Origin of the sequence: Microcella sp. (genome assembly GCF_030645145.1) — a bacterium.
Classification (GTDB): Bacteria; Actinomycetota; Actinomycetes; order Actinomycetales; family Microbacteriaceae; genus Microcella.
In genome coordinates, this window is the sequence record NZ_JAUSMI010000135.1 from 1 (window position 1) to 54,899 (window position 54,899).

The following is a 54,899-nucleotide window of genomic DNA, read 5'->3' on the forward strand; positions in this document are numbered from 1 at the left end:
CACGCTTCGATAAGTGCGGAACGGGCGAGTACCGCTCACCCCCTCCGCACTTATCGAAGGAGGTCAGACCCGGGTCGCCGCCCCTTCCAAAACTACGGAGTGCGTGAGCGCGATTCGCCCGCTCCGTACTTCTGGAAGGCAGGGCCACGGAATGCGGAAACGCCGGGCGGGCGCGGGCCCCGCCCGGCGAGACCCCGCCCGCCCGACCACCCGACCGCCCGACGCGCCCCGCTCTACGGCCGCGGCAGCGTCGTGAACCCGCGCAGCCGCAGCGAGTTCGTCACCACGAACACGCTCGAGAACGCCATGGCGAGCCCCGCGAGCAGCGGGTTGAGCAGCCCGAGCATCGCGACCGGGATCGCCGCGACGTTGTACCCGAACGCCCAGAACAGGTTGCCGATGATCGTGCGCAGCGTGCGTCGGGCGAGGCGGATGCCGTCGGCCACGACGAGCAGGTCTCCCGACACGATCGTGAGGTCGGAGGCCGCGATCGCGGCGTCGGTCCCGCTGCCCATCGCGATGCCCAGGTCGGCCGCGGCGAGCGCCGCCGCATCGTTGACCCCGTCGCCGACCATCGCGACGACGTGCCCGTGCGCCTGCAGCTCGCGGATGACGTCGAGCTTCCCCGCTGGCATCACTCCCGAGTGCACCTCGTCGATTCCGAGGCGATCAGCGACGACCGACGCCGCACCCTCGTTGTCTCCCGTCAGCAGCACGACGTCGAGCCCCAGGTCGCGCAGTCGCGTGACCGCGAGCTCCGCCTCCGGCTTGAGCGTGTCGGCGAGAACGATGACGCCGGCGAAGGCTCCGTCGATCGCGACGGCGATGGGCGTCGCGCCCTCCGCCTCGAACGACGACAGTGCCGAAGCAGGTACCGTGATCGCCCACTCCGACTCCAGCCACGCAGCACGCCCGATCGCCACCGAGCGCCCGTCGACGACGGCCGTCACGCCCAGACCGGCGTGCGACGCGAAACCCTCAGCGGCGGGCAGAGAGACCCCGGTCGACCGCGCGTGGTCGACGACCGCGCGAGCGAGCGGGTGCTCGCTGCCCTCCTCCGCGGCCGCGGCGAGCGACAGAAGCGACGACGCAGAGAACCCGGCAGCCGGCACGACCGCCGTCACGGACATCCGCCCCGTCGTCACGGTGCCCGTCTTGTCGAGCACGATCGTGTCGATGCGGCGGGTGCGCTCGAGAACCTGGGGCCCCTTGATCAGGATGCCCAACTGCGAGCCGCGCCCCGTGCCGACCATGAGCGCGGTCGGGGTCGCGAGTCCGAGCGCGCACGGGCACGCGATGATGAGGGTCGCGACGGCGGCCGTGAAGCCGAGCTCGATCGACCCGGTGAAGATAACCCACCCGAGAAGGGTGAGCAGCGCGAGGCCGATGACAACGGGCACGAAGATGCCCGAGACGCGGTCGGCGAGGCGCTGCACCTCGGCCTTGCCCGTCTGCGCCTCTTCGACGAGGCGGCCGAGGCGCGCGAGCTCGGTGTCGGCGCCGACGCGCGAGGCCTCGACGACGATGCGGCCCGAGACGTTGACGGTGCCGCCGACGACGCGCGAATCCATCTCGACGTCGACCGGCACCGACTCGCCCGTGAGCAGCGACGCGTCGACCGACGAGACGCCCTCGACGACGACGCCGTCGGTCGCGATCTTCTCGCCCGGGCGCACGACGAAGCGGTCGTTGACCTGCAGCTGGTCGACGGGCACCTTCACCTCGACGCCGTCGCGCAGCACCGAGGCGTCGCGCGCGGCGAGGTCGAGCAGCGCGTTGAGCGCCGCCCCCGACTCGCGCTTCGCGCGCGCCTCGAGGTACCGCCCGAGCAGGATGAACACCGTCACCGCCGCGGCGACCTCGAGGTAGATCTCGTGCGCGCCGGTCTCGGGGGTTCCGAAGAGCTGGAGCGTCATCGTCATGCCGGGCATGCCGGCCTCGCCGAGGAACAGCGCGTACAGCGACCACAGGAAGGCCGCCGAGACGCCGAGCGAGATAAGGGTGTCCATCGTGGCGTTGCCGTGCCGCGCGTTGACGGCGGCCGCTCGGTGGAACGGCCACGCCCCCCACACCGCGACGGGCGCCGCGAGGGTGAGCGCGAGCCACTGCCAGTACGTGAACTGCAGCGGCGGAATCATCGACATGAGCAGCACGGGCACCGTGAGCACGGCCGAGATGATGAGCCGCTGACGCAGGGCGGCGAGCGCGTCGGGGCGGGCGTCGCCGGCGGCGCCGGCCTCGCCCGATGCGGGGGCGGATGCCCCGCTCGCGACACGCGGCGCCGTCACGCTCGCCTGGTACCCGGCCTTCTCCACCGCTGCGATGAGCACGGAGGCATCGAGCTGCCCGTCGGCATCCGGAGCGACCCGCACGGTCGCCTTCTCGGTCGCGTAGTTGACGGTCGCCTCGACGCCGGGCACCTTGTTGAGCCCGCGCTCGATGCGGTTGGCGCATGAGGCGCACGTCATGCCGACGAGGTCGAGCTGCAGCTCGGGGGCGGCGGTCGGCGCCGCGGAGGAATCGGTGAGAGTCATGCGGGGGCTCCTCAGCGCTCGGCGAGCAGGTCGTTCATCGCGTCGATCTCGACCTGCTGGGTCTCGATGATGGTCTCGGCGAGCTCGGCGACCTCGGTCGATTCGCCGTCGTCGAGGACGTCCTGCGCCATGTCGATCGCGCCCTCGTGGTGCTCGACCATGCCCTCGAGGTAGAGGCGCTCGGCCTCGTCGCCCTCGGCCTCCTCGATGGCCTCGAGGTCGTCGTCGCTCATCATGCCGCCGGGGCCGTCGCCGCCGTCGTGGCCGCCGTGACCGCCACCGGGCATGGTCGGCACGCCCCACTCGTCGAGCCACTCCTCCATGAGCTCGATCTCGGGATCCTGCGCGGCGATGATCTGCTCGGCGAGCTCGACGATCTCGGGGTCGATGTCGTCGCGCCCGAGCACGAGCTCGCTCATCTCGATGGCCTGCTCGTGGTGGGGGATCATCATCATCGTGAACATGGCGTCGGCCTGGTTGACGCCGTCGGGCAGGTCGCCCAAGGGCATCCCGCCCGGGCCGGTCGAGCCGCCCGTGTTGACGGTCGCGCACCCGGCGAGGGCGAGCGCGAGAGCGGCGGTGCCGGCGATCGCGGCGACGACGGATGCGCGGCGGCGAGCGGGTCGAGCGATGGTCGTGCGAGTCATGAGAGGCCTCCCTGTCGCGACAAGTATCGCATACCCCGGGGGGGTATTACAACCCCGCCCGGATGAATGACGACGGCCCCCGTTCCGCAGCCGCAGTGGGCGCGGCACGAGGGCCGGTCATGTGAGCGATCAGGCGAGCTGGTAGCCCGCCTCCTCGACCGCGGCGCGGATCTTCGCCTCGTCGATCGGGCCGGCCGACTGCACGGTCACGCGCGAGGCGCCGCCCTTGACGAGCGCGACCTCCACGGCCTGCACGCCATCGACGGCGCCGACCTCCTCCCTGACGCTCGCGACGCAGTGGCCGCAGGTCATGCCGGTCACGAGGTACTCGTTCGCGTCGACCGCGGCCGTCGCGTCGGCCGTCGCGGGGGCCTCGGCAGCGCCGTGGCCGCAGCCGCACGCGCCGCCTCCGCAGCATCCGCCGCCGCTCGCGGACGCGGAGTCGCCGAGCAGGTTGAGTCGAGTCATGTCGTTGGTCTCCATACGACCAGTGTCGCATACCCCATGGGGGTACGTGAAGCCGATCCCCCGCTCGACCCGCCGAACCAGGAGCGGACGGTCAGTCAATCGGCATCGAACCCGCGGCGAGCATCCAGCAATCGTGCTTAGCGTCGCGATGTCGGCGCTTGCCCTGGGCGCCGTTCTCTCTGAGCGACGGAGCCCGGATTGCCTCGCACGCGCGCGCACGACGCCGACCTCGTGATCCTTGGCGCGGGCTGCGCGGGGCTCGCGCTCGCGGCGCGGCTCGCGGCGGGCGACTCGGGGCTCCGGGTGATCGCGGTGGATGCCCGCACCGACTACGCCGACGACCGCTCGTGGTGCTTCTGGGCGGGGCCCGATCACGAGCTGCGGTCGATCGTCCACCGCGAGTGGAGCACGTGGGCGTACCAGGCCGAGAGCGGCCCCGCCCACGCGCACGGCGTCGACGGCATGACGTACCAGTACATCCGCGGCACCGATTTCTACGCTCGCTGCCGCGCGCTCATCGACGCGAGCCCGACGGTCGAGCTGCGCCTCGGCGTCGCGGCGGGCTCGCTGCGCGCCCTCGATCCGGCCGAGGGCGAGGGGGTCGTCGTGAGCACGACGGCCGGCGACCTCACCGCCCGCTGGGTCGTCGACACGCGCCCGCGCCGCACCGCCGCCTTGCTCTTCCAGTGCTTCTCGGGCGTCGAGATCGACCACGGCGGCGCGCTCGACCTCGCCGCGCTCGGCATCGAGCCCGGCGCCGTGGGCCTCATGACGGGGATGCGCGCCGACGCCGACGGCCTCGGCTTCGTCTACGTCCTCCCGCTGTCCGCGACCACGGCCCTCGTCGAGTGGACGCGCTTCTCCCCCGCCCCGCTGCGCGCCTCCGTGGTGCGCGCCGGGCGCGACGCCGCGCTCGCCTCCCTCGGAGCGCCCCTCGGCGCCCCCCACGTCCGCGTCCTCCGCGAGGAGGGCGGCGTGCTCCCGATGGGCCGCGTGCCGAGCGGGGCCGCCGACGCGACGCCGAGCATCCCCGGGGTCGTCGTCGCGGGTGCGGCGGGCGGCGCCCTCCGCGACGCCTCCGGCTACGGGTTCGCGCGCATCCAGGCCTGGGCCCGCGACTGCGCCGACGGTCTCGCGCGGGGTGAGGCTCCGGTCGGCCACCCGCCCGAGCCGTTCGTCCGCCGCCAGATGGACCGCATCTTCCTCCAAGCCCTCCGCGCGCACCTCGATCGCACCGCCGACTACTTCGCCGCGATGGCGCGCGGCGTCGCGCCAGCCCGACTGCTGCGCTTCCTCACCGACCGCGCGCGGCTGAGCGACCTGCTCGCGATCATCGCGAGCCTGCCGCTGCTGCCGTTCCTCGCGCAGCTGCCCGACCGCTCGCGCGCGCTCGCGACGAGCTCGGCGCGGCGCCCCGACCTCGTGCGGGCGCTCCCGCGCATCCGGCGAGCGCCGGCCGCTGCCCCTTCCGCCGTGCCGTCGCGGCACCCCGCCGCGCGCCCCGCAGCGCCCGAGCCGACCGGCGACGCGCTCGAGCAGGTCGCGTGGTGACGGAGACGGCGACCGCGAGCCCGACCGCCGCGAACGCCGGCGACGCCGCCCCGGGCATGCGCCCCCACCCCCGCGCCCCGCGCGAGACCTACCTCTTCACCGCGACGGCCCTCGCGACGATCCTGGCGTTCCTCCTCGCCGACCCCGAGCCGCCGCTCGTCGTGCAGATCGCCGCGATCGCGATCCTCGCCGCCGTGCTCGGCATGCCGCACGGAGCCCTCGACCCGCTCATCGCCCGTCGCCTCGGGCTGTGGCGCGGTCCGCTGAGCTTAGGCGCCTTCAATCTCGTCTACTCGGGGCTCGCGGTCGCGGTCGTCATGCTGTGGATCGTCGCTCCGGTGCCGAGCCTCGTGCTCTTCCTCGTCGTCTCCGCGGTGCACTTCGGCGGCGACTGGATGCGCGAGCGCTCGCCCGCGCCCCGCGCTCTCGCGGGCGCGGCGCTCCTGTCGTTCCCGGCGTTCCGTGACGAGGATGCCGTGGCCGGCCTCTACGCGACCCTCGCCGGGGAGGGCGCCCGCTCGGTCGCCGCGGCGCAGGCCGCGCTGGGTCTGCCGCTGCTCGTCCTGCTCCTCGTGCTCGCGGTCCTCGCCGCCCGACGCGCCCCGCACGAGGCCGTCGAGCTCGGCCTCGTCGCGCTGCTCGCCCTCACGACGCCGCCCCTCGTGTTCTTCATCGTCTACTTCTGCACGCTGCACAGCGCTCGTCACTTGCGCGAGGGCTTCGCCGAGGAGAGAGCGCAGCCCCGCCGCCTGACGGCGCTGGTCGTCGTCGCGTACACGGTCATCCCGCTCATCGCCGCCGGCATCTTCCTCGCCGCGACCGCCGGAACCGCGAGCCTCGACGATCAGCTCCTCCGCGTCGTTTTCATCGGTCTCGCGGCGCTCACCGTGCCGCACATGGTGCTCGTCGGCCTCGGCGACCGGGCGCTGCGGCGAGACGAGCAGGCGGCCGCGCAGCCCTAGCCGATGAGCTCGGGCAGCTGATCGCCGTCGCGAGCGGGAGGCCGAGCATCCGCCCCGTCGACGGAACGCCGACCGCCGCGCTGGGCCGCCGCTCCCGCGAGCACGACGATGACGATGCCGACGACCTGCACCGCCGACGGCGACTGGGCGAGGATCAGCAGGCCGAGCACGAGCCCGATCGCGGGCTCGACGGCCATGAGCGTGCCGAACGCGGTGTGGGTCATGCGGCGGAGGGCGAGCATCTCGAGCGCGAACGGCAGCACGGGCAGCAGCAGCGCGAGGCCGAGGGCGATGAGCAGCACCGCGCCGTCGATCTGCCCCCACGCCTGCGGCACGCCGACGACCGCCGCGGCGAGCGCCGCGACCGGGATCGTGAGGGCGAGCCCCTGGATGCCGTCGAATCGGTCGCCGATGCGCTGCGTGTAGAGGATGTACGTGCCCCAGCCGATGCCGGCGAGCGCCGCGAACAGCACTCCGAGCAGGTCGATCTCGCCGAGCCACGGCTCGGTCAGCAGCACGACGCCGGAGAACGCGACGATCGGCCACACGAGCGCGCGACGGCCTCCGCTGCGCACCGCCGCGACGGTGAGCGGGCCGAGGAACTCGATCGCGACCGCCGTGCCGAGAGGGATGCGCTCGAGCGCGGCGAGGAAGAACACTGTCATGAGGCCGGTGGCGACCCCCAAAGCCAGCAACGGCACCACGTCGGCGCGACGGATCGCCGCGAGCCGCGGCCGCGCGATGAGCAGGAAGACGATCGCCCCCATGCTGAGCCGCAACCACGCGGTGCCGGCCGCGCCGACCTCGTCGATGAGCCCGACCGAGAGCGCGGAGCCGAGCTGCACCGAGAACATGGCGAGCACGGCGAAGCTCCACGGCGGAACGCGCGTCATGAGCCGCTCGCTGTCGCGTGCGCGCCGGGTCGTGCGCCGCCGCCGGCCGGCTCGTACACGGCGAGGGAGAATCGCGAGCGATCGGAGCCGGACGCGGCGTATGCGTGAGCGACGTCGCCGGCGAACGCCACGGCATCCCCCGCCGTCAGCTCGTGGGCGACGCCGTCGACCGTCACGGAGAGCGCGCCCTCGAGAACGTGCAGGAGCTCGCGCGTGCCCGGCGTGTGCGCCTCGGAGTCGTGTCGCTCGCCCGCCTCGAGCGTCCACTCCCACAGCTCGAAGGCGTCGGGCAGGGTCGCGCTCGCGACGAGCACGCCGCGACCGCCGTGGTCGCCGCTCCAGAGCACGGCGCCGGATCCCGCCTGCGTCACGGTCGCCGCGGCGCGCGTCGGCGGCTCGACGAGTACCGGAAGCCCCACCCCGAGCGCCTCGCTGAGCTTGAGCAGCGTGCCGAGGCTCGGGTTCGCGGCGCCCTGCTCGACCGTCACGAGCAGGCGGCGGCTGACGCCGGCGGCGTCGGCGAGCTGGTCGAGCGTCCACTGCCGCGCCTGGCGCTCGTGGCGCACGCGCGCGCCGATGGCGACCGCGAGGCCGCTGATCTCGTCTTCCATGTAGTGCAGAATACTGCACTATCTGTGCAGACGGATGCTCAGCCTGGGGTCAGCGCCTTCTGGAAGTGGTACGAACTGATGCGGTACCCCTCGGCGAAGTAAAGGCGGTGCGCGGCCTGCCGCTCGGGCTGCACGCCCGAGTCGAGGTGCACCTCGACGATGCCCTCCGCCGCCGCGAGCGCGTCGATCCAGCGCAGGAGCGCCGTCGCGCCGCCCTTGCCGCGCCCGTCGGGCAGCGTCGACAGGTCGTCGATGTAGACGTGCCGCCCCCACGCGAGCTTCTCCTCGACGCGGAACCCCGCGACCGACACGGCGTGCTCGTGCTCGCCGTCGAATGCGCCGATCAGCCGGTAGCCCTGCGCGAACTGGCTCCGCACGCGCGCGACGAATGCGGGCTCGTCGCCGACCTGCGGCCGCAGCTCGCGCATCGCCGCGTGCGCGAGGCGGCAGTCGTCATCGGACAGTTCGCGGACATCCATGCGACCACTGAACCAGAAAGCGCGTCAGGCGAGCGGATGCTCGTGGATCGCCGTGCTGAACGTCGACCCGTTCAGCTCGAGGTACAGCTGCTGCTCGGTGACCGAGACCGTGAGGGTGTTGCGCCGCTCGAGCGCGCTCGTCGCGTCGTCGATGAAGCCGGGGTCGAAGCTGTAGAGGCTGATGCGCTCGGCGTCGTGGATCTTCTTGCCCGCCCACAGCGCGAGCACCTTCGCGGGGTCGCGGTGCGTGTAGATCGCGGTGCGCTCGGCGAGCTTGCTGCCGCGATGGAGCCGATCGGCGTCGGGCGCGCCCACCTCGATCCAGCCGGTCAGCAGTCCGCTGCGGTCACGGATGACCACTGCGGGCTCGTCAACCGCCGAGACGCCCTCGCTGAACTGAGCACCCTCATCCCATTCGAGGCAGAAGGCCAGCACGCGCACGAGCATGTAGGAGTCGGTCTCGGACGGGTGCCGCGCCACCCGCAGCGAGAGCTCCTCGTACACGCCTCGGTCGACGTCGGCGAGCGACCCCGTGAACGTGTGCATCACTGCGCCGGCTGCCATGGTGCTCGAGCCTACGGGTCGCCGCGGCCCGCGCATTCACCCCCGGACGCGCCGGGAGACGCGAAACGGCCCCGATCCGAGGACCGGGGCCGTTCATCCGCGCACCGAACCTCTCGATGAGAGAGGGCCGCGTGCGCGAGGGGGGACTTGAACCCCCACGCCCGTAAGGGCACTGGCACCTGAAGCCAGCGCGTCTGCCAATTCCGCCACTCGCGCGAGGCGGGGTGGAAACCCCGCCAGCCCAGCGAGATTATCACAGCGCGTACCGGCGAGAAGGCGCGGTGGGGGCGCCGTTCAGAGCACCCCACTATCCTCAGAAGGTCAACTGCCAGGGAAGGACGCTTGCCGTGGGGCTTCTCGACAGCTTCGAGCGCGGTCTCGAGCGCGCCGTCGGCGGCGCGTTCGCCAAGACCTTCAAGAGCGGCGTGCAGCCGCTCGAGATCTCCGCCGCGCTCCGACGCGAGCTCGACACGAAGGCCGCCGTCGTCTCCCGCGACCGCATCCTCGCCCCCAACGACCTCACCGTCCGGCTCTCCCCCGCCGATAAGCAGCGCATGGATTCGCTCGGCGAATCGCTCACCGACGAGCTCACCCAGCTCGTGCAGAAGCACGCGACCGCGCAGCGCTACACGTTCCCCGGCGGCATCCGCATCACGCTGCAGGCCGACGAGAGCCTCTCCGAGGGCGTCATCCAGGTCGACTCGCACACCATCAAGGGCGCCGTGGTCTGGAACCCCGTCCTCGACATCGAGGGCAAGCGCTACCCGCTCATGACCTCGCGCACGATCGTCGGCCGCGGCTCCGAGGCCGACATCACGCTCGACGACTCGGGCACGAGCCGCAAGCACATCGAGATCCTCTGGGACGGCACGCGCGGCCAGGTCAACGACCTCGGCTCCACCAACGGGTCGCTCCTCAATGGGGAGCCGTTCACCCAGGCCGCCCTGCCGCCCGATAGCGTGATCCAGATCGGGCGCACCCGCATCCTCTTCCGGGTGCTCGCCCAGTCCGAGCCGCCGAGAGGCGGAAGCACCCGAGGGGGACCACGATGAGCGAACTCACCCTCCTCATCCTCCGCATCGGGTTCCTCATCCTGCTGTGGGCGTTCGTCTTCGCCATCGTCTACGCCCTGCGCAGCGATCTCTTCGGGCAGAAGGTGCGCCGACTGCCCGCGCAGAACGGCGCGAGCGCAGCATCCGCCCCGCCTGCCCCCGCACCGGCCCCCGCTGCCGCCGGAAGCGCGACCGCCCGCACCGAGGCGATCGCGCCCCCAGCCGCCGCGGCCCCGACGCCCACCGCGCAGGAGGTCGCCGACGAGCCCGTCGCCCGCCGCCTCGTCATCACCTCCGGCGCGAAGGAGGGCATGGAGCTCGAGCTCGGCGAGGACCAGCTCACGATCGGCCGCTCCGCCGACTCCGGCCTCGTCATCCGCGACGACTACACCTCGACCCACCACGCGCGCCTCATGCTGTGGAGCGACCAGTGGATGATCCAGGACCTCGACTCGACCAACGGCACCTTCCTGAACGGCAAGCGCGTCAGCATCCCCACCCCCGTGCCCCTGAACACCCCCGTCAGCATCGGGACGACGACGTTCGAGCTGCGACGGTAGGCCGATGACGAGCCGCACAGCCGCCCTCTCGCACGTCGGAAAGATCCGAGCCAACAACCAGGACTCGGGCTACGCCGGCGAGCACCTCTTCGTCGTCGCCGACGGGATGGGCGGCCACGCGGGAGGGGACGTCGCCTCCGCGCTCGCGATCCAGGCGATCGCCCACACCGATCGGGCGTACGACTCGGTCGACGAGGCCGAGCAGGTGCTGAGCCAGGCGCTCCTGGAGGCCAACCAGGAGCTCGCCGAGACCGTCTTCGAGCACCCCGAGCTCACCGGCATGGGCACGACCGTCAGCGGGCTCATCCGCGTCGGCGACAAGGTCGTCGTCGCCCACATCGGCGACTCGCGCATCTACCGGTTCCGCGGCGGCGAGCTCGAGCAGATCACGAAGGACCACACCTTCGTGCAGCGCCTCGTCGACAGCGGCCGCATCACGCCCGAGGAGGCCGCCGTCCACCCGCGCCGCTCGGTGCTCATGCGCGTCCTCGGCGACGTCGACCTCAATCCCGAGATCGACACCATGGTGCTCGAGACCGAGCCCGGCGACCGCTGGCTGCTGTGCTCCGACGGGCTGAGCGGGTACGTGACCGAGGAGAAGATCGCCGAGATCCTCGCCGGGCAGTCCGACGCCGCCGTCGCGGGCCAGGCGCTCATCGACGAGAGCCTCGACCACGGCGCTCCCGACAACGTGACCGTCGTCCTCGTCGGCGTCGACGACGGCCCCTCGAGCGCGACGAGCGAGCCCGTCATGGTCGGCTCGGCCGGGGCCCCCCTCACCTTCGAGGTCGACACCTCGCGCCGCGGCGTGCGCCTGCCGGCCCTGCTGCTGCACCCGCTCATGACGAGCGTCGCCGAGGACGAGCACTTCGAGCCCGAGAGCGAGGAGTTCCTCCGCGAGCTCATAGCCGAGGATCGCCGCCGTCGCATCCGCCGCCGCATCACGTGGTCGGTCGGCATCCTCCTCATCGTCGCCCTGCTCGTGACGGCGGCCGTCGCCGGATACCGCTACACGCAGTCGCGCTACTACGTCGGCGTCGTCGACGGCAATGTCGCGATCTTCCAGGGCGTGCAGCAGGGCATCGGGCCGATCCCGCTCTCGAGCGTCTACCGCGAGACCGACATCGCGCTCGACGACCTCCCCCCGTTCAGCCGGCAGACGGTCGAGGCGACCATCAACGCCGACGACCTGCAGGACGCCCTGTCGATCATCGAGAGGCTCGAGCGTGCCGCCGACTGACAGCCTCCCGACCTTCACGAAGTCGATCGCGATCACCGTTCGGCAGCCGTCGAAGCTGCGCAACCTCGAGCTCTTCCTCCTGCTCGTCGCGATCGGCATCAGCGCCACCGCGATCGTGCTCGTCCAGCTCGGCGTGAACGGCGCCGTCGACGTCGGCGTCCTCCTGCAGGCGGGCGCCCTCGGGATGCTCGCCCTCGGCATGCACGTCGCGCTGCGGGTCGTGGCGCGCGACGCCGACCCGTTCATCCTCCCCATCGCGACGACGCTCAACGGCATCGGCATCGCGATGATCTACCGCATCGACCTCGCGCGCGGGCTCTCCGGGTGGGAGGGACTCGCGGTGCGGCAGATGGTGTGGGCGGGCGTCGCGATGATCATCGCCCTCGGCGTGATCGTCGCCATCCGCAATCACCGCGTGCTCGCGCGCTACCGCTACGTCGCGATGTTCGTCGGCATCGCGCTGCTGCTCCTGCCGATGCTGCCCGGCATCGGCCTCACGCTCAACGGCGCGCGCCTCTGGATCCAGGTCGGCGGCTTCACGTTCCAGCCCGGCGAGATCGCGAAGATCGCGCTCGCGGTGTTCTTCGCCGGATACCTCGTCACGGCGCGCGACTCGCTCTCCCTCACCGGGCGGCGCATCCTCGGCCTGCAGCTGCCGCGGGCGCGCGACCTCGGGCCCATCCTCATCATCTGGGTGGCCGCGATGGGCGTCCTGATCTTCCAGCGCGACCTCGGTACCTCGCTGCTGTACTTCGGCCTCTTCGTCGTCATGATCTACGTCTCGACCGGCCGGCTCAGCTGGGTGCTCATCGGGCTCGGGCTCTTCCTCGGCGGCGCCGCCATCGCGAGCCGCACCCTCACCTACGTCGAGGGCCGCTTCGCCGCCTGGCTCGACTCGTTCAACCCCGAGGTCTACGACGCGCAGGGCGGCAGCTACCAGCTCGTGCAGGGTCTGTTCGGCATGGCGCACGGCGGGCTCGTCGGCCGCGGCCTCGGCCAGGGCGACCCGACGATCACGCCGCTCGCCGAGAGCGACTACATCATCGCGAGCCTCGGTGAGGAGCTCGGCCTCGTCGGCCTCTTCGCCATCCTCGGCCTCTACCTGCTGTTCGTCGCGCGCGGCTTCCGCATCGGCTTCAACGGCACGGACGACTTCGGGCGCCTCCTCGCCGTCGGCCTCGCCTTCGTCATCGTTCTGCAGGTCTTCGTCGTCGTCGGCGGCGTCACGCGCGTGATCCCCCTCACGGGCCTCACGACGCCGTTCCTCGCCGCGGGCGGCTCGTCGCTCGTCGCCAACTGGATCATCGCCGCCCTCCTGCTGCGCCTCTCCGACGAGGTTCGGCACCAGCCGCGACTGGTGGTGGACGAATGAACAAGGAGCTCCGCCGCGTGAGCATCGTCGCCCTGTCGATGTTCCTCGCGCTGTTCGTCTCGACGAGCGTCATCCAGGTCTTCGCCGTCGACGACCTCCGCGCCGACGGCCGCAACTCCCGGACCCTCTTCGAGAGCTACTCCGCCGAGCGCGGGCCGATCCTCGTCGACGGAACCCCGATCGCCGAGTCGGTGCCGGTCGACACGCAGTACGAGTTCCTCCGCACCTACACGCAGCCCGAGCTCTACGCCGCGATCACCGGCTACTTCACGCTCAATCAGGGCAACACGGGCATCGAGGGCGAGCTCAACGACTTCCTCTCCGGAACCGCGAACGAGCAGTTCCTCGACCAGCTGGGCGCGCTCGTGACGGGTCAGAGCCCGCGCGGCGCGGCGGTCGAGCTCACCGTCGACCCCGTCGTGCAGCAGGCGGCGTGGGATGCCCTGGGCGACCAGCAGGGGTCGGTGGTCGCGATCGAGCCCGCGACCGGTCGCATCCTCGCGATGGTCTCGAAGCCCGCCTACGACCCCAACCGCCTGGCGGCGCACGACACGCAGGCCGTGCTCGCCGCGTACGAGGAGCTCATCAACAACCCCGACGACCCGCTCGTGAACCGCGCGATCGCCGGCGACCTGTACTTCCCGGGCTCGGTCTTCAAGGTGCTCATGGCCGCGGCGGCGATCGACAGCGGCGAGTTCGAGCCCGAGTCGGAGTTCCCGAACCCGCCGACCCTCGAGCTGCCGAACTCCTCGAGCGTCATCTCGAACTCCGAGGGCGGCGCGTGCGGCGGCGGCGAGACCGTCACGATCGCGACGGCGCTGCGCCTGAGCTGCAACATCCCCTTCGCGCAGCTCGGCCTCGCGCTCGGCGAGGACACGATCGCCGACTACGCCGACGCATTCGGCTTCGGCACGCGCGTCGAGATCCCGATGCGGTCCACGGCGAGCACCTTCCCGACCGGCCTCGACGAGGCGCAGCTCATGCTCTCGAGCTTCGGCCAGTACGACGTTCGCGTGACGCCGCTGCAGATCGCGATGATCAGCGCCGCGATCGCCAACGGCGGCAACCTCATGCAGCCGACGCTCGTCGACCGCGTCATCGCGCCCGACCTCTCGATCGTCCAGGAGGACGAGCCCGTGCTGCTCAGCCAGCCCATCAGCCGCGAGACCGCGTCGATCATGACGCAGCTCATGGTCGACGGCGTCGCGAACGGCGCCGCGAGCAATGCCACAATTGAGGGCGTCGCGGTCGCGGGCAAGACGGGAACCGCCGAGAACGGCGGCGAGACCCCCTACACCCTGTGGTTCACCGGGTTCGCCCCGGCCGATGATCCCCAGGTGGCCATCGCGGTCGTGGTCGAGGATGGCGGCGGCTTCGGCCAGACCGCCTTCGGAAACCGCGTCGCGGCTCCGATTGCGAAGACTGTGCTTGAGGCGGTGCTGAACAGATGAGACCCACGAGCGGGCTCACCTTCGGTGGGCGGTACCAGCTGCTCTCCCGGATCGCGATCGGCGGCATGGGCGAGGTGTGGCAGGCGACCGATCTCGTCATCGGCCGCACGGTCGCCATCAAGATCCTGAAGGACGAGTACCTCGGCGACCCGGGCGTCCTCGAGCGCTTCCGCGCCGAGGCCCGCCACGCCGCGCTCGTGAACCACGAGGGCATCGCGAACGTCTACGACTACGGCGAGGAGGAGGGCAGCGCCTTCCTCGTCATGGAGCTCGTGCCCGGCGAGGCCCTGTCGACCGTGCTCGAGCGCGAGCGCGTGCTCTCGACCGACCAGGTGCTCGACATCGTCGCCCAGACCGCCTCGGCCCTGCACGCCGCCCACCAGGCCGGCCTCGTGCACCGCGACATCAAGCCGGGCAACCTGCTCATCACGCCCGACGGCCGCGTCAAGATCACCGACTTCGGCATCGCGCGCATCGCCGACCAGGTGCCGCTCACGGCGACCGGCCAGGTCATGGGCACGGTGCAGTACCTCTCGCCCGAGCAGGCGAGCGGCCACCCCGCCTCGCCCTCCACGGACGTCTACTCGCTCGGCATCGTCGCCTACGAGGCCCTCGCCGGCCGCCGCCCGTTCACGGGCGAGTCGCAAGTGGCGATCGCGATGTCGCACATCAACGACCAGCCGCCCGAGCTGCCGGTCACCGTGCCCGAGCCGGTGCGCAACCTCGTGTTCTCCGCGATCGCGAAGAAGCCCGACCAGCGCCCCGCCTCCGCGCAGCACTTCGCCCGCGCGGCGCAGGCGCTGCGGCGCGGCGACGTCGCGGGCGCCACGGCGATCGTCGCCGGCATCGGCGGAGTGGCCGCGGCCGCCGCCGCGACCGCCGCGACGCGGGTCATGCCGTCGGCGGCGGACGGCGCGACGCGCGTCATGCCCTCGAGCGCCGGAGCCGCGGGCGCATCCGCCACCACGACCACCGAGACGACCGAGAACCGGCGATCCCCCTGGACGTGGCCGCTCATCGCGCTCATCGGCCTGCTGCTCGTCCTCATCGTCGGCGCGCTCATCGCGATATTCGTCGCGCCGAACGACGAGGACCCGACGGGGACGCCGACGCCGACGCCGACCGTCACGACCCCGAGCACGTCGCCGTCTGCGACCCCCAGCCCGCAGGCGATCGTGATCACCGAGGAGGAGTGGGTCGGCCTCACCCGCACCGCGGTCGAGGACAAGATCGCCCAGCTCGGCCTGCGCCTAGACGCGGTCGACGGCAACATCGCCCCGAGCGGCGACCAGGTCGGACTCTCGTACCGCGTGAACCCCCGCGGCGAGGTGCAGCCCGGCACGCTCATCACGGTGTACTTCTACACTGACATCCCGACGCCCGAAGCGCCCTCGAGCCTCGCCATCGACCCCGGCTCGGGGCCGTACCCGGGCGGGGAGGACGTCACGCTGAGCTGGCCGACCTACACGGGCTGCCCCGCGGGCTACTCGCTCAACGGCTACAACGTCACGATCGTCGGCGGCTCGCCCGCGCAGGCGAACCCGCTGCCCGCGAGCGCGACCTCCCTCGTCGTGACGCTCGCCGACAGCGGCCAGCTGCGCGTGACCTACACCGCCCTGTGCGGCGACCTCCAGTCGGAGCGCTCGGCCGAGCTCGCCGTGCCCATCACCGCGGCCGAGGAGCCGCCCCCCGCCGAGGAGCCGCCCCCCGCCGAGGGCTGACCCCCGGCGCTCCCGGCGCTCGCGGGTACGCCACGTACACTGGGGCGCGACCGCACCAGGTGACAGCAAGGACTCCCACAGCATGATCGACGGAACGGCTCAGAGCGCGCGCCTGCTCGCAGGCCGGTACCAGCTGGGCTCCCTCATCGGTCGCGGCGGCATGTCCGACGTCCACATCGCGACGGATGCCCGGCTCGGCCGCCGCGTGGCGGTCAAGCTCCTGAAGTCCTCCCTCGCGAGCGACCCCGTCTTCCGGACCCGGTTCCGCCAGGAGGCCCAGGCCGCGGCGCGCATGGCCCACCCCACGATCGTCCGCGTCTTCGACGCCGGCGAGGAGTCGGTGACCGAGCCCGGCGGCGGCGAGACGATCTCGCCGTTCATCGTCATGGAGCACGTCGAGGGCCGGCTGCTGAAGGACATCATCGCCGACGGCCCCGTCGACCCGGCCGAGGCGACGCGCATCATCGAGGGCGTGCTCACGGCGCTCGAGTACTCGCACCGCGCCGGCGTCGTGCACCGCGACATCAAGCCCGGCAACATCATGATCACGAACTCCGGCCAGGTGAAGGTCATGGACTTCGGCATCGCGCGCGCCGTCTCCGACTCCGCCGCGACGGTCGCCCAGACGAGCACGATCCTCGGCACGGCGCAGTACTTCTCGCCCGAGCAGGCGCGCGGCGAGACCGTCGACGCCCGCAGCGACCTCTACTCCACGGGCGTCGTCCTGTTCGAGATGCTCACCGGCCGTGCGCCGTTCCGCGGCGACTCCCCCGTCGCCGTCGCCTACCAGCACGTGAGCGAGGCGCCCGTCGCGCCGAGCACGATCGTCCCCTCGATCTCGCCCGCGCTCGACGCCGTCGTGCTCCACGCCCTCGCGAAGGACCGCTTCGAGCGCTTCCAGACCGCCTCCGACTTCCGCGCGGACGTCGCGGCCGCGGCCGCCGGCCAGGTCCCGCCGAAGCGCGTCGACACCTCCACCGACTTCAGCGCCACGCTCTTCGGCGTCAACCCGCAGGCGACCTCCGACACCGAGGCCGCGATGCGGCAGCTGAGCGTCGACGACGACGATCGCCGCAGCCGCACGCAGAGCCGGCCCCCCGTCGCGTGGATCTGGGCCGGGATCGCCGTGCTCGCCGTCGTCGTCGCGGCCGTGCTGTTCTGGGCCTTCAACCTCGAGCGCACGCAGCTCGCTCCCTCGATCTCGGTGGCGGTGGCGGATGTCGCCGGCCAGGACTACGAGGACGGCGCGCAGCGCCTCATCGACGACGGCCTCACCCCCAATCCCTTCCGCGAGCCGAGCGCCGACGTCCCGGAGGGCCAGATCCTCCGCACCGTGCCCGCGGCCGGAGTGACCGTGTCGCCCGGCCAGGAGGTGCGGGTCTACGTCTCCACCGGGCCGCCGACCGTCCAGGTGCCCAACATCGACCGGCTGTCGCTCGCCGATGCGCAGGCCGCGATCGAGGCGGCGGGCCTGCGGGTCGGGACGATCTCGGCGGAGAACTCGCCGAACATCCGCAAGGACATCGTCATCCGCACCGACCCCGCCGTCGGGGCGGAGGTGCGCGAGGGCGACACGATCGCGATCGTCATCTCCTCGGGCCTCATCACCGTCCCCGACGTGCGGAACCTCCCGATCGGCGACGCGACGGCGCAGCTCAGCCCGCTGCAGCTGCAGATCCGCGTGCAGGGCAACAACGGCTGCTCGGGCGGGCTCGTCACGAACCAGTCGCTCGCGCCGGGCGACCAGCCGCAGAACTCCGAGATCACGCTCACGTGGTGCTCGGGCGTCGCGGGCGGGTCGACGGGCGACACGACGGAGATCGACGACTCGAGCGGGCCGGGCGACGGGAACGGCAACGGCCGCGGCGGGAACGGCTGAGCGTCAGCTCGTGCGCACGCTCGGGGAGACGAGCGGGCTGAGCGTCGCGGCCGCCTCGCGCGCGCCGGGGAGCCCGGCGTCGGCGAGCCAGTTGCCGAGCATCCGGTAGCCGCCCTCGGTGAGCACCGACTCGGGGTGGAACTGCACGCCCACGACCGGGGCCTCGCGGTGCCGCAGCGCCATGATGACGCCGCCGGGCGTACGGGCGGTGACCTCGAGCTCGTCGGGAACCGTGCCGTCGACGACCGCGAGCGAGTGGTACCGGGTCGCGCGGAACGGCTGGGGCACGTCGACGAAGAGCGAGCTGTCGTCGTGCTCGATCATCGACGTCTTGCCGTGCATGAGCTCCTCGGCGTGCGTGACCGTCGCGCCCAGGGCCTCGGCGATCGCCTGGTGGCCGAGGCAGACGCCGAGCAGCGGAGTGCCGCTCGCGATCGCCGCGCGCACGACGGCGACCGAGACGCCCGCATCCGCCGGGGTCCCGGGGCCGGGCGAGACGAGCACGGCGTCGTAGCCGGCGATGAGCTCGGCGGCCTGCTCGGGGGCGACGACGTCGTTGCGGACCACCTCGGTCTCGGCCCCGAGCTCCTGCAGGTAGCCGTCGAGGGTGTAGACGAAGCTGTCGTAGTTGTCGATGACGAGAACGCGCACGGCTCTACTCTTCCACGGTCACGTCTTGAGGAAGCAGGACGTCCGCGGCCCACGGGAACACGACGTAGGCGAGAGCCCACAGGATGCCCGCCACGAGCACGAGCACGATCAGCAGGCGCAGCCACACCGGCCCGGGCAGGGCGCGCCACAGCGCCGCGTACATCAGACCTCCTCCTGGCCGAGCTCGCTGAGCTCGGCGGGCATGCCGCCCTCGCGCGGGTACCAGGCGGTCATCACCGAGTACGCGATCGCGCGCTCGTCGGTCGAGAACAGCGGATTGCAGGTCGTCATGGTGAGGATGCGCTCGGCCGGGTCGGCGCCCGCGTCGCGGGGCACGGGCGCGATGACGTCGACCTGATTCGGCAGGACGTACTCGAGACCGCGGAACGTGTACTCGTACCAGCCGTCGGCGGTCTCGACGTAGACGTGGTCGCCGACGCGGAGGTCGACGAGCCGGCCGAAGGGAGCGCCGTTGGCGTTGCGGTGCGCGGCGATCGCGAAGTTGCCGAGCTCGCCCGGCATCTGCGTGCCCGGGTAATGACCGACGCCCGTGCGGCGACTGTTCAGCACGTCGCGCACGTCGATGCCCTGGGCGATCGTGCGGGCGTAGTCGGTGCCGAAGCGCGGGACGATGAGCGTCGCGAAGGCCTCGTTGACCCCGCCCGGCTCGGAGCGCACCGGAGCGGAGTCGGGGCTCTGCCCCTCGTAGACGGGAGGCGGGGGCTCGGCGGGCTCGCCCGCCCCGCCGCGCTCGTCGCGCGACTGCTCGGCCCACTCCTGCTGCAGCTCGGTCGCCGCCTGCGTCTGCTCGCTGCCGACGATCACGTCATTGAGCCAGACGTACCAGCCGATGAAGAGCAGTACGAGAACCCCGACGGTGATGAGCAGCTCGCCGAGCACTCCGACGACGCTGAGGCGTCGGCGCGCACGCGGGCGCGTTCGAGTCTGCTCGGGCATGCGGTCATTGTAGGCGGCACGGTTAGACTGTCCCCCATGGCCCGTGGAACCACTCGCAACGCAGAGAACCCCGAGACCCCCAGCGGCAAGGATGCCCCCAACCCGGTCTGGTTCAAGCCCGTGATGTTCGGCTTCATGCTCGTCGGTCTGCTCTGGATCATCGTCTACTACCTGAGCCAGACCTCGTGGCCCGTGCCGTCCCTCGGCCCGTGGAACATCATGGTCGGCTTCGGGATCATGTTCATCGGATTCCTCATGACCACGCGCTGGCGGTAGCCGGCACCCTCCGTCGGCCCTCCGTTCACCGGCCGTTCATCCCCCGAAGAGGGGGTGGAACTACAGCGGTGTGACTATCCCCAGTGTGGAATCGCCTGTGGATAACTCTCGGCCCTAGATGAGGGCGAAGCGCGCGACCGTCGTCAGCACGAGGACGACGGCGAGCCCGATCAGCAGCGCTCGTTGCTTCTTCCGCTCGTCGACGCGCCGCGTGCGCACCATGATGAGCGCCGCGAGCGCCCCCACTATGAGGCCTCCGACGTGGGCCTGCCACGAGATCCCCGGCACCACGAAGCCGATCGCGAGGTTGATGCCGATGAGGACGACGAGCTGCATGCTCCGCCCGCCGAGTCGTCGCTGGATGATGAAGAACGCGCCGAGCATCCCGAAGATCGCCCCGGATGCCCCGACGACCGCTTGCGCCGGGGCGAGGTAGAGCACCGCGAGCGAGCCGCCGAAGGCGGAGAGCACGTACACGGCGAGGAACCGCGCCCGGCCGATGAGCCCCTCGAGGAGCGGGCCCAGGATGAAGAGCGAGTACATGTTGAACAGGATGTGGAACAGCGACCTCTCGCTGTGCACGAGCGCGGCGGTCAGCATCCGCCACGGCTCGGTCGGCGTGAGCGGCGGCCAGTAGAGCAGGAGCTGCGTGACGAACCCGCCGGTCACCTGCTGCAGCAGGAACACGGCGACCGTGATCGCGAGGATCGTGTAGGTCACGACGGGCGAGCGGGATCCGGGCCGGAAGGCGCGCGCGATCGCCGATCGCTGTTTCGGGGCGGATGCCCGTGCCGCGGCCGTGCACTCGGGGCAGTGCACCCCGACCGCTGCCGGGGTCTGGCACTCGCCGCAGATGACGCGGCCGCAGCGCTGGCAGCGCACGAAGCTCCGGCGGTCGCCGTGCCGGTAGCAGACGCTGACGCCCGCCTCCGGCGCGGGACCGCCGGAAGCCGCCTCGCTCATCAGACCTCGACGACCTCGATGCCCGTGATCACGACGTCGGTGAGGGGCTTGTCGCGGCCGTCGGTCGGGACGGCCTCGATCGCCTTGACGACGTCGCGCGAGGACTGGTCGGCGACGGCGCCGAAGATCGTGTGGTTGCCGTTGAGCCACGGGGTGGGGACCGTGGTGATGAAGACCTGCGAGCCGTTGGTGCCGCGGCCGCCGCGCTTGCCGGCGTTGGCCATGGCGAGGAGGAAGGGCTCGCTGAACTGCAGCTCGGGGTGGATCTCGTCGTCGAACTCGTAGCCGGGGCCGCCGATGCCCTGGCCGAGCGGATCGCCGCCCTGGAGCATGAAGTCCTTGATGATGCGGTGGAAGATGACGCCGTCGTAGAGCGGGTCGGTCGTCTTCTGGCCGGTCGCGGGATGGGTCCACTCGAGCTGGCCCGTCGCGAGGCCGACGAAGTTCGCGACGGTCTTGGGGGCGTGGTTGCCGTAGAGGTTGATCGTGATGTCGCCGAGCGAGGTGTGAACGGTGGCGACTGCGGTGTGGATCGACATGCCGTCATTCTTCCACGGTGCGCGCCGCGCGCTTCCTGAGCGTTACGTCTACGCGGGTTGGGGCCTCGGACCCGCAGTGCCAGGATGGGAGGCGCACGCTACCGATCGCACCCCTGGGAGGACCGCATGGAGCTGTCACGCAAGCGGCGCCGCGAGCTGAAGAAGCTGCGCGGCGCGGCCGAGAACGTCTGGAACGAGCAGCGCGAGGTGCTCGACCACGCGTCGAAGGTGCTGCGCGATGCGGGTCGGCAGGCGACGGTCGTCGCCCGCAAGGACGTCGCACCGCGGGTCCGCGACTCGTACGAGCGCCGGGTGCAGCCGGGCATCGACGCGAGCGTCGGCGCCGTCCGTCACGCGGCGCACGCCACGAAGTCGACCGTCACCGACGACATCCTGCCCGCGATCTCCGGAGCGCTCGGCTCGGCCGCCGCCGCCATCGAGGTCGCGCGCGACAAGCACCTGCGCGACGCGATCCGCACCGCGTCGCGGACGAGCAGCGAGATCGCCACGAAGGCCGGCCAGCGTCTCGGGCTCATCGAGGTCAAGCGCTCGCCCGGCCCCGGCACGTTCGTGCTCATCGGGCTCGGCGTGGTCGCGGCCGCCGCGATCGCCTACGCCGCCTGGCAGACCTTCCGCCCGGACGACGACCTCTGGGTCGAGGACGACCTCGACGACGACCTCGAGCCGGCCACGCCGGAGGAGACCTCGACGGCGATGTGAGCCGCCGCGCGACGCACGTCGCGCACCCGCACCACCGAAGGGCGCCCCACGTGGGCGCCCTTCGTCGTGCGGCGGGCGGCTCGCTCGCAACGCGGTCCGGCGCGGTCGGGCGCGGGCAGGCGCGGTCAGGCGCGGTCCGGCTCGGTCAGGCGCGGTCAGGCGCGGTGGAGCGCGGTCGGCATTCGGCACGTGAGCCGCCGCCCGTGGGATCCGCGCCGCCCGTGGGATCCGCGTCGACCGCGCGCCGCTCAGCAGGCTGCCGCGCGGCTCCTGCCCCCTCCGCTCCCCCAGGACCCTTCCAGAAGTACGGAACGGCCGAATCCGCTTCACCCTCTCCGTAGTTCTGGAAGGAGGCGCGAGGAAGGCGGTCGACTGACGCGACCACCGATCGCGATCCCCAGACTTCGATAAGTGCGGAGCGGCTGAGGGGCATTCACCCGTTCCGCACTTATCGAAGGGCGCTGCGGGAAGCTCAGTGACCGGCAGAGCGGAGCACCTGCGAAAGGCTTCGGTGTGCGACGCAGAACATCACGACCGCGCTCGTGTCGCGAAGCGGACAGCGCGCCGCATGAGCGGCGGCGCGCCAGGCCAGCTCAGCGGCGGCGCGCTAGGCAAACAACGTGGAGCCTAGGGGAATCGAACCCCTGACCTCCTGCTTGCAAAGCAGGCGCTCTACCAATTGAGCTAAGGCCCCGAACTGTGACAAGGGTAGCGAAGATGCCGCGCGAGACGAAAAAGGCCCCGTCTTCACGGGGCCCGATCGCGTGGGGATACGAGGACTTGAACCTCGGACCTCTTCGTTATCAGCGAAGCGCTCTAACCGCCTGAGCTATATCCCCGGGAGACCGGATATGACTGTACACGACCCGGTCACCTCACCCGAAATCGGCGAGGATGCGCGGCTCTCAGTTGTTCGTGAAGCCCACGAGCAGGCCGCCGGTGAACTTCACCGACAGGTTGTAGAGGAGCGCGCCGATGGCTCCGAGGGCGGTTCCGCCGACGACGTTGAGAACGCCGACGATGATCGCGAAGAGCATCACCTGGCCGAGCGACAGGATCGAGGCGAGGCTCGCCGCGTCGTCGCCGAGGATGTCCGCGAAGACCGAGTCGATGTCCTCGATGATGCCGATCGACTGCATGACGAGCCAGATGAAGAACGTCGCCACGACGAGCACGATCGCGCCGCACATCGCGATGAGGAACGACAGCTTCACCGCCGACCAGAAGTCGATGTAGACGAGCTTCAGGCGGACCTGCTTGGTGGGGGTGGAACGCTGCGACTTGCGCTGCAGCTTCTCGGCGACCGTGCTCACAGGGTGTCTTCCTTACTTCCCGGCCTCGGCCGCGGGCGCGGTCTCGGTTCCGTCGGTGGCGGAGTCGTTCTCGACCTCCGCCGTATCGGCGTCTGATTCTTCCAGGTTTCGCTCGCTGTTGCGTGCGATCGCGATGATGCGGTCGTCGTCATCCGGTCGGGCGAACACGACGCCCATCGTGTCGCGACCCTTCGCCGGCACCTCCGACACCGCCGAGCGCACGACCTTGCCGCCCGCGAGGACCACGAGCACCTCGTCGTCCTCCGCCACGATGATGCCGCCGGCGAGCCCGCCGCGATCGTCGTTGAGCTTGGCGACCTTGATGCCGAGTCCGCCGCGGCCCTGCACGCGGTACTGGTCGACAGCGGTGCGCTTGGCGTAGCCGCCCTCCGTGACGACGAACACGTAGCCGTCGTCGTGCACGACCGAGGCCGAGAGCAGGTGGTCATCGCCGCGGAAGCTCATGCCGCGCACGCCCGAGGTCGAGCGGCCCATCGGCCGCAGCGCCGAGTCGCTCGCCGTGAAGCGCACCGACATGCCGCCGCGCGAGATGAGAAGGATGTCGCTCTCCTCCTCCGCGAGCATCGCCGAGACGAGCTCGTCGCCGTCGCGCAGGTTGATCGCGATGATGCCGCCCGAGCGGTTCGTGTCGTACTCGGTGAGCGCGGTCTTCTTCACGAGGCCGTTGCGGGTCGCGAGGACGAGGAACTTCGCCGCCGAGTAGTCGCGGATGTCGAGGATCTGCGCGATCTCCTCCCCCGGCTGCAGGGCGAGGAGATTGGCGACGTGCTGGCCCTTCGCATCGCGACCGGCCTCCTGGATCTCGTACGTCTTCAGGCGGTAGACCCGGCCGGTCGTGGTGAAGAACAGCAGCCAATGGTGGGTCGTCGTGACGAAGAAGTGCTCGACGACGTCGTCGGCGCGCAGCTGCGCGCCCTTCACTCCCTTGCCGCCGCGATGCTGCGAGCGGTAGTTGTCGCTGCGCGTGCGCTTGATGTACCCGCCGCGGGTGACGGTGACGACCATCTCCTCCTCGGGGATCAGGTCCTCCACGCTCATGTCGCCGTCGAAGCCGAACATGATCTCGGTGCGGCGGTCGTCGCCGAACTTGTCGACGATCTCGGTGAGCTCGTCGGCGACGATCGAGCGCTGGCGCACCGGGCTCGCGAGGATCCCCTGGTAGTCGGCGATGAGCCGCTCGAGCTCCTCCGCCTGCTCCTGGATCTTCTGCCGCTCGAGCGCCGCGAGGCGGCGCAGCTGCAGGTTGAGGATGGCCGTGGCCTGCAGCTCGTCGACGGCGAGGAGCTGCATGAGCCCTTCGCGAGCCTCCTCCACCGTGGGCGAGCGACGGATCAGGGCGATGACCTCGTCGAGAGCATCCAGTGCCTTCAGGTAGCCGCGCAGGATGTGGGCGTCCGCCTCCGCCTTCTTCAGGCGGAAGGCGGTGCGCCGGACGATGACCTCGATCTGGTGCGACACCCAGTAGGTGATGAACCCGTCGATCGGCAGGGTGCGGGGCACCCCGTCGACGATCGCGAGCATGTTGGCGCCGAAGTTGTCCTGCAGCTGCGTGTGCTTGTAGAGGTTGTTGAGCACCACCTTCGCGACCGCGTCGCGCTTGAGCACGATCACGAGGCGCTGGCCGGTGCGGCCCGACGACTCGTCGCGGATGTCGGCGATGCCGCCGAGCTTGCCCTCCTTGACGAGGTCGGCGATCTTGATCGCCAGGTTGTCGGGGTTCACCTGGTACGGCAGCTCGGTGATGACGAGGCACGTGCGGTTCTGGATCTCCTCCACCGTCACGACCGCGCGCATCGTGATCGAGCCGCGGCCCGTGCGGTACGCGTCGTGGATGCCCTTGACGCCGAGGATCTGCGCGCCCGTGGGGAAGTCGGGGCCCTTCACGCGCTGCATGATCGCGTCGAGCAGCGTCTCGCGGTCGGCCTCGGGGTTCTCGAGGTGCCACAGGGCGGCCGAGGCGACCTCGCGGAGGTTGTGGGGCGGGATGTTCGTGGCCATGCCGACCGCGATGCCGACCGATCCGTTGACGAGCAGGTTCGGGAAGCGCGAGGGCAGGATCGCGGGCTCCTGCGTGCGCCCGTCGTAGTTGTCCTGGAAGTCGACGGTGTCCTCGTCGATGTCGCGGACCATCTCCATCGCGAGCGGCGCCATCTTCGTCTCGGTGTACCGAGGGGCGGCCGCGCCGTCGTTGCCGGGCGAGCCGAAGTTACCCTGGCCCGCGGCGAGCGGGTACCGCATCGACCACGGCTGCACGAGGCGCACGAGGGCGTCGTAGATCGCCGAGTCGCCGTGCGGGTGGAACTGGCCCATCACGTCGCCGACGACGCGCGAGCACTTCGAGAACGCCTTGTCGGGGCGGTAGCCGCCGTCTTACATCGCGTAGAGCACGCGGCGGTGCACGGGCTTGTGGCCGTCGCGAACGTCGGGCAGCGCGCGCCCGACGATGACGCTCATCGCGTAGTCGAGGTACGAGCGCTGCATCTCGAGCTGCAGGTCGACCTGATTGACGCGGCCTCCGGGGCCGGGGCTTACGTCGTCGACGTCGGTGATGTCGTCGGCCATGGTGTCAGTCCTTCAGGTTCGTGTCGTCGTGCGGGTCGGCAGAGCGGCGGTGCGGATGCTCGATCAGATGTCGAGGAACCGGACGTCCTTCGCGTTCTGCTGGATGAAGTGGCGCCGCGATTCGACGTCCTCGCCCATGAGGGTCGAGAAGACCGAGTCGGCGACCGCCGCATCCTCGAGCGTCACCTGCAGCAGGGTGCGCGTCTCCGGGTTCATGGTCGTGTCCCACAGCTCCTGGTGGTTCATCTCGCCGAGACCCTTGTAGCGCTGCACCCCGTTGTCCTTGGGGATGCGCTTGCCCGCGGCGACGCCGGCCTCGAGCAGCGCGTCGCGCTCGCGGTCGCTGTAGACGTACTCGTGCTCCGAGTTCGTCCACTTCAGGCGGTAGAGCGGAGGCTGCGCGAGGTACACGTAGCCGAGATCGATGAGCGGACGCATGTACCGGAACAGCAGCGTCAGCAGGAGCGTCGTGATGTGCTGGCCGTCGACGTCGGCATCGGCCATGAGCACGATCTTGTGGTACCGCACCTTGTCGGGGCTGAAGTCCTCGCCGATGCCCGCGCCGAACGCGGTGATCATGGCCTGGACCTCGGCGTTGCCGAGCGCGCGATCGAGGCGCGCCTTCTCGACGTTGAGGATCTTGCCGCGCAGCGGCAGGATCGCCTGCGTCTCGGGGTTGCGGCCCTGCACGGCCGAGCCGCCGGCCGAGTCGCCCTCGACGATGAAGATCTCGGAGAGCGACGGGTCCTTCGACTGGCAGTCCTTGAGCTTGCCGGGCATGCCGCCCGACTCGAGCAGGCCCTTGCGGCGGGTCTGCTCGCGCGCCTTGCGCGCGGCGAGGCGCGCGGCCGCCGCCTGCAGCGCCTTGCGGATGACGTCCTTCGCCTGGACGGGGTTGCGCTCGAACCAGTCGGAGAGGTGCTCGCCCGTGACCTTCTGCACGAACGACTTCGCCTCGGTGTTGCCGAGCTTGGTCTTCGTCTGGCCCTCGAACTGCGGCTCGCCGAGCTTGATCGAGATGACGGCGGTGAGGCCCTCGCGCACGTCGTCGCCGGAGAGGTTCTCGTCCTTCTCCTTGATGAGGCCCTTCTCGCGCGCGTAGCGGTTGACGAGCGTCGTGAGCGCCGCCCGGAACCCCTCCTCGTGCGTGCCGCCCTCGTGCGTGTTGATCGTGTTCGCGTAGGTGTGGACCGACTCGGAGTACGCGGTCGTCCACTGCATGGCGACCTCGAGGGCGATGCGGCGCTCGGTGTCCTCCGACTCGAAGCTGATGATCTCCGGGTGGACGACCTCGATCTTCTTCGCCGAGTTCAGGAACTCGACGTAGTCGACGAGGCCCTTCTCGTACAGGAACTCCTCGTGCCGCGGCGCCGTGCTGACGCCCTCGCCGGTGTCGGCGGTGTGGTCGGGCTGGCGCTCGTCAGTAATCGCGATGCGGAGGCCCTTGTTGAGGAAGGCCATCTGCTGGAAGCGGGTCCGGAGGGTGTCGTAGTCGAAGTCGACGGTCTCGAAGATGTCGTCGTTCGGCCAGAACGTGATCGTCGTGCCGTTCGAGGTCGAGGCCTCGCCCTTCGCGAGCGGGGCATCCGGCACGCCGTTCTGATAGCTCTGCCGGTAGACGTTGCCCTGACGACGGACCTCGACCTCGAGCTTCGTCGACAGCGCGTTGACGACCGAGCTGCCGACGCCGTGCAGGCCGCCGGAGACCGCGTAGCCGCCGCCGCCGAACTTGCCGCCCGCGTGGAGGATGGTCAGGACGACCTCGACGGTCGACTTCTTCTCGACCGGGTGGATGTCGACGGGGATGCCGCGACCGTTGTCGACGACGCGCACGCCGCCGTCGGCGAGGATCGTCACATCGATGGTGTCGCAGAAGCCGGCGAGGGCCTCATCGACGGAGTTGTCGACGATCTCGTACACGAGGTGGTGCAGACCGCGCGGGCCCGTCGAGCCGATGTACATGCCCGGACGCTTGCGGACCGCCTCGAGCCCTTCGAGAACCTGGATGTGGCTGGCGCCGTACGCCTCATCCGACGCAGGGGTTGAGGGGGTGGTGGCCATAGGGGATAGCGCTCCTGCCGAGTAGACCGATCGTGCTGGCACAGGCCGAAGAACAGGCCCCGCAGCGACGTGACAATCCTAGCAAAAATCCGGCCCTCAGCGGGCCTGTAACGCCCCTCAGGGGCGATTTCTCGCTACAGGCGGAGTGATTCGCTATCTCACCCGTAGGTATCGCGAGGGCCGCGCCCCGGAATCGACCGGGGGCCTCGTTTCCAGCTCGGCGCCCCGGGCCCGTCGAAGCGGATCGATGTCACGCCCGCGTCCGGGTAGCGCTTCAGGATCGAGGTCAGGATATCGGCCCGCATGAGCCGCAGCTGCGTCGCCCACGCGGTCGAATCGCACTGCACCGTGAGCACCTCCTCCTCGATGCCGACGGGCGTGGAGTGCGCGGCGGTGTCCTCCCCCACGAGCTCGGGCCACGAGAGCAGCAGCTCGCCCTTCGCGAGCGGCGAGGTCCAGCCCATGCGCGCGCTCATCGAGTCGATCACGTCGCCGAGACCCGAGGGGTCGCGTCCCTTCCCGAACGGCACGGATGCCCCCTTCGCGACCGTGGACCGCTTGCGGGCATCCCCCGATCGCTTCGCCGGGTCGCCCATGAGTCGGCGCAGTCGCAGGTACACGGCCGACGCCTCGGACTCGGGCTGCTCGCGCGCCGGCATCAGTCGTCGCCCTCCACGACCGCGCCCGCGGCGATGCGCACGGTCGTCGCGCGCAGCCGGTCGGGGACGTCCCCGCCCACCGCTGCCGTGATGAGGACCTGCTCGAACCCCTGCACCGCATCCGCGAGGCGCTCGCGGCGACCCTCGTCGAGCTCGGCGAAGACGTCGTCGAGGACGAGCACGGGGTCGCCGGCGACGGCGTCCGCGCGCAGCACGTGCGCCGAGGCGAGCTTGAGCGCGAGTGCGTACGACCAGCTCTCGCCGTGGCTCGCGTACCCGCGGGCCGGGAGCCCGTTGAGCTCGAGCACGAGATCGTCGCGGTGCGGGCCGACGAGCGTGACGGCGCGCTCGAGCTCGGCCCGGCGGCGCTCGGTGAGGACGGTGCGGAACCGCTCGCGCGTCGCCTCGGGGTCGAGCGGGGCATCCGCCGCCTCGTCGTCGAGATGCGGACCGGCCGCATCGCCGTCGATCGAGTGCTGCAGACCGAGCCGCGTGCGATGGTCATCGCCCGCGACCGCGCGATAGGCCTCCGCGACGTGCGGGCGGAGCGCCGTGACGAGCTGCCATCGGGCGACCATGAGCTCGGTGCCGAGGTCGACGAGGCGGTCGTCCCACACGTCGAGCGTCGTGAGCGCGTCGGCAGGGATGCGCGAGGCGCGTGCCGATTTCAGGAGCGTGTTGCGCTGCCGCAGCACCCTCTCGTAGTCGGAGATCACGCCGGCGAAGCGCGGATTGCGCTGCACGACGAGGGTGTCGAGGAAGGTGCGGCGGCCGCCGGGCTCGCCGCGCACGAGCGCGAGGTCCTCCGGGGCGAAGAGCACGCTCGAGAAGTAGCGCGGCAGCTCGCGGACGCGGATCGCCCCGCGATTGACCTGCGCCTTGTTGGCACCCGTTCGGTTGAGCTGGATCTCGATCACGAGCGCGCGATCGTCGTGCTGCACGCGGAGGCGCACGATCGCCGACTCGGCGCCGAAGCGGATGAGCGCCTGATCGGTCGAGACGCGGTGGCTCGAGACCGTGCTCGCGTAGCCGATCGCCTCGACGAGGTTCGTCTTGCCCTGGCCGTTGCGGCCGACGAACAGGACGGGACCCGGGGCGAGCTCGACCTCGGCGCGCGCGTAGTTGCGGAAGTCCGCGAGCGAGAGGTGGGTGACGTGCACGCCGGCGGCGCTAGCGCAGCAGCAGGTTGGGCTGCAGCAGGTAGCGGTAGTTGTCGGCGCCCGGCTGGTCCTTCGACGACTGGCTCGTGATGAGCACGGGGCCGGGCTTGTTCGGGTTGTCGGTCTTCGTGAACGAGATGCGCACGAACTCGCTGTGCACCGCGGCGAGGCCGTCGATGAGGAACTGCGGCTTGAGCGAGACGACCGTGTCGCCGCCGACCAGGTGCGCGTCGATCGTCTCGGAGGCCTGCGCGTTCTCGCTGCCGATCGCCTCGAGGGTGAGACCGTCGACTGAGAAGCTGTAGCGCAGCGCCGCGTCGCGCTCGAGTACGAGGGCCACACGACGAGTGGCCTCGATGAGCTCGGCGGTGTTCATGACCGCGTAGTTGTCGACCGTCTCGGGGAAGAGCCGCTTGACGGGCGGGAAGTTGCCCTTGATGAGCAGCGAGGTGACGGTCTTCTTGTCGGCCGAGAAGGCGATGAGCTCGCGGTCTCCGCCCGTGACGATCGTGACCTCGATCTGCGCGGAGTGGCCGAAGATCTTGCCGAGCTCGGAGAGCGTGCGTGCCGGGACGAGAGCGGTGACGCCCTCGGCGACGGCGGAGGACTCCCAGTCGATCTCGCGCACGGCGACGCGGTAGCGGTCGGTCGCGACGAGCGAGAGGCGGTTCTCGGCGATCTCGAGCTGGACACCGGTGATGACCGGGGTCACGTCGTCGCGCGAGGCGGCGACCGAGACCTGGCCGACGGCGTCGGAGAACGCGTCGCCGGGAAGGACGCCGGCGGGGCCGTCGACGACGGGCAGGCTCGGGTACTCCTCGACCGGCATGCTCGAGAGCGTGAAGCGCGCCGAGCCGCAGCGGACGGCGATCTTGTTGTCCTCCGTCGTGAACTGCACGGGGGCGTTGGGCAGCCGCGAGGCGATCTCCGAGAGAAGGCGGCCGGAGACGAGGACGGTCCCGTCCTCCTCGATGTCGGCGGTGATCGCCGTCTGGGCCGAGACCTCGTAGTCGAACGACGAGAGCGTGAGCGTGTCGCCCTCGGCCCGCAGCAGGACTCCGCTGAGGATCGGGAGGGTGGTGCGCTGTGGGAGCAGTTTCACGGCGAACGACACGGCATCGGCGAAGACGTCGCGATTGACCTGGAACTTCACGGGCTCCCTCTCGGTCGTGAGTGCTGCGGATGCTGCTGCCCCGGTGGCGGGGGCTTCAATACTGGCACAGCGCCGATGCGGCGCGAACTGCGCGGATTCCTGTCGTTCGGGCCCAGGAAGGGTTATCACCCTCGCTCATTCATTGAAGAGAAGGATTAACATCGTTAACCGCTGTGCACAGTGTGGATAACTCGGTGGGAAACCCGTAATCAGGCTGAACCACATTCGTGTGATTTGTGGAGGATCGGGGCTCGAGGTCGTGAAGCGCCGGGGAGCGATTCGCGCGGTCGATCTCCTCCGCTCACACGTCTCCCGCGGCCATCCACAATCCGTACCGGCGTGTCAGCAGAGTTATCCACAGGCTCTCCCCAGTGTGCGAAAACCCCTCTGAACCTGGCAGGAAGCTGTGGGAGGCGACAAGAACGGCCCGGGCGAGAGCCCGGGCCGCATCCCGAATCGCCCGAAACAGGCGGAAGTCGTGGGAGGCGTCAGCCGTAGCGGTGGTTCTGCTTGATGCGGCTCGTGAGCTCGGTGACCTGGTTGTAGATCGAGCGGCGCTCCTTCATGAGCTCGCTGATCTTCTTGTTCGCGTACATGACGGTGGTGTGGTCGCGGTTGCCGAACAGCTGCCCGATCTTCGGCAGCGAGAGGTTCGTGAGCTCGCGGCACAGGTACATCGCGATCTGACGCGCCGTGGCGACCGCTTGCGACCGGGAGGAGCCGTACAGGTCGTCGACCGTGAGCTTGAAGTAGGCCGCGGTGTGATTGATGATGTCGACCGGTGCGATGACGTTGTCCTCGTCGAGCGTGATGAGGTCCTTCAGCACGGTCTGCACGAGCTGCATGTCGACGGGCGTGCGGTTCAGGTTCGCGAACGCCGTGACGCGGATGAGCGTGCCCTCGAGCTCGCGGATGTTGCTGGACACCTTCGAGGCGATGTACTCGAGCACGTCGTCGCGCACCTGGAGCTTGTCGTTCTGCGCCTTCTTGCGGAGGATCGCGATGCGCGTCTCGAGATCGGGCGCCTGCACATCGGTGATGAGGCCCCACTCGAAGCGGCTGCGCATGCGGTCTTCGAAACCGGTCAGGTGCTTCGGCGGCAGGTCGCTCGTGATCACGACCTGCTTGTTGTGGTCGTGGAGCGTATTGAAGGTGTGGAAGAAGGCCTCCTGCGTCGAGTCCTTCCCCTGCAGGAACTGGATGTCGTCGATCAGCAGGATGTCGATCTCGCGGTAGCGCGACTGGAACAGGCTCGCCCGGTTGTTCGCGATCGAGTTGATGAAGTCGTTCGTGAACTCCTCGGAGCTCACGTAGCGAACCCGGATGCCCGGATACAGGCTCTCGGCGTAGTGCCCGATCGCGTGGAGGAGGTGCGTCTTGCCGAGCCCGGACTCGCCGTAGACGAACAGCGGGTTGTAGGCCTTCGCGGGCGCTTCGGCGACGGCGACGGCTGCGGCGTGCGCAAAGCGGTTCGAGCCACCGATGACGAAGTTGTCGAAGCTGTACTTAGGGTTCAGCCGGCTGTCGCTGCGGCGATCGCTCGCGTTGACCGGTGTCGAGGTCTGCGGCTGCTCGATGTACGGGGTCGGCTCGATCTTCTCGACGGGGGCGTCGAAGCCGTCGTTCTGGATCTCGGGGTTCACGACGATCGCGAAGCTCGTCACGGTCTCGCCGGCGACGCTCGAGAGGGCATTGAGAAGGGGCAGACGGATGCGCTGCTCGAGCATCCCGCGCGTCAGCTCGTTCGGCACCTCCAGATAGAGGGTGCCCGCCATGATGCCGCGCGGCTCGACGAGGTTGATGAACCCGTGCAGCTGGGGCGTGATGCGCTCGTCGGCGGTGAGGACGCCCTGCACCGAGTTCCACAGCTCGACGGTGGAATCGGACTCATCCGTCATCGCTGGACTCCTCGGGGGTGGGTGGCACCGGTTTCAGCGGCAGCACGGTTCGCCGCGGCGCGCCATAGCCCCCCACTGTAGACGGGAGCGGCGCGTCGTTACCAATGGTCCGGGAGGGGACTGGTGATAATGCACGACCGGCTCCTTGCGGTTTGACCGGGGGCCTCCGTCACCGTACTGTTAACCGGTTGACTTCTGTCCGGGTCGATCTGCGATGTCCGGGCACCGCCCGTCGCCGCCGCCCTGTCGCGGCCGAGGAGAATAAGCATGAGCAAGCGCACGTTCCAGCCCAACAACCGCCGTCGCGCCAAGGTGCACGGCTTCCGCCTGCGCATGCGCACTCGCGCCGGCCGCGCCATCCTGGCCGCGCGTCGCCGCAAGGGTCGCACCGAGCTCTCGGCCTAAGACTCTCGGTGCTCGGCCGGGCCCACCGGGTCACGCACCCGGACGACTTTCGCGCCGCAGTGCGAAAAGGTCGTCGCGCCACTGCCGAGCACGCCGTGTTCCACCGACTGCGCTCCCCATCTGCTGACGGACCCCGATTCGGGGTCATCGTCTCCAAGCAGGTCGGGAGCGCTGTCGTTCGCAACCGGGTCCGCCGCCGCATCCAGGCCGTGTGCGCGGCGGCGATCGACGAGATCCCCGTCCCGCCGACGGATCTCATCGTCATCCGGGCGCTCCCAGGAGCCGGTGAGATCGACTGGGATACCCTGCGGGCGGAGATCGACGGCGGCGTTCGACGGGTGGTGACGGCATGACGGTGCTGCGCAGCACTGCTCTTCAGACCCTCGTGCTCCTGCCGCGGAACGCGGTGATCGCTGTTCTGCGGGTGTACCGGGCGATCATCTCCCCCCTGTACGGCGACGTCTGCCGCTACTACCCGAGCTGCTCGGCCTACGCACTCGGCGCGGTGCAGGAGCACGGCGTCGCCCGCGGCGGCTGGCTCGCCACCCGCCGACTCGCCCGCTGCCATCCGTGGGCCGAGGGCGGCATCGACGATGTACCCGTCCACGAGCACTTCCCCTACCGCCGCACGCGGCTCGGCTTCGTGGCCACTCAGAGAAAGGGATAATTCCCGTCATGGACTTCTTCAGCCTCATCCTGTGGCCCATCAAGTGGGTCATCGAGGCGATCCTGGTCGGCTGGCACTCGCTGCTCATGCTCGCGGGCATGGACGCCGCCTCGGGTGTGACCTGGGTGCTGTCGATCACGGGTCTCGTGCTCGTCATCCGCGCCCTGCTCATCCCGGTGTTCGTCCGGCAGATCAAGAGCCAGCGGCGGATGATGGAGATCGCGCCGCAGCTCAAGAAGATCCAGGACAAGTACAAGGGCAAGCGCGACCAGTTCTCGCGCGAGGCCATGTCGCGCGAGACCATGGAGCTGTACAAGCGCACGGGCACCAACCCACTGTCGTCGTGCCTGCCGCTCCTGCTCCAGATGCCGATCTTCCTCAGCCTCTTCTACGTGCTGAGTGACGCCTACGCCGGCAAGCCGGGTGTGGGTCTGCTCAACGAGGGGCTCTCGCGCCAGTTCGGTGAGGCGGAGCTCCTCGGGCTCGCTCCCCTGGGCTCGTCGATGGTCACCTCCGATGGCAACGTGTGGGTCATCGTCATTGCGTCGATCCTCGTCGTGCTCATGACGGCGTCGCAGTTCATCACGCAGCTGCAGATCATGTCGAAGAACCAGTCGCCGGAGATGAAGGCGTCTCCGATGTACAAGCAGCAGCGCATCCTGCTGTACCTGCTCCCCCTCGTGTTCGCGTTCTCGGGCTTCGCCTTCCCGCTCGGCGTGATGTTCTACTGGTTCGTCTCGAACCTCTGGACGATGGTGCAGCAGTTCATCGTCATCCGGAACATGCCGACGCCCGGCTCGGAGGCCGCGCTCGCCCGCGAGGCCCGCCTCGCGAAGAAGCGCCAGCGCCGCGGCCTCCCGACGATCGTCGAGGACGCCCCGGAACCCGCGGCCGAGGAGCCCAAGAAGACCCAGCGCCAGCAGCCGGTCGGCAAGAACCGCGCCAAGAAGAAGACGGGGAAGTGACCATGACCGATGTGAGCGAGCAGGAGGCCACCCAGGCCGAGCCCAGCGCGCAGGCGCTGATCGACGAGGGCGATGCCGCCGCCGACTACCTCGAGGAGCTCCTCGACCTCGCCGACCTCGACGGCGACCTCGAGATCGAGTCGCGCGCGGGTCGCGTCTACCTCTCGGTCGAATCCGAGAGCCCGGATGACCTGCGCCTGCTCTCGAAGCCCGACGTCGTCTCTGCGCTCCAGGAGCTCACGCGCCTCGCGGTGCACGCGCGCACCGGCGAGTTCTCGCGCCTCATCCTCGACATCGGCGGTTCGCGGGATGCGCGCGCACAGGAGCTCTCCCTCCTCGTCGACCGTGCCGTCGAGCGCCTCGAGGCGGGCGCCTCGTCCGCCGCCCTCCCCCCGATGTCGAGCTATGAGCGCAAGCTCGTGCACGATCTCGTCGCCGAGCGCGGCTTCACCTCGGAGTCCGAGGGCGAGGGCGCCGACCGTCACACGGTCATCCGCCGCGCCTGACGCACCCCGTTTCACGTGAAACATTCCGAGGACGCCTCTCCCCCGGCGGACGCAGCGTTCGCCCCGTCACCCCACGACCCCGACGACAGGGCGACCGAGGCGAGCAGCGGGCTCGCGGGGCTCGAGCCCGAGCCCGCCGGCGCGGCGGTCCTCTTCGGCGATCGCGTCGAGATCGCGCGCCGGTTCACTCGCGACCTCGCCGAGCATGGCGAGACGCTCGGCCTCATCGGACCGCTCGAGCCGCCGCGCCTGTGGACGCGCCACGTGCTCAACTCGGCCGTCCTCGCACCCCTCATCCACGAGGGCGCCCGGGTCGGCGACATCGGGAGCGGCGCCGGCCTGCCCGGGCTCGTGCTCGCGATCGCGAGACCGGATGCCCGCTTTATCCTCATCGAGCCGATGGAGCGCCGCTGCGACTGGCTTCGCGCCGAGTCCGATCGCCTCGGTCTCGAGAACGTCACGGTCCTCCGCGCCCGGGCCGAGGAGGCCTTCTCCGTCGCGCCGCTCGACCAGGTGACCGCTCGCGCTGTGAGCGCCCTGCGCACGCTCATCCCCCTCGCGGCGCCGCTCCTCCGTCGCGGCGGCGAGCTCATCCTGCTCAAGGGTGCGAAGGTCCACGACGAGATCGACGCCGCCCGGAAGCAGATCGCGAAGCACCGTCTCTCGGGCATCGAGGTGCTCGAGCTCGGCACGGGAGTCGTGCCCGAAGCCACGCGCGTCTTTCGGGCTACAGTGGACGCAGCGTCCTGAGCCCCTCGGTTCGGCCGCATACGGCGGGCGTCGATTCGACGCCCGTTTCACGTGAAACATCGATTCGGGAGGCTCTCCGATGACTGCGGGCAGCAGCTACGACGAGTCCACTCCCCTCGCGCGGGAGATCGCGGACATCACCCGTCGCCGCATGGCTCTGCAGCAGAAGGACCTCCCCCTCCCCTCCGCTCCGCGCGTCTTCACGGTCTCGAACCAGAAGGGCGGCGTCGGGAAGACGACGACCACCGTCAACCTGGCGGCAGCGCTCGCACGCTCTGGCGCCCGAGTGCTCGTCATCGACCTGGACCCTCAGGGCAACGCCTCGACCGCTCTCGGCGTCGAGCACCGCGCCGACACCCCGAGCGTGTACGACGTCATCGTGGGCGAGGCGGAGATGGACGACGTCGTCCAGAAGAGCCCGGAGTTCGACCACCTCTACTGCGTGCCCGCCACCATCCACCTCGCCGGCGCCGAGATCGAGCTCGTGTCGCTCGTGGCGCGCGAGCAGCGCCTCCGCACAGCCCTCGACACCTACCTGCAGGAGGTCGACGAGCCCGTCCACTACGTGTTCATCGACTGCCCGCCGTCGCTCGGACTGCTGACGATCAACGCCTTCGTCGCCGCGCGCGAGGTGCTGATCCCCATCCAGTGCGAGTACTACGCGCTCGAGGGGCTCAGTCAGCTGCTCAACTCGATCAAGCTCATCGAGAAGCACCTCAACCCCGACCTCCGCGTGTCGACGATCCTCATGACGATGTACGACGGCCGCACCAATCTCGCGCAGCAGGTCGTCGCCGACGTCCGCGAGCACTTCCCGGATCTCGTGCTCTCCACGCTCATCCCCCGATCGGTGCGGATCAGCGAGGCTCCGTCGTTCGGGCAGAGCGTCATCAGCTACGACCAGTCCTCCGCCGGCTCGCTCTCGTACCTCGAGGCCGCTGCGGAGATCGCTCAGAGAGGGGCGGGGCAGTAATGGCCACCAAGCGCACAGGACTCGGGCGCGGCATCGGCGCGCTCATCCCCATGAGCGACGGCGATCGCGACCGCCCCGTCGACGTCTTCTTCCCGCCGGCGCCCGACGCGACCGAGCTCGCGGCCGTTCCCGGTGCCCGTCTGGCCGCGATCGCCCCGAGCGACATCGTCCCGAACCCGCAGCAGCCGCGCACCGAGTTCCGCGAGGAGGAGCTCTCCGAGCTCGTGCACTCCGTGCGCGAGTTCGGGGTGCTGCAGCCCATCGTCGTCCGCGAGCGCGCGGGCGCAGGACAGGGCGAGCCGCAGTACGAGCTCATCATGGGCGAGCGCCGGCTCCGAGCATCCACTCTCGCCGGCCTTGAGACGATCCCCGCGATCGTGCGCAACACGGCCGATGAGGACATGCTGCGGGATGCCCTGCTCGAGAATCTTCACCGCGCTCAGCTGAACCCGCTCGAAGAGGCGAGCGCCTACCAGCAGCTGCTCGAGGACTTCGGCATCACGCAGGAGCGCCTCGCCGAGCGCCTCGGCCGTTCACGCCCGCAGATCAGCAACACCCTGCGTCTGCTGCGCCTGCCCGAGGCCGTCCAGGCGCGGGTCGCGGCAGGGGTGCTCAGCGCGGGCCACGCGCGCGCGATCCTCTCCACGAACGAGCCCGAGCTCATGCAGCGCCTCGCCGACAAGATCGTCAATGAGGAGCTCTCGGTGCGTCAGGCGGAGGCGGCCGCGCAGCTGCTGAGCGGCGCGGCAGGCACGCGCAAGCAAAAGAAGCCGGCTCCCGGCGGGCGGCAGGCCCAGCTCGCCGAGATCGCCGAGCGTCTCGGCGACCGACTCGACACGCGCGTGAGCATCTCGCTGGGGTCGAAGAAGGGCTCGATCGTCATCGATTTCGCGACGATCGGCGACCTCAATCGCATCCTCGGCGAGCTCGGCGACGACGGCTTCCGCTAGATCGCCGAGGTCACTGATCGGGTCATAAACCTGCTCTGATCAGGAGTTTCGTGACCCAACTTCGTCGCGGATGGCGGCCTGAGCCAGCTCGGCGTACACCCAGCCCACATCGTGCCCGGCGGCCTCGAGGGCGAGGGCGATCGTCGACGTCTCGGTGAGCCCCGGCATGACGCTCGCCTCGAGGAACCACGGCGTGCCGGCGCCGTCGACGATGAGGTCGATGCGGCTGAGGTGACGGAGCCCGAGGGCCTGGTGCGCCGCGAGCGCGATCCCGGTCGCGCGCTCGGCGACGTCGTCGGCGATGCGCGCGGGCGCGTAGAAGCGGGTCTCCCCCGCGTTGTAGCGCGCCTCGAAGTCGTAGACGCCCGAGAGCGGCTCGATCTCGACCGCGGGGAGGGCGACGGGGCCGTCTCCGGTGTCGATGACGCCGATCGCGATCTCGGTGCCGCGGATGCGCTCCTCGATGATCGCGACGTCGCAGTACGTGTACGCCTGCACCATCGCGCGTCGCAGCTCGTCGTCGCTGCTCACGAGGCTCACGCCCTGCGCCGAGCCGCCCTGCGCCGGCTTGACCGCGAGCTCGCCGGGCAGCTCGCCGCGCACGACCGCGAGGACGCTCTCGGCGCCGAGCTCGCGGAAGGCGTCGCGCGTGAGGGTGATCGAGTGCGGCGTCGGGGCTCCCGCGCGCTCGACGAGGGTCTTCGCCGCCGGCTTGTCCCACGCGAGGCGCGTCGCCGAGGCGCGCGAGCCCACGTAGGGCACGCCGAGGAACTCCAGGAGGCTGCGCAGCGCGCCATCCTCGCCGCTCGCGCCGTGCAGCGCGGGCCAGACGACATCCGGTCGGTCGGCCAGGAGTGCGGGCAGGAGGGTCGCGTCGGGGTCGCGCAGCTCGACCTGCAGGCCGTGCGAGGCGAGCGCGTCGGCGACGCGGCGCCCCGAGCGGAGCGAGATGTCGCGCTCGTGCGAGATTCCGCCCGCGAGGACGACGACGCGCTGCGCCGGGGGATCGGTGGGGGTTCGGCTCATGCGATCGGGTTCATCCCAGGTTCGGCGGCGGGCTGATGACGTGCGGCTCGGGCAGGACGAGCTCGACGGGACCCGTGGGGTGGAAGGTCGACAGGAGCTCCTGCTCGCCGCGGACGACGCTCGCGAGGCGTCGGATGCCCTCGCGGATCTCGTGCGGCGTCGGGTAGCAGTACGACAGGCGCAGGTTCGCGCGGCCCGAGCCGTCGGCGAAGAACGCCGTTCCGGGCGTGTAGGCGACGAGCTCCTTGACCGCGCGGGGCAGCATGGCCTTCGCATCGAGGCCCTCGGGCAGGGTGACCCACACGTAGAAGCCCCCGTTGGGGTTCGTCCACTCCAGATCGGGCAGGTAGTGCTCGAGAGCGTCGATCAGGGCATCCCGCCGCTCGCGATAGAGGCCGCGGAAGGTGTCGATCTGGCCCTTCCAGTCGGCGTTCGCGAGGTAGTCGCTCACGACGAGCTCGTTCACGGCGCTCGGCGAGAGGATCGCCGACTCGGCCGCGAGGACGAGCTTCTCGCGGATGGCGTGCGGCGCGAGCGCCCACCCGATCCGGAAGCCGGGCGCGAGCGTCTTCGAGAACGAGCCGAGGTACACGATGCCGTCGGTCTCGACCGAGCGCATGGCGTGCGGGGCCGGGCGATCGAACCAGAGCAACCCGTAAGGGTTGTCCTCGACGATCAGGACGCCCTCGCGGCGCGCGATCTCGATGATCTCGAGCCGGCGCTCCCAGCTCAGCGTGACGCCGGCCGGGTTGTGGAAGTTCGGGATCAGGTAGAGGAACTTGATGCTGCGGCCCGCGGCCCGCAGCGACGCGATGCGCTCGACGAGCGCGGCGGGGATCATGCCGTCCGCATCCATCGCGATGTGCGAGACCTCGGCCTGGTACGAGCGGAAGATGCCCATCGCGCCGACGTACGAGGGCGACTCGGCGAGCACGACATCGCCCGAGTCGAGGAAGAGCTTCGCGATGAGGTCGAGCGCCTGCTGCGAGCCCGTCGTGACGACGACGTCGTCGACGCCGGCGCGCACCCCCTCGAGCGCCATGATCTCGAGGATGTGCTCGCGCAGCTCGGGCGTGCCCTGCCCCGACCCGTACTGGAGGGCGCGGGCGCCCTGGTCGCGCATGACGCGCTCCATCGAGCTGCGGATGCTCTCCAGGGGCAGCGCGCTCACGAAGGGCATCCCGCCCGCGAGCGAGACCACCTCGGGGCGCGAGGCGACGGCGAAGAGGGCGCGGACCTCGGAGGCGCTCAGGCCAGCGGTGCGGTCGGCGTAGAGGCCGTACCAGGGGTCGAGATTGGTTCCTTCGCGGGGAATCACGCCGTTTCACCACCCATCACGCGGCTGCCCGATGCGGCAGTGCCTTCCAGGATACGGCCGGAACGACGAACGGCCCGCCCCGGAGGGCGGGCCGCTCGTCGCATCCCGAACGGGCGGATGCCCGTGGCGAGGAGGCGACTACGCCAGGAACTCGGCCAGATCGGCCTCGAGAGCCGGCTTCGGCTTGGCGCCGATGACGGTCTTGACGACCTCGCCGCCCTTGAACACCTTCATCGCGGGGATCGAGGTGATCTGGTACTTCATGGCCGTCTGCGGGTTGTCGTCGACGTTGAGCTTGACGATGTCGATCTTGTCGGCGTTCTCGGTCGCGATCGCGTCGAGGATCGGCGAGACGGCGCGGCAGGGGCCGCACCACTCGGCCCAGAAGTCGACCATGATCGTCTTCTCGCTGTTGAGGACCTCGGCCTCGAAGGTGGCGTCGGTGACGTCGCGCGTGCTCATGAGTGTCTCCTTGGAGTCGGTGGTTCGACGGATCAGGCGGTCGCCGACGCGGTCTCGCGCGCGGCGTCGTGCAGGGTCTCGAGGTAGTGCTGGGCGTCGAGCGCCGCGACCGTGCCGCTGCCCGCGGCCGTGATGGCCTGGCGGTAGGTCGGGTCGACGACGTCGCCGGCGGCGAAGACGCCCTCGACGCTCGTGCGCGACGAGCGGCCCTCGACGGCGATCGTGCCGTGCTCGTTCAGGTCGAGGATGCCGTGCACGAGGTGCGTGCGCGGGTCGGCGCCGATCGCGATGAAGAGGCCCGAGACGTCGAGCGTCGTCTCCTCCCCCGTGACGGTGTCGACGAGGCCGACGCCCGTGACGAGGTCGGAGCCGTAGATGTGCTCGACCGTCTTGTTGAAGACGAACTCGATCTTCGGGTCGTTCTTCGCGCGGTCCTGCATGGCGGCCGAGGCGCGGAGGGTCTCGCTGCGGTGGATGACGTAGACCTTGTCGGCGAAGCGCGTGAGGAAGGTCGCCTCCTCCATCGCCGAGTCGCCGCCGCCGACGACCGCGACGGTCTTCTGGCGGAAGAAGGCGCCATCGCACGTGGCGCACCACGAGACGCCGTAGCCGCTCAGGCGCTCCTCGTCGGCGATGCCGAGCTTGCGGTACGCCGAGCCGGTGGCGAAGATCACGGCGTGCGCCTCGTGGCGGTCGCCGTTGCCGAGGGTGACCGACTTGACGGGGCCCTCGAGCTCGAGCGACACGACGTCGTCGTAGACGATCTCGGCGCCGAAGCGCTCGGCCTGCTGCTGCATCTTGACCATGAGGTCGGGGCCCATGACGCCCTCGGGGAAGCCGGGGAAGTTCTCGACCTCGGTCGTCTTCATGAGCTCGCCGCCGAACTCGACCGAGCTCGCGATGACGAGCGGCTCGAGGTTGGCCCGCGCGGCGTAGATGGCGGCGGTGTAGCCCGCCGGGCCGGAGCCGATGATGATGACGTGGCGCATGTCGTTCCTCACGAGGTGGGTGCCGGGCGGGTGCCGCTCCGACACGGGTGACAACCCATCCTAGGTCGGGGGTATTCCGGCGGTCGGCGCGTCCACCGGCCGTTCACCTGCACCGTCAGCGCCCAAGTCGACCGCGCACGAGCGCGAGCGTGCTGAGCGCCTCCGGCACGCGCATCGCGAGAAGCGCGCCGCCGTACGCGAGGATCATCGGCACGGCGATCGCGACGATGCTCACGACCGCTCCCCCGACGGAGGCGCGCGCGAAGCCGTCTCCGACGAGGCCGCCGCCGAGCGTGCCCAGGGCCGTGCCGACGCCGAGGCCGATGAGCAGGGCGGGAACGGCGGCGACGACGAACTGCGTCATGCGTCGCGCGATGAGCGGAGCATCCAGGCCCCCCAGCCGTCGGCGGAGGACGATGCCGCCGAGCACCATCTGGAAGGCCCCCGCTGCCGAGGTCACGATGCCGAGGCCGGGCACGATCCACGCGGTCGGCAGGAGCGAGCACAGCAGCGCGCCCGTGATGAAGAACGCCGTGTGCGCCGCCTGCAGCCAGAACGCCGTGCGGGTGTCGTCGAGGGCGTAGAACACGCGCTGCATGACGAAGTACACGCTGAACGGCACGAGCCCGACGACGAAGGCGATGAGCACGGTCGCGATCTGATCGACGGCGTTCTCCGCGAAGATGCGCGCGAAGGGCACCGCGACGGCGATGAGGCCGATCGTCGCGAGCGTCATGAGCAGGCTCGTGATGCGGATCGCCTCGGTCGTGTCGATGCGCACCGCGTCGAGATCCTTGTCGCGCGCGTGGGCGCTCATGCGGGTCAGGTAGGCGGTCACGAGCGAGACGACGACGACCGAGTGCGGGAGCATGAACAGGAGCCACGCCGTCCGCATGACCATGAGCGAGGCGTCGTCGGCGGTCGCGGCCTCGGAGGCGACGCGCGTCTGCACGATGCCGCCGATCTGCATCACGACGATCATCGCGAAGATCCAGCCGGCTGCGCGGCCGGTCGCGCCGAGGCCGACCCCGCGCCACGTGAACTCGGGGCGGTAGCGCAGGCCCGCCCGCCGCCAGAAGAGCACGAGCACGAGCGCCTGGGCTGCGACGCCGAGGGTCGCCGACCCGCCGAGCACCGCGATCATCTCCGGCGTCCAGGCGGATGCCCGGGTGACGTCGGCGTCGAACATCGCGCCGAAGACGATGAGGCCGGCGATCGCGACCACGTTGTTGATCGCGGGCGCCCACGTGAACGGCCCGAATACGCGGCGCGCGTTGAGCACCTCGCCGAAGAGCGTGTACAGCGCGTAGAAGAGCACCTGCGGCAGGCACCAGTAGGCGAAGGCCGTCGCGAGGGCGATCTCCTCCCCCGTGAAGCCGCGCCCGCCGCCGTCGGAGGAGGCGGCGTAGAGCGAGACGAGGAGCGGCGCGGCGAGGGTCGCGACGACGGCCGCGCCCAGGAACACGACGAGCCCGAGGGTCACGAGCCGGTTGATGAAGCGCTCGCCGCCGTCGTCGTGCACGCTCGCCCGTACGATCTGCGGCACGAGCACGGCGCTCAGGACGCCGCCCGCGACGATCGCGTAGATGTTGTTGGGCAGCTGATTGGCGAGGGCGAAGGTGTTGGCGCCCGAGCCGAGCGCGCCGATCGTCTGCGTGAGCATGACGGCGCTCACGAAGCCGAGCAGGCGCGAGACGATCGTGCCCGAGGCGAGCACGAGGCTCGCGCGTCCGATTCCGCCCGAGCGGTCGTCGGGCAGGTCGCCGGGGGCGCCGGGGCGGGGCTCGTCGGTCACGCCGTCTCCTCCTCGCCGCGCTGCGCGCGCACCCGGCGTCGCATCCGCCGGCGGCGGATGTCGCGCGAGAGCCCGAAGGCGAGCAGCCCTCCCACGAGCACCGCCATGACGACGATCGCCGCGGTCTCCCACCCTGCCTGGAGATTGAGCAGAACGCTCGTCGACTGGCCGACGGGGCGGTCGGCGGCGTCGATGAGCGACACCGTGATGGGCACCTCGCCGTTGGTGAGCGACTGCACAGGCACGAGCGCGCGCGTCTGCGACTGCGGCTCGACGATCGTCTCGACGCGCCGGTCCTCCACGCGGAGTCGTCCGGTGGCGCTGTCGACCTGCACGAAGACCCGGATCGCCACGTCGAGCGCGTTCTGCACCGTCACGGGGAGCGATGTGCGGTCGGAGAGGAGCGTGATCGTGCTGCCCTCGACGATCTGGACCCCCGCCCGCAGCTCCTGCGAGGCCTCCACGAACCGGGTCGCGGCCTCGCCCGCCTCCTCGTCCCAGCCGAGCGACAGGGCGCCGAGCAGCTCGAGCCTCCGCTCGTCGGTAATGAGCGCGGGCTCGACGGCCACCTCGGCGAACGCGCGATCGGCGGCCTCGGCGTCGAGCATCCGCCCGACGTCGATGAGCCGCTCCTCCGCGATCGCGGCGTCGACGACGCCGACCTCGGGGCCGGATGCGGCGCTCGCGGCCGCGAGGCCGCCTCCGCGCGCCCACGGCAGCGCCTCGATCGCGCCCAGGAGGTCGAGCAGGCGCAGCGAGTTGCCCAGCCGGTCGCGGCTCAGGGTGAAGAAGGGCACGACCGCGGCGTCGGAGGCGCTCGAGGCCGCGATGAGGGCGGAGACCCGCGCGGTCGCGCTCTGCCACTCCTGCTCGGTCGTCGCGGCGACGGCGTCGCGCGCGGCGCGGGAGAGCGCGTCGTCGCTGCGCAGCACCTTCAGGTCGCCGACCCGGGCGACGAGGCCGGTGCCGCCGTCGAGGTTGGTGCTGCCGACGATCGCGGTGCGCACGCCCGATTCGGCGACCACGCCGAGGGCGCTCGCGGTCGCGGTGCCCTCGCGCGGCCAGACGACGTCGTCGAGGTCGTGCGGCCAGGCGCTGAGCTCGGCGAGGGTGGGGACGGCGCCGGGGGCGTCGCTCGGGCTCGGGGAGGCCGACGGCGAGGCCTCGGGCGCGTCGGACGGCGCGACGCCGGTGCCCTCGGTGCCGTCGGCGCCATCGCCTCCCCCCAGCACGCTCGGGTCGATCGCCGCGCCCGCGCCCTCGACGGGCGGGAGCGGGATGCCGCGGGCGTGCGCGGTCGCGAGCGGATCGGCGTCGGACCAGGCGAGCGAGAACGTGTCGTTCGGCACGAGCGCGAGCCGGTCGAGGAAGGCGGTCGCCGACTCCGGCGCGGCCGTGCCGAGGATGCGGATCGACGCGATCACCCGCGGGTCGACGCCGATGGCGACGGCGCGGCCCGCGACGGCGTCGAGGGTGCGCAGGAGGAGCCCGCCGGGTGCCGTGAGGAGCGCGAGATCCTCCGCGGGGATGAAGGCCCCGTCGAAGCCCGGGGCGGTGAGCGGCACGGCCGCGACGACGGTCGAGGTCGGCGGTGTCGTGCCCGCGGGCACCCAGACGACGGCCGAGCGGGCAGTGCCGAGCACGCGCCCCTCCCCCGCGATGGAGACCTCGATGACGCGCGGGCCCCAGGCTCCGGCGAAGCCGACTGCGTCGGACTCGGCGCGCAGCTCGACCGTGGCGCTCGATCCGGGCTCGAGCGCGGGGACGACGGCCGATGCGACCGCGGTGGGGCGGACATCCGCATCGCTCTCGCCGAGCCAGGCGGCGAGCGTCGCGGAGTCGGCGGGCGCGCCCGCCGCGATCGACAGCGTCGCCGCGCCCGCAGGCGTCACGGCGGTCGAGAGGTTCGTGGCGACGACGCGCACCTCGAGCGGCGAGTCGGGGTCGACGATGCCCGAGCCGAGCGGCGCGACGGTGAGCTGCAGGCCGGTCATCCCGGCGTCGTGGGTCGTCGTCGCGAGCGGACCGGAGGCGGCCGTCGCCGTCGCGGAGGGCGCGGCGACGAGGATGAGCAGGAGAGCCGTCAGCAGGGGGCGGAGCAGCGCGCGCACCGGGGTCGCGGGCGCGGCAGAACCCCCTCGCTCCCGCTCGGCCGACATGTGCGGAAGTCTAGACTCTGGTGACTATGCAGAGCGTGGCCGAGGCCCTCGACCGGCTGCGGGCACTCGCCGCCGCCGAGCCCCTGGCGACCCTCGCGTCGCGGTTCGAGGCCGCGGGCCACGAGCTCGCCCTCGTCGGCGGGCCCGTGCGCGACGCCTTCCTCGGTCGTCCCGTCAACGATCTCGATCTCACGACGAGCGCGCGCCCCGACGACATCATCCGCATCGTCGCGCCCGTCGCGAGCGCGCACTGGGACATCGGGCGGGCCTTCGGCACGATCGGAGCGCGCATCGGCGCCGACACCGTCGAGATCACGACGTACCGCTCCGACGCGTACGACCCCGACTCGCGCAAGCCCGAGGTCGCGTTCGGCGACACCCTCGACGGCGACCTCGAGCGGCGCGACTTCACCGTCAACGCGATGGCCCTCCGCCTGCCGTCGCTCACGCTCGTCGACCCGAGCGGCGGGTTCGACGACCTGCTCGGCGGTCGACTGCGCACCCCGATCTCGCCCGAGCGCTCGTTCAGCGACGACCCTCTGCGCATGCTGCGGGCCGTGCGGTTCGCCGCGCAGCTCGGCCTCGACGTCGACGACGCGACCCTGCGGGCGATCGAGGGGATGCGCGATCGTCTCGGCATCATCTCGGCCGAGCGGGTGCGCGACGAGCTCGTCAAGCTGCTCTCGACCTCCTCCCCGCGCCGCGGCCTCGAGCTGCTCGTCTCGACGGGCCTCGCCGATCTCGTGCTGCCCGAGCTGCCGGCGCTCCAGCTCGAGGTCGACGAGCACGCCCACCACAAGGACGTCTACGAGCACTCGCTCACGGTGCTCGACCAGGCGATCGAGCTCGAGGCCTCGCGCGGTGCCGGGGCGGATGCTCCCGCCGACATCGTGCTGCGCCTCGCGTCGCTCCTCCACGACATCGGCAAGCCCGCGACGAAGAAGGTCGAGCCGGGCGGGGCCGTGACGTTCCACCACCACGACGTCGTCGGGGCGAAGCTCGCGCGCAAGCGGCTCACCGCGCTGCGGTTCGACAAGGAGACGATCGTCGCGGTGTCGCGGCTCATCGAGCTGCACCTGCGCTTCTTCGGCTACAGCGACGCCCCGTGGACGGACTCCGGCGTGCGCCGCTACGTGCGCGATGCGGATGCCCTGCTCGAGCGCCTCCACATCCTCACCCGCGCCGACGTCACGACCCGCAACCGCCGCAAGGCCGCGCGCCTGCGCGGCGCGTACGACGAGCTCGAGGCGCGCATCGCCGCGCTCGCCGAGCAGGAGGAGCTCGCGGCGATCCGCCCCGACCTCGACGGCGAGCAGGTCATGGCGATCCTCGACGTCCGGCCCGGGCCCGTCGTCGGCGAGGCGTACCGCTTCCTGCTCGAGATGCGGCTCGACGAGGGGCCCCTGGGGGCGGAAGAGGCCGAGCGGCGACTGCGGGCCTGGTGGCAGGAGCGCGGCGGCGCCTCCTGAACTGGCGCCGGGCATCCGTCATCGACTACGCTGTGCAGGTTGCCCGGGGCCCTGTCCCCAGTGGGCGACTGATGCCATACCCTCCTGCTGCAGATCGTCTGCAGCCGTTCGAGTCCGAAGGAGGTGGGTGAGTCATGCATCAGTACGAAATGATGGTGATCCTCGACCCCGAGATCGACGAGCGCACTGTCGCTCCGAGCCTCGACAAGTTCCTCAACGTCATCCGCAATGACGGTGGGAACATCGAGAACGTCGATATCTGGGGCCGTCGTCGCCTCGCATACGAGATCCAGAAGAAGACCGAGGGCATCTACGCCGTCGTCAACTTCACCGCGAACCCCGCGGCCACGCAGGAGCTCGACCGCCAGCTGAAGCTCAGCGAAGCGGTCATGCGCACCAAGGTGCTGCGTGCCGAGGAGGCCGTCGCTCGCGTCGCCGCCTTCGAGGCGAAGGCTGCGGAGAAGGCCGCGTCCAAGTCCGCTCGCGAGGCCGCCAAGGCCTCCGCGCCCAAGGCCGCGGAGTAGTCGTGGCCGGCGAGACGATCATCACCGTCGTCGGCAACCTGACCGCCGACCCCGAGCTGCGCTACACGCAGAACGGGCTTGCCGTGGCGAACTTCACCATCGCGTCCACTCCCCGCACGTTCGACCGTCAGGCGAACGAGTGGAAGGACGGCGAGGCGCTGTTCCTGCGCGCGAGCGTGTGGCGTGAGTTCGCCGAGCACGTCGCCTCCTCGCTGACGAAGGGCTCGCGCGTCATCGCGCAGGGTCGCCTGAAGCAGCGGTCGTACGAGACGAAGGAAGGCGAGAAGCGCACGAGCATCGAGCTCGAGGTCGACGAGATCGGCCCGAGCCTGCGCTACGCCACCGCTCAGGTCACCCGCACGTCGGGCGGCTCGAGCTCCATGGGCGGAGGCCGCGGCGGGAACGCCCAGGTCGCCGACGAGCCGTGGGGCGCTCCGGCGCAGCAGAGCTCCGGCTCCTCCAACGCCGGCGACGTGTGGAACACGCCCGGCTCCTTCTCCGACGACACCCCGTTCTGATCCGGTCTGACGACCGGCAGCTGATTTCGTAAAGGACAACCACTATGGCTGGCAAGAGCAGCGGCGACCGCCGCAAGCCTCGCGGCGGCAAGGGCGCGAAGAACGCCGCCCCCGCGAAGGCGATCAAGGTTGGCATCATCGACTACAAGGATGTCGCCACCCTCCGCAAGTTCATCTCCGAGCGCGGGAAGATCCGCGCTCGCCGAATCACCGGTGTCTCCGTGCAGGAGCAGCGCCTCATCGCCCGCGCCGTCAAGAACGCGCGCGAGATGGCACTGCTTCCGTACGCCGGCGCTGGCCGCTAAGGGGGCCGTGATGTCGAAGCTCATCCTCACGCAGGAGGTCACCGGTCTCGGTGCTCCCGGCGACGTCGTCGAGGTCAAGAACGGGTACGCCCGCAACTACCTCATCCCCCAGGGCTACGCCGTGGCGTGGACCCGCGGTGGCGAGAAGCAGGTGGACCAGATCAAGGCCGCCCGCACCGCCCGCGAGCACGCCACGATCGAAGAGGCCCAGGACCTCAAGGCGCGCCTCGAGGCCAACCCCGTGAAGCTCGCCGTCAAGGCGGGCGCCGAGGGCCGGCTGTTCGGCTCGGTGAAGACCGCTGATGTGGCCGCGGCCGTCGAGAAGGCCGGCATCGGCTCGATCGACAAGCGTCTCGTCGAGCTCGTCGCGCCGATCAAGTCGGTCGGCACCCACGAGGCGATCCTCAAGCTCCGCGACGGCATCGTCGCGACGATCACCCTCCAGGTGGTCGCCGCGAAGTAGTCGCGAGCGCGCAACGGAAGCGCCCCCGGGGTCTCGATCCCGGGGGCGCTTCGTCGTCGTCGGGGCCGATTCCGGGGGGTACGTGCGCCGCTCCCTAGCGGGTCGGAGCCCGTCCGCGCAAGAGCTCGAGGGGCCGTTCTGTGCACAGGTGAGCATTCAGAACGGCAACTCTGAAGTGCCGCTTGAAGCCTGTTTCCCCACACATGGTGTGGAAACGGAAAACCCAGGTCAGAGGTCGGTTCCGGCGAGAATGAGCTCCGAATGCCACAGGCCTGTCCACAGGCTGTGCACACCGTCACCGGCGTTTCTCGACCGCTCTCCACATCGTTATCCACAGGGCTGGTTGAGGGTACCGCGACGCCGTCCCTATCGTGATGGCCTATCCCGCCGCACACGCAGCCACTCGCGTGTCATCGCTCCGCTGTCAGTGGTCGGCGGTACACCTGAAGCACTCAGCGATCCGATCGCAGATTTTGGAGGCCCTGTGTCCCTCGCGCACATCGGCAGCGCCCTCGACGCTCGAGGCGGCTCCGACAACCGCGGGTCCGATCACCGGGGCTCCGACGGCCGCCACTCCGAGCGGACGCCGCCGCACGACCTGCTCGCCGAGCAGAGCGCGATCGGCGGAATGTTGCTCAGCAAGGACGCCACGGCCGACGTCATCGAGGTCGTGCGGGGCATCGACTTCTACGTCCCGAAGCACGAGGTCATCTTCGAGGCGATCCTGTCGCTGTACTCGCGCGGCGAGCCCACCGACGTCATCGCCGTCACCGACGAGCTCACGAAGGCCGGCGACCTGTCGCGCGCCGGCGGCGCCGACTACCTCCACACCCTCACGGGCATCGTGCCGACCGCCGCGAACGCCGGCTTCTACGCCTCGCTCGTCGCCGAGAAGGCGGTGCTCCGTCGCCTCGTCGATGCGGGCACGCGCATCGTCCAGATGGGCTACGCGAGCGAGGGCGAGGTCACCGACCTCGTCAACAACGCCCAGGCCGAGATCTACGCCGTCGCCGGCGGAACGCAGTCGGAGGACTACGTCCCGCTCACCGAGGCCGTCAACGAGGCGATCGACGAGATCGAGGCGGCCCGCGGCCGCGACGGCTCGATGACGGGCGTCCCGACGGGCTTCGCCGACCTCGACGCGCTCACCAACGGCCTCCACGCGGGCCAGCTGATCCTCATCGCCGCGCGCCCCGCGCTCGGAAAGTCGACCGTCGCCCTCGACTTCGCCCGCGCCGCCGCGATCAAGCACAACCACCCCACGGTCTTCTTCTCGCTCGAGATGGGGCGAAGCGAGATCGCGATGCGCCTGCTCTCGGCCGAGGCCTCCGTACCCCTCCACGCGATGCGCAAGGGCACGCTCGAGTCGCGCGACTGGACGACGATCGCCTCGACGCGCGGCCGCATCAACGACGCCCCGCTCTACATCGACGACAGCCCGAACATGACGCTCGTCGAGATCCGCGCGAAGTGCCGCCGACTGAAGCAGACGGTCGGGCTCAAGATGGTCATCATCGACTACCTGCAGCTCATGACGAGCGGGAAGCGCGTCGAGAGCCGGCAGCAGGAGGTCAGCGAGTTCTCTCGCGCGCTCAAGCTCATGGCGAAGGAGCTGCAGGTGCCCGTCGTCGCCCTCTCGCAGCTCAACCGAGGCCCCGAGCAGCGCGCCGACAAGAAGCCGGCGCTGAGCGACCTCCGCGAGTCCGGCTCGCTCGAGCAGGACGCCGACATGGTGATCCTCCTCCACCGCGAGAGCGCCTACGAGAAAGAGAACCCGCGCGCGGGCGAGGCCGACTTCATCGTCGCCAAGCACCGCAACGGCCCGACCGACACGATCACGGTCGGCTTCCACGGGCACTTCTCCCGCTTCGCCGACATGCCGCGGGTCTAGCGACCGCGATCGCGCTCGCGCGGCGTTCGCTCGGGCGCCGCGCCGTAGGCTGGGGCCGCACACTCGCTCCCCGCCGGAAGGACCTCATGGCGTCGGCCGCCTCCCCCGAAACGCGCGCGCTCGGGCGCGCCGTGCTGCTGCGCGCCGTGCCGCTCATCGTCGCCGGCCTCGTGATCACGTTCACCGCCGACCACTCCGCCCGCCTGGGCCTCCTCGCCCTCGGCCTCCTGGGCGCCGCGCTCGCCGCGACCCTCGGGTTCCCCGCGCTCGGGCTGCCCCGCGACGAGCCGCTCCGCGGCCTGCACGCGATGCTCGCCGGCCTCGCCCTCGCCACCGGCGCGGTCGCGCTCGTGCGGCTCGACGCCGGCCTGCCCTTCCTGCTGGTCATCGCGAGCGGGTGGGCCGTGCTCTCGGGCGCGGTCGAGCTCGTGTGGGGCATCCGCCACCGCACCCGCCATGCGCTCGCCCGCGACGCGATCGTCGTCGGCGGCGCGACGCTCGCCCTCGCCGTCGTGCTCGCGATCGTCGCCGACTCGGTCTCGGCCGTCGGGTTCCTCGGCGCCTACGCGATCGTCGTCGGCGTCTTCCTCGTCATCGCCGCGCTCAGCCTCACCTGGGGCGCCTCGCAGAAGGAGCACTCCCCCTCATGACCGAACCCCGTCGCCGCGAGCGCCTGCGCCCCGCCGAGCTCATCGGCTTCGCCGGCATCGTCGCCCTCTTCGCCGGCGGCACGATCTTCGCCGTGACGCGCGATCTCGCCCTCGCCGCGATCGTGCTCGGCGCGACCTTCGTCATCGACCTCATCGTGATCTCGATGCTCATGCTCGCGATCACGCCGAACAAGCCGATGGACGGCGAGCTCCCGCACGACTGAGCGCGCGCCGCTCGCGGCGCCGCTCTCCGGCGGGATGCCCGGGTCGTCTCCGGAGCGTCAGCGCGCGAGGCGCCGCGCCAGCTCGCCCGCGACGCCCACGTAGGTCGCCGGCGTGAGCTCGCGCAGCCGCGCCTTCGCGGCGTCGGAGATGTCGAGACCGTCGACGAACGCCCGCAGCTCCTCGCCGCCGACGCGGTGGCCGCGCGTGAGCTCCTTGAGCATCGCGTACGGGTCCTCGATCGAGCTGCGCCCGGCGGTGACCTCGGCGCGGATGACGGTCTGGATCGCCTCGCCGAGGACCTCCCAGTTGCCGTCGAGATCGCGAGCCAGGGCATCCCGATCGAGATCGATCTCGCCGAGGCCCTTGAGGATGTTGTCGAGCGCGAGCATCGAGTGCCCGAGGCCGACGCCGATGTTGCGCTGCGCCGACGAGTCGGTGAGGTCGCGCTGCAGTCGGCTCGTCACGAGCGTCGCCGCGAGCGAGTCGAGCACGGCGGCCGACAGCTCGAGGTTCGCCTCCGCGTTCTCGAAGCGGATCGGGTTGATCTTGTGCGGCATCGTCGACGAGCCCGTCGCGCCCGGCTGCGGGATCTGCCGGAAGTAGCCCATCGAGATGTACGTCCACACGTCGGTGCAGAGGTTGTGCAGCACGCGGCCGACGTGCGCGACGCGCTGGTAGAGCTGCGCCTGCCAGTCGTGCGACTCGATCTGCGTCGTGAGCGGGTTCCACGTCAGGCCGAGGCCCTCGACGAACGCCTGCGAGGTCGCGACCCAGTCGTGCTCGGGGTCGGCGGCGAGGTGGGCCGAGAACGTGCCGGTCGCGCCCGAGAACTTGCCCAGGTACTCGACCTCCTCGATCGAGGCGAGCAGGCGCTCGAGCCGGTGCACGGTGACGGCGAGCTCCTTGCCCATGGTCGTCGGCGTCGCCGGCTGACCGTGGGTGTGCGCGAGCATCGGCTCGTCTGCGAAGGCGAGCGCCCGCTCGCGCAGGGCCTCGACGACCGACCGGGCCCGGGGCATCCATACATCGACGATCGCCGCGCGCACGGTGAGGGCGTACGAGAGGTTGTTGATGTCCTCGCTCGTGCAGGCGAAATGGGTGAGCTCGGCGATCGACTCGAGACCGAGCTCGGCGAGGCGGTCGCGCACGTGGTACTCGACGGCCTTCACGTCGTGGCGGGTGACGGCCTCGCGGCGGGCGAGCGAGTCGATGTCGTCCTGCCCGAACCCCGTGACGAGCTCGCGCAGGCTCGCCTTCTGCTCATCGGTCAGGCGCGCGGCGTCGAACAGCCCGGCATCGGTGAGGTGGATGAGCCACTCGACCTCGACCTGGATGCGCGCGCGGTTGAGCCCGGCCTCCGAGAGGTGCTCCCCGAGCGCGGCGACCTGGTCGCGGTAGCGGCCGTCGAGCGGGCTGAGGGGCTGGGGGGCGAGGGGCTGCGAGGCGGGGGTCATGGGGCTCCCTGTCGGATTCCGGGTTCGAGCTGGCGGAACAGAGCGGTGCAGGCCCGCTCGATCATCCCGAGCACCGTGTCGAACATCGCGGCGTCGGAGTAGTACGGGTCGGGCACGTCGAGCTGCGCCTCGTTGTGGGCGGGGTCGAACGACATGAGCAGGTGCACCTTGCTGCGCGCGTCGTCGTCGGGCGCCCAGGTCTTGAGGATCCGCTCGTGGGTGCGGTCGAAGGCGATGATGAGGTCGAGGTCGGTGAACCAGCGGCTCTCGAACTGGCGCGCGCGGTGCACGTCGCCCTCGTAGCCGCGAGCGCGGAGCGCCGCGAGCGTGCGCGGATCGCTCGACTCGCCCACGTGCCACTCGCCCGTGCCGGCCGAGCGCACCGAGACCAGGTGCTCCCAGCCGCGCTTGCGGATCAGCTCGTTGAACACGGCCTCGGCCATGGGCGAGCGGCAGATGTTCCCGGTGCAGACGAAGCAGATCCGGAAGACGCCGGGCACGCCGAGGTCCCGGTCGAAGCTCATGCCCCCATCATCCCCCACTTCCCCCTCCTCCACAGCCGTCGAGGCGGCGATCGGATGCCCCGATCGCGCCCGCCGCGCCGGTCCGGTCGGGCGACTGCCGCAACCTGGTCACCCCCACGAGTCGAAGGAGGGCCCCCGTGCAGCCGTCGCACCCCCCGCACCCCGATCCGCTCGCCGCGCAGCACGCGGCTCAGGCGAGCGAGCTGCGTCATCGCGAGCTCGTCGTCAGCGCCGTCGCCGCGCAGGTCGAGTCGGTCATGGCGCTCGTGCGCACGACCGCGCACGACGACCAGTGGCGCGGCCCCGCCGCGCGCGCGTACGCCCGCGCCGTCGAGAACCGCTTGAGCGGGCTCGTCGACGCCCGCCGCTCGCTCGACACCGCCGGGCAGGCGCTCGCGTGGGCGCGCTCGCAGGCCGAGACCCGCGCGGCGGCGGCGGCCGGTGGCTGACGCGCTCCTCATCGGCGGGGGCGGGTCGACGACGGTCGCCTCCGAGCACCTGCTCGAGGCGCTCGAGCGGCTTCGGCGCGGGTCGGTGACGTGCGCGACGGCCGCCGGGCGGCTCGAGCCGCTCACGTCTCCCCTGCCGGGCGACCGCTGGAACGGCACGGGGCTGGAGCTCGCGGAGGCCGCGGCGGTGCTGCGCCGGGAGTCGGAGGCGCTCGAGGCGCTCGGCGGGGCGCTGCGCATCGCGATCGACGGCTACGGCTGGGCGGAATCCCGCGCCCGATCCTGGCTCGAGGAGGCGATCGCGCCCGTCGCCTCGACGGTCGGCTTCCTCGCCGGCCGCCTCGCCCTCGGCCTGCTGCCGTCGGTCCTCCCCGTGGTCGCGATCGCGGCCGGGGCGTGGATACTCCTCCCGGCCGCCTCGCGCGAGTCGCTCTCGCGCAGCTCGACGGCGGGGGTCGAGCGGCTCACCGGGTCGCTGTTCGACTCGCCCGCCACGACCGAGGCGCTGCGCCTGCTCGCGACCTCGGCCGACGACGCCGTGCTCG

General features: G+C 70.8%; 55 protein-coding genes, 3 tRNA genes and 1 pseudogene. 29 read left to right on the forward strand and 30 right to left on the reverse strand.

The features are described from left to right. Positions 1–233 precede the first annotated feature (233 nt). From Q7T15_RS08925 to Q7T15_RS08935, 3 genes are all read right to left on the reverse strand, one after another. The gene (locus tag Q7T15_RS08925; RefSeq protein WP_304695423.1) at positions 234–2,534 is read right to left on the reverse strand and encodes a cation-translocating P-type ATPase; all 2,301 of its coding nucleotides are present in this window, start codon (positions 2,532–2,534) and stop codon (positions 234–236) included. Positions 2,535–2,545: 11 nt separating this feature from the next. Beyond that, entirely contained in the window at positions 2,546–3,181 is a 636-nt protein-coding gene (locus Q7T15_RS08930) for a DUF305 domain-containing protein (protein WP_304695425.1), read from the reverse strand. Positions 3,182–3,310: 129 nt separating this feature from the next. Further along, positions 3,311–3,664 carry a heavy-metal-associated domain-containing protein gene (locus tag Q7T15_RS08935; RefSeq protein ID WP_304695427.1) on the reverse strand — a complete coding sequence of 118 codons (354 nt, stop codon included), beginning with the start codon at positions 3,662–3,664 and terminating at the stop codon, positions 3,311–3,313. A gap of 183 nt (positions 3,665–3,847) precedes the next feature. Here Q7T15_RS08935 and Q7T15_RS08940 point away from each other — a divergent pair, with 183 nt between their 5' ends. Both Q7T15_RS08940 and Q7T15_RS08945 read left to right on the forward strand, forming a co-directional pair. Further along, positions 3,848–5,200: a lycopene cyclase family protein gene (locus Q7T15_RS08940; RefSeq protein ID WP_304695429.1), complete on the forward strand. Its 1,353-nt coding sequence runs from the start codon at positions 3,848–3,850 to the stop codon at positions 5,198–5,200. After that, positions 5,194–6,162, forward strand: coding sequence for a Brp/Blh family beta-carotene 15,15'-dioxygenase (locus tag Q7T15_RS08945; RefSeq protein WP_304695432.1), 969 nt, complete (start codon positions 5,194–5,196; stop codon positions 6,160–6,162). Before Q7T15_RS08940 ends, Q7T15_RS08945 begins: the two co-directional genes overlap by 7 nt. Here the strand turns inward: Q7T15_RS08945 and Q7T15_RS08950 are convergent. The 5 genes from Q7T15_RS08950 to Q7T15_RS08970 form a co-directional block, all read right to left on the reverse strand. Beyond that, positions 6,159–7,055, reverse strand: coding sequence for a DMT family transporter (locus Q7T15_RS08950; RefSeq protein WP_304695434.1), 897 nt, complete (start codon positions 7,053–7,055; stop codon positions 6,159–6,161). The genes Q7T15_RS08945 and Q7T15_RS08950 overlap by 4 nt on opposite strands. After that, on the reverse strand, positions 7,052–7,666 hold the full coding sequence (locus tag Q7T15_RS08955; protein WP_304695436.1) for a helix-turn-helix domain-containing protein: 615 nt from the start codon (positions 7,664–7,666) through the stop codon (positions 7,052–7,054). Before Q7T15_RS08955 ends, Q7T15_RS08950 begins: the two co-directional genes overlap by 4 nt. A 38-nt stretch (positions 7,667–7,704) precedes the next feature. Then, positions 7,705–8,145, reverse strand: coding sequence for a GNAT family N-acetyltransferase (locus Q7T15_RS08960; protein ID WP_304695438.1), 441 nt, complete (start codon positions 8,143–8,145; stop codon positions 7,705–7,707). 24 nt (positions 8,146–8,169) lie between these two features. Next, positions 8,170–8,709 carry a YaeQ family protein gene (locus Q7T15_RS08965; protein ID WP_304695440.1) on the reverse strand — a complete coding sequence of 180 codons (540 nt, stop codon included), beginning with the start codon at positions 8,707–8,709 and terminating at the stop codon, positions 8,170–8,172. Between the two features lie 132 nt (positions 8,710–8,841). Further along, positions 8,842–8,925, reverse strand: a tRNA-Leu gene (locus Q7T15_RS08970). Positions 8,926–9,056: 131 nt separating this feature from the next. Here Q7T15_RS08970 and Q7T15_RS08975 point away from each other — a divergent pair. The 7 genes from Q7T15_RS08975 (at position 9,057) to pknB (ending at position 17,984) form a co-directional block, all read left to right on the forward strand. Further along, a complete protein-coding gene (locus Q7T15_RS08975) occupies positions 9,057–9,761 on the forward strand; it encodes a DUF3662 and FHA domain-containing protein (protein ID WP_304695442.1) in 705 nt (234 codons plus the stop codon). Next, on the forward strand, positions 9,758–10,321 hold the full coding sequence (locus Q7T15_RS08980; protein ID WP_304695444.1) for an FHA domain-containing protein: 564 nt from the start codon (positions 9,758–9,760) through the stop codon (positions 10,319–10,321). The genes Q7T15_RS08975 and Q7T15_RS08980 overlap by 4 nt, the downstream gene beginning before the upstream one ends. A 4-nt stretch (positions 10,322–10,325) precedes the next feature. After that, a complete protein-coding gene (locus Q7T15_RS08985; RefSeq protein ID WP_304695446.1) occupies positions 10,326–11,561 on the forward strand; it encodes a Stp1/IreP family PP2C-type Ser/Thr phosphatase in 1,236 nt (411 codons plus the stop codon). Then, positions 11,548–12,933 (forward strand): FtsW/RodA/SpoVE family cell cycle protein, encoded by a 1,386-nt coding sequence (locus Q7T15_RS08990; protein WP_304695448.1) that lies wholly within the window; start codon positions 11,548–11,550, stop codon positions 12,931–12,933. Before Q7T15_RS08985 ends, Q7T15_RS08990 begins: the two co-directional genes overlap by 14 nt. Then, complete coding sequence (locus tag Q7T15_RS08995) at positions 12,930–14,384, forward strand: penicillin-binding protein 2 (RefSeq protein WP_304695450.1); 1,455 nt, start codon at positions 12,930–12,932, stop codon at positions 14,382–14,384. The genes Q7T15_RS08990 and Q7T15_RS08995 overlap by 4 nt, the downstream gene beginning before the upstream one ends. After that, positions 14,381–16,105, forward strand: coding sequence for a serine/threonine-protein kinase (locus Q7T15_RS09000; RefSeq protein WP_304695452.1), 1,725 nt, complete (start codon positions 14,381–14,383; stop codon positions 16,103–16,105). Before Q7T15_RS08995 ends, Q7T15_RS09000 begins: the two co-directional genes overlap by 4 nt. 82 nt (positions 16,106–16,187) lie before the next feature. Continuing rightward, a complete protein-coding gene (gene pknB / locus Q7T15_RS09005; RefSeq protein WP_304695454.1) occupies positions 16,188–17,984 on the forward strand; it encodes a Stk1 family PASTA domain-containing Ser/Thr kinase in 1,797 nt (598 codons plus the stop codon). 3 nt (positions 17,985–17,987) lie between these two features. Here the strand turns inward: pknB and Q7T15_RS09010 are convergent, their stop codons facing one another. Genes Q7T15_RS09010 through Q7T15_RS09020 form a run of 3 tightly spaced genes read right to left on the reverse strand, consistent with a single transcriptional unit; the run spans position 17,988 to position 19,592 of the window. Beyond that, positions 17,988–18,635 carry an aminodeoxychorismate/anthranilate synthase component II gene (locus Q7T15_RS09010; RefSeq protein ID WP_304695456.1) on the reverse strand — a complete coding sequence of 216 codons (648 nt, stop codon included), beginning with the start codon at positions 18,633–18,635 and terminating at the stop codon, positions 17,988–17,990. Between the two features lie 4 nt (positions 18,636–18,639). Then, positions 18,640–18,798 (reverse strand): hypothetical protein, encoded by a 159-nt coding sequence (locus Q7T15_RS09015; protein ID WP_304695458.1) that lies wholly within the window; start codon positions 18,796–18,798, stop codon positions 18,640–18,642. Beyond that, entirely contained in the window at positions 18,798–19,592 is a 795-nt protein-coding gene (locus tag Q7T15_RS09020) for a class E sortase (protein WP_304695460.1), read from the reverse strand. The genes Q7T15_RS09015 and Q7T15_RS09020 overlap by 1 nt, the downstream gene beginning before the upstream one ends. A gap of 36 nt (positions 19,593–19,628) precedes the next feature. On the opposite strand from Q7T15_RS09020, the gene Q7T15_RS09025 reads away from it, so the two are divergent. Beyond that, a complete protein-coding gene (locus Q7T15_RS09025) occupies positions 19,629–19,868 on the forward strand; it encodes a cell division protein CrgA (RefSeq protein WP_304695462.1) in 240 nt (79 codons plus the stop codon). A gap of 114 nt (positions 19,869–19,982) precedes the next feature. Here the strand turns inward: Q7T15_RS09025 and Q7T15_RS09030 are convergent, their stop codons facing one another. Together Q7T15_RS09030 and Q7T15_RS09035 are read right to left on the reverse strand one after the other, a co-directional pair. After that, positions 19,983–20,831, reverse strand: a complete 849-nt coding sequence (locus Q7T15_RS09030) for a rhomboid family intramembrane serine protease (RefSeq protein ID WP_304695464.1) — start codon at positions 20,829–20,831, stop codon at positions 19,983–19,985. Next, positions 20,831–21,370 (reverse strand): peptidylprolyl isomerase, encoded by a 540-nt coding sequence (locus tag Q7T15_RS09035; RefSeq protein ID WP_304695466.1) that lies wholly within the window; start codon positions 21,368–21,370, stop codon positions 20,831–20,833. The genes Q7T15_RS09030 and Q7T15_RS09035 overlap by 1 nt, the downstream gene beginning before the upstream one ends. A 126-nt stretch (positions 21,371–21,496) precedes the next feature. Here Q7T15_RS09035 and Q7T15_RS09040 point away from each other — a divergent pair, with 126 nt between their 5' ends. After that, positions 21,497–22,090, forward strand: a complete 594-nt coding sequence (locus Q7T15_RS09040) for a hypothetical protein (RefSeq protein ID WP_304695469.1) — start codon at positions 21,497–21,499, stop codon at positions 22,088–22,090. Positions 22,091–22,711: 621 nt separating this feature from the next. On the opposite strand, the gene Q7T15_RS09045 is transcribed toward Q7T15_RS09040, so the two are convergent. The 9 genes and pseudogenes from Q7T15_RS09045 to dnaA form a co-directional block, all read right to left on the reverse strand. Then, positions 22,712–22,784, reverse strand: a tRNA-Ala gene (locus Q7T15_RS09045). Between the two features lie 71 nt (positions 22,785–22,855). Further along, a tRNA-Ile gene (locus Q7T15_RS09050) sits at positions 22,856–22,929 on the reverse strand. 66 nt (positions 22,930–22,995) lie between these two features. After that, positions 22,996–23,403 carry a DUF3566 domain-containing protein gene (locus tag Q7T15_RS09055; protein WP_304695471.1) on the reverse strand — a complete coding sequence of 136 codons (408 nt, stop codon included), beginning with the start codon at positions 23,401–23,403 and terminating at the stop codon, positions 22,996–22,998. 12 nt (positions 23,404–23,415) lie between these two features. Next, positions 23,416–25,986: pseudogene (gene gyrA, locus Q7T15_RS09060) on the reverse strand (DNA gyrase subunit A). A 63-nt stretch (positions 25,987–26,049) separates the two neighbouring features. Continuing rightward, the gene (gene gyrB / locus Q7T15_RS09065; RefSeq protein ID WP_304695473.1) at positions 26,050–28,047 is read right to left on the reverse strand and encodes a DNA topoisomerase (ATP-hydrolyzing) subunit B; all 1,998 of its coding nucleotides are present in this window, start codon (positions 28,045–28,047) and stop codon (positions 26,050–26,052) included. A gap of 158 nt (positions 28,048–28,205) precedes the next feature. Beyond that, positions 28,206–28,706 carry a DUF721 domain-containing protein gene (locus Q7T15_RS09070; RefSeq protein WP_304695475.1) on the reverse strand — a complete coding sequence of 167 codons (501 nt, stop codon included), beginning with the start codon at positions 28,704–28,706 and terminating at the stop codon, positions 28,206–28,208. Next, positions 28,706–29,866: a DNA replication/repair protein RecF gene (gene recF / locus Q7T15_RS09075; RefSeq protein ID WP_304695477.1), complete on the reverse strand. Its 1,161-nt coding sequence runs from the start codon at positions 29,864–29,866 to the stop codon at positions 28,706–28,708. Before recF ends, Q7T15_RS09070 begins: the two co-directional genes overlap by 1 nt. Before the next feature lie 10 nt (positions 29,867–29,876). Next, a complete protein-coding gene (gene dnaN / locus Q7T15_RS09080) occupies positions 29,877–31,019 on the reverse strand; it encodes a DNA polymerase III subunit beta (protein ID WP_304695479.1) in 1,143 nt (380 codons plus the stop codon). Positions 31,020–31,507: 488 nt separating this feature from the next. After that, positions 31,508–32,917: a chromosomal replication initiator protein DnaA gene (gene dnaA / locus Q7T15_RS09085; protein ID WP_304695481.1), complete on the reverse strand. Its 1,410-nt coding sequence runs from the start codon at positions 32,915–32,917 to the stop codon at positions 31,508–31,510. A 267-nt stretch (positions 32,918–33,184) separates the two neighbouring features. Here dnaA and rpmH point away from each other — a divergent pair, with 267 nt between their 5' ends. The 8 genes from rpmH to Q7T15_RS09125 all read left to right on the forward strand — a co-directional run bounded on the left by rpmH (position 33,185) and on the right by Q7T15_RS09125 (position 38,133). Further along, a complete protein-coding gene (gene rpmH, locus Q7T15_RS09090) occupies positions 33,185–33,322 on the forward strand; it encodes a 50S ribosomal protein L34 (protein WP_022881903.1) in 138 nt (45 codons plus the stop codon). 8 nt (positions 33,323–33,330) lie between these two features. Next, complete coding sequence (gene rnpA, locus Q7T15_RS09095) at positions 33,331–33,675, forward strand: ribonuclease P protein component (RefSeq protein ID WP_304695487.1); 345 nt, start codon at positions 33,331–33,333, stop codon at positions 33,673–33,675. Further along, positions 33,672–33,989, forward strand: coding sequence for a membrane protein insertion efficiency factor YidD (yidD, locus tag Q7T15_RS09100; RefSeq protein ID WP_304695489.1), 318 nt, complete (start codon positions 33,672–33,674; stop codon positions 33,987–33,989). The genes rnpA and yidD overlap by 4 nt, the downstream gene beginning before the upstream one ends. An 8-nt stretch (positions 33,990–33,997) precedes the next feature. Continuing rightward, positions 33,998–34,954 (forward strand): membrane protein insertase YidC, encoded by a 957-nt coding sequence (yidC, locus tag Q7T15_RS09105; RefSeq protein ID WP_304695491.1) that lies wholly within the window; start codon positions 33,998–34,000, stop codon positions 34,952–34,954. A gap of 2 nt (positions 34,955–34,956) precedes the next feature. After that, complete coding sequence (locus tag Q7T15_RS09110) at positions 34,957–35,460, forward strand: R3H domain-containing nucleic acid-binding protein (RefSeq protein ID WP_304695529.1); 504 nt, start codon at positions 34,957–34,959, stop codon at positions 35,458–35,460. A 171-nt stretch (positions 35,461–35,631) separates the two neighbouring features. After that, positions 35,632–36,210, forward strand: coding sequence for a 16S rRNA (guanine(527)-N(7))-methyltransferase RsmG (rsmG, locus tag Q7T15_RS09115; protein WP_304695531.1), 579 nt, complete (start codon positions 35,632–35,634; stop codon positions 36,208–36,210). Between the two features lie 79 nt (positions 36,211–36,289). Further along, positions 36,290–37,183: a ParA family protein gene (locus Q7T15_RS09120; RefSeq protein ID WP_304695493.1), complete on the forward strand. Its 894-nt coding sequence runs from the start codon at positions 36,290–36,292 to the stop codon at positions 37,181–37,183. Then, positions 37,183–38,133 carry a ParB/RepB/Spo0J family partition protein gene (locus Q7T15_RS09125; RefSeq protein WP_304695495.1) on the forward strand — a complete coding sequence of 317 codons (951 nt, stop codon included), beginning with the start codon at positions 37,183–37,185 and terminating at the stop codon, positions 38,131–38,133. Before Q7T15_RS09120 ends, Q7T15_RS09125 begins: the two co-directional genes overlap by 1 nt. Before the next feature lie 39 nt (positions 38,134–38,172). Here Q7T15_RS09125 and Q7T15_RS09130 read toward each other — a convergent pair whose 3' ends face one another. The 6 genes from Q7T15_RS09130 to Q7T15_RS09155 form a co-directional block, all read right to left on the reverse strand. Beyond that, positions 38,173–39,159, reverse strand: a complete 987-nt coding sequence (locus Q7T15_RS09130; RefSeq protein WP_304695497.1) for a D-alanine--D-alanine ligase — start codon at positions 39,157–39,159, stop codon at positions 38,173–38,175. Between the two features lie 10 nt (positions 39,160–39,169). Next, positions 39,170–40,477, reverse strand: coding sequence for a PLP-dependent aminotransferase family protein (locus Q7T15_RS09135; RefSeq protein ID WP_304695499.1), 1,308 nt, complete (start codon positions 40,475–40,477; stop codon positions 39,170–39,172). A 138-nt stretch (positions 40,478–40,615) separates the two neighbouring features. Continuing rightward, positions 40,616–40,939 carry a thioredoxin gene (gene trxA, locus Q7T15_RS09140; RefSeq protein ID WP_055857720.1) on the reverse strand — a complete coding sequence of 108 codons (324 nt, stop codon included), beginning with the start codon at positions 40,937–40,939 and terminating at the stop codon, positions 40,616–40,618. 32 nt (positions 40,940–40,971) lie between these two features. Further along, the gene (gene trxB / locus Q7T15_RS09145; RefSeq protein WP_304695502.1) at positions 40,972–41,928 is read right to left on the reverse strand and encodes a thioredoxin-disulfide reductase; all 957 of its coding nucleotides are present in this window, start codon (positions 41,926–41,928) and stop codon (positions 40,972–40,974) included. A 115-nt stretch (positions 41,929–42,043) separates the two neighbouring features. Beyond that, the gene (murJ, locus tag Q7T15_RS09150; RefSeq protein ID WP_304695505.1) at positions 42,044–43,723 is read right to left on the reverse strand and encodes a murein biosynthesis integral membrane protein MurJ; all 1,680 of its coding nucleotides are present in this window, start codon (positions 43,721–43,723) and stop codon (positions 42,044–42,046) included. Next, positions 43,720–45,882 carry a DUF6049 family protein gene (locus tag Q7T15_RS09155; RefSeq protein WP_304695507.1) on the reverse strand — a complete coding sequence of 721 codons (2,163 nt, stop codon included), beginning with the start codon at positions 45,880–45,882 and terminating at the stop codon, positions 43,720–43,722. Before Q7T15_RS09155 ends, murJ begins: the two co-directional genes overlap by 4 nt. Before the next feature lie 26 nt (positions 45,883–45,908). On the opposite strand from Q7T15_RS09155, the gene Q7T15_RS09160 reads away from it, so the two are divergent. From Q7T15_RS09160 to Q7T15_RS09195, 8 genes are all read left to right on the forward strand, one after another. Then, positions 45,909–47,351 (forward strand): CCA tRNA nucleotidyltransferase, encoded by a 1,443-nt coding sequence (locus Q7T15_RS09160; protein ID WP_304695533.1) that lies wholly within the window; start codon positions 45,909–45,911, stop codon positions 47,349–47,351. 134 nt (positions 47,352–47,485) lie between these two features. Next, positions 47,486–47,875 carry a 30S ribosomal protein S6 gene (gene rpsF, locus Q7T15_RS09165; RefSeq protein WP_304695509.1) on the forward strand — a complete coding sequence of 130 codons (390 nt, stop codon included), beginning with the start codon at positions 47,486–47,488 and terminating at the stop codon, positions 47,873–47,875. 2 nt (positions 47,876–47,877) lie between these two features. After that, a complete protein-coding gene (locus Q7T15_RS09170) occupies positions 47,878–48,393 on the forward strand; it encodes a single-stranded DNA-binding protein (protein WP_182491312.1) in 516 nt (171 codons plus the stop codon). Positions 48,394–48,437: 44 nt separating this feature from the next. Further along, positions 48,438–48,698, forward strand: a complete 261-nt coding sequence (gene rpsR, locus Q7T15_RS09175) for a 30S ribosomal protein S18 (protein WP_055857729.1) — start codon at positions 48,438–48,440, stop codon at positions 48,696–48,698. 10 nt (positions 48,699–48,708) lie between these two features. Then, positions 48,709–49,161, forward strand: coding sequence for a 50S ribosomal protein L9 (rplI, locus tag Q7T15_RS09180; RefSeq protein ID WP_304695514.1), 453 nt, complete (start codon positions 48,709–48,711; stop codon positions 49,159–49,161). Between the two features lie 484 nt (positions 49,162–49,645). Further along, positions 49,646–51,052, forward strand: coding sequence for a replicative DNA helicase (dnaB, locus tag Q7T15_RS09185; RefSeq protein ID WP_370689131.1), 1,407 nt, complete (start codon positions 49,646–49,648; stop codon positions 51,050–51,052). Between the two features lie 86 nt (positions 51,053–51,138). Beyond that, the gene (locus tag Q7T15_RS09190; protein WP_304695516.1) at positions 51,139–51,702 is read left to right on the forward strand and encodes a hypothetical protein; all 564 of its coding nucleotides are present in this window, start codon (positions 51,139–51,141) and stop codon (positions 51,700–51,702) included. Then, positions 51,699–51,926, forward strand: a complete 228-nt coding sequence (locus tag Q7T15_RS09195; protein ID WP_304695518.1) for a hypothetical protein — start codon at positions 51,699–51,701, stop codon at positions 51,924–51,926. The genes Q7T15_RS09190 and Q7T15_RS09195 overlap by 4 nt, the downstream gene beginning before the upstream one ends. Positions 51,927–51,983: 57 nt before the next feature. Here Q7T15_RS09195 and purB read toward each other — a convergent pair whose 3' ends face one another. Together purB and Q7T15_RS09205 are read right to left on the reverse strand one after the other, a co-directional pair. Further along, positions 51,984–53,381 (reverse strand): adenylosuccinate lyase, encoded by a 1,398-nt coding sequence (gene purB / locus Q7T15_RS09200; protein WP_304695520.1) that lies wholly within the window; start codon positions 53,379–53,381, stop codon positions 51,984–51,986. Then, positions 53,378–53,905: a low molecular weight protein-tyrosine-phosphatase gene (locus tag Q7T15_RS09205; protein WP_304695523.1), complete on the reverse strand. Its 528-nt coding sequence runs from the start codon at positions 53,903–53,905 to the stop codon at positions 53,378–53,380. Before Q7T15_RS09205 ends, purB begins: the two co-directional genes overlap by 4 nt. 137 nt (positions 53,906–54,042) lie before the next feature. Between Q7T15_RS09205 and Q7T15_RS09210 the strand changes: the two genes are divergently transcribed. Both Q7T15_RS09210 and Q7T15_RS09215 read left to right on the forward strand, forming a co-directional pair. Continuing rightward, positions 54,043–54,354: a hypothetical protein gene (locus tag Q7T15_RS09210; RefSeq protein WP_304695525.1), complete on the forward strand. Its 312-nt coding sequence runs from the start codon at positions 54,043–54,045 to the stop codon at positions 54,352–54,354. After that, the coding region (locus Q7T15_RS09215; protein WP_304695527.1) for a hypothetical protein at positions 54,347–54,899 on the forward strand (553 nt) is incomplete at its 3' end. The genes Q7T15_RS09210 and Q7T15_RS09215, both read left to right, overlap by 8 nt.

Bases quoted from the DNA above. Each gene is read 5' to 3' on its own strand.
- Q7T15_RS09030 (WP_304695464.1), bottom strand. From the start codon at position 20,831: ATGAGCGAGGCGGCTTCCGGCGGTCCCGCGCCGGAGGCGGGCGTCAGC.
- yidD (WP_304695489.1), top strand. From the start codon at position 33,672: ATGACGGTGCTGCGCAGCACTGCTCTTCAGACCCTCGTGCTCCTGCCG.
- Q7T15_RS08950 (WP_304695434.1), bottom strand. From the start codon at position 7,055: ATGACGCGCGTTCCGCCGTGGAGCTTCGCCGTGCTCGCCATGTTCTCG.
- pknB (WP_304695454.1), top strand. From the start codon at position 16,188: ATGATCGACGGAACGGCTCAGAGCGCGCGCCTGCTCGCAGGCCGGTAC.
- Q7T15_RS09040 (WP_304695469.1), top strand. From the start codon at position 21,497: ATGGAGCTGTCACGCAAGCGGCGCCGCGAGCTGAAGAAGCTGCGCGGC.
- Q7T15_RS09160 (WP_304695533.1), top strand. From the start codon at position 45,909: ATGCAGAGCGTGGCCGAGGCCCTCGACCGGCTGCGGGCACTCGCCGCC.
- Q7T15_RS09000 (WP_304695452.1), top strand. From the start codon at position 14,381: ATGAGACCCACGAGCGGGCTCACCTTCGGTGGGCGGTACCAGCTGCTC.
- Q7T15_RS08930 (WP_304695425.1), bottom strand. From the start codon at position 3,181: ATGACTCGCACGACCATCGCTCGACCCGCTCGCCGCCGCGCATCCGTC.
- Q7T15_RS08960 (WP_304695438.1), bottom strand. From the start codon at position 8,145: ATGGATGTCCGCGAACTGTCCGATGACGACTGCCGCCTCGCGCACGCG.
- Q7T15_RS09020 (WP_304695460.1), bottom strand. From the start codon at position 19,592: ATGCCCGAGCAGACTCGAACGCGCCCGCGTGCGCGCCGACGCCTCAGC.
- Q7T15_RS09070 (WP_304695475.1), bottom strand. From the start codon at position 28,706: ATGCCGGCGCGCGAGCAGCCCGAGTCCGAGGCGTCGGCCGTGTACCTG.
- gyrB (WP_304695473.1), bottom strand. From the start codon at position 28,047: ATGGCCACCACCCCCTCAACCCCTGCGTCGGATGAGGCGTACGGCGCC.
- Q7T15_RS09015 (WP_304695458.1), bottom strand. From the start codon at position 18,798: ATGTACGCGGCGCTGTGGCGCGCCCTGCCCGGGCCGGTGTGGCTGCGC.
- Q7T15_RS08955 (WP_304695436.1), bottom strand. From the start codon at position 7,666: ATGGAAGACGAGATCAGCGGCCTCGCGGTCGCCATCGGCGCGCGCGTG.
- Q7T15_RS08935 (WP_304695427.1), bottom strand. From the start codon at position 3,664: ATGGAGACCAACGACATGACTCGACTCAACCTGCTCGGCGACTCCGCG.
- dnaA (WP_304695481.1), bottom strand. From the start codon at position 32,917: ATGACGGATGAGTCCGATTCCACCGTCGAGCTGTGGAACTCGGTGCAG.
- rpsR (WP_055857729.1), top strand. From the start codon at position 48,438: ATGGCTGGCAAGAGCAGCGGCGACCGCCGCAAGCCTCGCGGCGGCAAG.
- Q7T15_RS08980 (WP_304695444.1), top strand. From the start codon at position 9,758: ATGAGCGAACTCACCCTCCTCATCCTCCGCATCGGGTTCCTCATCCTG.
- Q7T15_RS08985 (WP_304695446.1), top strand. From the start codon at position 10,326: ATGACGAGCCGCACAGCCGCCCTCTCGCACGTCGGAAAGATCCGAGCC.
- rplI (WP_304695514.1), top strand. From the start codon at position 48,709: ATGTCGAAGCTCATCCTCACGCAGGAGGTCACCGGTCTCGGTGCTCCC.
- rpmH (WP_022881903.1), top strand. From the start codon at position 33,185: ATGAGCAAGCGCACGTTCCAGCCCAACAACCGCCGTCGCGCCAAGGTG.
- rpsF (WP_304695509.1), top strand. From the start codon at position 47,486: ATGCATCAGTACGAAATGATGGTGATCCTCGACCCCGAGATCGACGAG.
- Q7T15_RS09130 (WP_304695497.1), bottom strand. From the start codon at position 39,159: ATGAGCCGAACCCCCACCGATCCCCCGGCGCAGCGCGTCGTCGTCCTC.
- Q7T15_RS09190 (WP_304695516.1), top strand. From the start codon at position 51,139: ATGGCGTCGGCCGCCTCCCCCGAAACGCGCGCGCTCGGGCGCGCCGTG.
- Q7T15_RS09035 (WP_304695466.1), bottom strand. From the start codon at position 21,370: ATGTCGATCCACACCGCAGTCGCCACCGTTCACACCTCGCTCGGCGAC.
- Q7T15_RS09120 (WP_304695493.1), top strand. From the start codon at position 36,290: ATGACTGCGGGCAGCAGCTACGACGAGTCCACTCCCCTCGCGCGGGAG.
- Q7T15_RS09195 (WP_304695518.1), top strand. From the start codon at position 51,699: ATGACCGAACCCCGTCGCCGCGAGCGCCTGCGCCCCGCCGAGCTCATC.
- Q7T15_RS08925 (WP_304695423.1), bottom strand. From the start codon at position 2,534: ATGACTCTCACCGATTCCTCCGCGGCGCCGACCGCCGCCCCCGAGCTG.
- yidC (WP_304695491.1), top strand. From the start codon at position 33,998: ATGGACTTCTTCAGCCTCATCCTGTGGCCCATCAAGTGGGTCATCGAG.
- purB (WP_304695520.1), bottom strand. From the start codon at position 53,381: ATGACCCCCGCCTCGCAGCCCCTCGCCCCCCAGCCCCTCAGCCCGCTC.
- Q7T15_RS09155 (WP_304695507.1), bottom strand. From the start codon at position 45,882: ATGTCGGCCGAGCGGGAGCGAGGGGGTTCTGCCGCGCCCGCGACCCCG.
- Q7T15_RS09205 (WP_304695523.1), bottom strand. From the start codon at position 53,905: ATGAGCTTCGACCGGGACCTCGGCGTGCCCGGCGTCTTCCGGATCTGC.
- Q7T15_RS08995 (WP_304695450.1), top strand. From the start codon at position 12,930: ATGAACAAGGAGCTCCGCCGCGTGAGCATCGTCGCCCTGTCGATGTTC.
- trxA (WP_055857720.1), bottom strand. From the start codon at position 40,939: ATGAGCACGCGCGACGTCACCGACGCCACCTTCGAGGCCGAGGTCCTC.
- Q7T15_RS08965 (WP_304695440.1), bottom strand. From the start codon at position 8,709: ATGGCAGCCGGCGCAGTGATGCACACGTTCACGGGGTCGCTCGCCGAC.
- trxB (WP_304695502.1), bottom strand. From the start codon at position 41,928: ATGCGCCACGTCATCATCATCGGCTCCGGCCCGGCGGGCTACACCGCC.
- Q7T15_RS09125 (WP_304695495.1), top strand. From the start codon at position 37,183: ATGGCCACCAAGCGCACAGGACTCGGGCGCGGCATCGGCGCGCTCATC.
- Q7T15_RS09110 (WP_304695529.1), top strand. From the start codon at position 34,957: ATGACCGATGTGAGCGAGCAGGAGGCCACCCAGGCCGAGCCCAGCGCG.
- Q7T15_RS09025 (WP_304695462.1), top strand. From the start codon at position 19,629: ATGGCCCGTGGAACCACTCGCAACGCAGAGAACCCCGAGACCCCCAGC.